Here is a 57,026-nt window from a genome sequence, read left to right on the forward strand (position 1 = left end):
GTGGTCAACATTTCCAGTACCTTACTCAGGATTCTTCCGTCTTTGTCAGTTGGAGCGATAAGCCCACGATCCCATCCTCCAGTTGAATATCGACATCGAACCCCAGTTTTCGCGCCAGTGTCACCATGCCGCGATTGTTCGGCATAGTAATCCCGTTCAAGCGTCTAAGTCCGTGATCTCGCGTATAACTGATAAGCTTTTCAAGCAATCGCCGTCCAAGACCCAGCCCTTTCAAATCGGAACGCACCAGCACGGCGAATTCGGCATCAATATTGTCAGGATCGGATATTGCGCGGGTGACGCCGAGGATCTCCTCGCTATCTCCCGTGCGGCGTACTGCCACAAAGGCCATTTCCCGATCGTAGTCGATCTGCGTCATATTCGCTAAATCATCATGGGTAAATTCGTTGATCTCACTGAAGTAGCGGTAATAGAGATCCTCTTTGGTAACCTGGGCAATAAACTGCTGCAAATGAGGTTCGTCTTCCGGAAGAATAGGGCGGAACAGGCACTGTTCGCCATTTTTCATCTCAACCCGCTCTTCCAAATGCTGCGGATAAGGGCGGATCGCCAGGCGTGTTTCACCATTGCCAACATATGGCGCAATCGTCATGGTGACATCCAGCGCAATAAATTCACTGCCGGACACGAGTAACGGGTGAATATCGAGGCGATCGATTTCCGGGCAATCGACAATCAGGTTCGATACCTGCACCAAAAACTGACTCAGACCGGCAATATCCAGCGAGCGTAGCGCACTGCGGCCGCGGATCTTCTTACTTTTAATGGCCTGAATCACCAGGTAGCGCGCAAGGTTCATATTCAAAGGCGGTAACGCGACTGCTGCCTGGTCCTCGGCCCGCCATTCAACGCCACCTTCGCCCAACATGATCAGAGGGCCAAAGACCGGATCGTGCTCTACCACCACACGCAGTTCCTGGGCTCCGGCGCGATTGGCCATACTTTGCACCTGCAAACCATGTATACGCGCCTGTGGCCAGTTCATTTTCACACGGTCGATAATTGCATCTGCTGCTTGCTGCACCTCTTTTGCAGTACGCAAATAGAGCATAACGCCCTGAACTTCAGATTTATGTGGAATATCCGGGGAGCGCAGTTTTAACGCGACCGGGTAGCCAATTTGCTCGGCGATATGAACGGCTTCAGCGCTATCTCCGGCAACCCAGGTGGGTAAGGTTTGTAACCCCCATGCCTGAAAAATTGGCTGGACCTGGTGCGTGTCCAGTGTAGTGGTGCCCTCTGCAACGGACTGGCGCAACAGGTTGTGCGCCTCGGCGGTATCGGCTGCCTGGCTGAGTGATATAGCCGGGGTTTCACGCAATTGCTTCTGGTTACGGCGATATTCCACCATATGCATAAATGCGGTAATGGTGCCTTCCGGTGTGCGGTAAGTTGGCAACCCGGCCTCGCTGAATAAGCGCCGCGCATCCTGCGACGAAAACTCGCCGCACCAGTTAGTCAGCACCGTAATATACTTGCCGCGTGGGTGCTTTTTCAGGGCATCGATTAACGCCTGTGCGCTGTCACTGCCTGGTGCCGTGGCGCTTGGCGCATGGATCACCAGCAATGCATCGTAATCCTGGCAATCCAGCAAAATATTAAGTGCGGTAATGTAACGCTCCGTACTGGCGTCGTCGCGCAGATCCAGCGGGTTACCGACCGTGACGTAGTCTGGCAGTGCTGCCTGCAATTGCGCGACGGTTTCCTCGCTGAGCGTGGCCAGTTTGCCATTGCGTGACCATAACTCATCAAGTGCCAGCGCTGCGGGAGCGGCCCCGTTGCTCAGGATCATGAGGCGCTCGCCTCGCAGTGGCCGCATATGGCTGAGGGTTTCAACAGCGGAGAAAAGCTCATGCGTGTCCTGCACACGCAACAATCCCGCGCGCTGGATGGCTGCATCCCAGGCCGGATCAATCCCAGCGTGTGAATGCAGCAGTTTTTGCGCTTCCGGGCTACGACCGCTTTTGATCACCAGAATCGGTTTATTGCGCGAGGCGCTACGCGCGGCGGAGACAAAACGTCGGGCATCGCTGAGATGCTCCAGATACAACAGAATGGCACTGGTTTTACTGTCACGGGCGAGGAAATCCAGCAGTTCATCGACGTCTATATCGAGACTGTCGCCCAGCGCAATAAAATAAGAGAACCCCATTTCCCGCTGCTGCGCCCAGTCAAGAATAGTATTGGAAACGGCCGAGGACTGAGAAATAAACGCCAGTTTGCCGCGCGTGATAGGTACCGGGGAAAAACTGGCGTTGAGCCCCTGCCACGGTGCTAACAAACCGAGGCTGTTCGGGCCGAGCAACCGCATCTGATAGCGGCTGGCGCAGGCGAGTAATTCGCCGTGCTGTTCCGGCGTGGCCGAGAGAATAATGCAGGTCTTACAGCCTTTTTGCCCAAGGGCGTCCAGCAGGGAGAGGTTACGCTTTGCGTGCGTGCAGAGTACCGCCAAATCCGGCGTAAAAGGCAGGCTGGCCACATCCGGCCAGGCCAGTACACCCAGCACCGCTTTCCATGTGGGCGTAACGGGTAAGACAGGCCCGGCAAAACCGCCCGCCAATAAATTGCGCATCATCAGAAAACCGGCCCGATCCGGCTTCATTGAAGCGCCCACTACCGCGATCGATTTAGGACGTAATAACGCTTCCAGCCCTCGTTGGCTCATACCGGCCTCCATTAAAGAGTGACCAGATGATTTTAAACGCTTTCTGCGTCGCTTGCTGTGATGGCGGATGGATGATGCGGTTTACCCGCCAGATAGCGTTCGCGAAACAGTGTGAAATGGCAGCCTAAAGCCTGTGCCGCAACGGTGTCTTTCGCCAGATCCAGCAAGGCGATAGCCACTTCGGCCGTACAGTACTGATCTTCCGCATGCGCTTCACGCAGGCGATAGGCGGAAACCCGCGATAAATCCACGGAAATCACCGGTAAAGCATCCAGATAAGGACTCTTGCGGAACATTTTTCGCGCTTCGGTCCAGGTGCCGTCGAGCATAATAAATAGCGGTGGTTTACCCGCTGGCGGCACGCTCAATACCTGGCGTTCACTGCCCGCATACGATGCCGGAAACACTACCATCGGTTGATATTCGTCGCTGCTGCAGAGATCAATCAGTGCTTTTGGCGGCGCTGTACGTGACCACTGGAAAGCCAGCGTATCCGGCAGAATATCGGCAATCAGTCGACCAGTATTGCTTGGCTTCATAGGTTCGGTGTCGAACATCACCAGGCAAAAACGACTGTTAGCCACCGAGGGTTTGAGCGTGTCACACAGGCATTGCCGTTGCGGTAGCAGGCAGCGCTGGCAGCGGCGAATGCGGTTACCGCGCGCCAGAAAAGGGCGCGTTGCGCGGGCAAGGCGTTGAGCACGGAGTTGAAGAACGGCGTTGTCGGTCATGAGGATCGCATTGAAAAAACGCCATTGTCGCAGAGGTGAAAACGCGGCACAAGATGCGCCCCGACGGGATTAAAGTGATTCGTTGAGCCAGCTATCAAACGGTGCTTTCGGCATCGCGCCGCTTAGCATGTCCACCACTTCACCCTTTTTGAATAGCATAATGGTTGGAATACTGCGGATACGGAAACGGGCGCTCAGTTCGCGCTCAGCTTCAGTGTTCACTTTCACAAAACGCACTTTGCCGCTGCGTTCTTCCGCCACATCTTCAAAGATAGGCGCAAAGTTACGGCACGGGCCACACCAGGGTGCCCAAAAATCCACGACCACGGGTAAATCGTCTTTGAGCAGTTTATCCAGCGTTTCGCCGGTGGCATTAATCACATCGCCATCAAACAGCTCGTGCCCACAGCGCCCACATTTCGCGCCGTCGTTCATTCTGTCTTCAGGAAGGCGATTCAACGCCTGGCAGCTTGCACATACGGTATTCATAACTAACCTCAGGGAAGCGTGGGTACAAAGCGGCTTTTCACCGGTATGTTTCTTCAATGTTACATATTATTAATAAGATGGTTTTAAACGACAATGCGATTTATTCAATGAGTACAATAGTCGATAGCTTTTGAACGAATTAATGGCTAAGCGCAAGGACATCAGGTAATCTGCGCGCTTCGCGCAGCGCTGGTGGAGAAAAGCATGAACGATGAAATTAAAAACAAAAGCGGCAAGGTCAAAGTGATGTATGTCCGCAGTGATGATGATTCCGATAAACGTGGCCATAACCCGCGCACCGGGAAAGGACCAGCACGCTCGGGATCGTCTCGTGCAGACGGAGGCCGTCGCCCCGCCCGTGATGACAGAAACCGCTCTCAACGTGATGATCGCAGCGGTCGTCCGCAGCGTGACGAGAGAAGCCGCCCGGCTCGCGAAGATTTTAGCCGTCAAAGTGATTCGCCGTGGCGCACCGTTTCCCGCGCACCGGGTGACGATACGCCGGAAAAACCGGATCACGGCGGGATCAGTGGTAAAAGCTATATCGACCCGGAAGTGCTGCGCCGTCAGCGTGCGGAAGAGACGCGCGTTTATGGCGAAAATGCCTGTCAGGCATTGTTCAGCAGCCGTCCGGATTCTATCGTGCGCGCCTGGTTTGTTCAGAGCGTCACACCGCGCTTTAAAGAAGCGCTGCGCTGGATGGCGGCAAACCGCAAAGCGTACCACGTGGTTGATGAAGCCGAACTGGCAAAAGCATCCGGTACCGAGCATCACGGCGGTGTGTGCTTCCTGATTAAAAAACGCAATGGCCAGAGTGTACAGAAATGGGTGGCCAGCGCAGGTGCGGAAGATTGCGTGCTGGCGCTGGAAGATGTGGGCAACCCGCACAACCTGGGCGCTATTATGCGTAGCTGCGCGCACTTCGGCGTTAAAGGCGTGGTATTGCAGGATGCGGCAGTGATTGAATCAGGCGCGGCCGTTCGCACAGCAGAAGGCGGTGCGGAGCATGTTCAGGCAATCACGGGTGACAGCTTTGCGGATGCGCTGGAAGAATTCCGCCAGGCCGGATATGCGTTGGTCACGACCTCCAGCCATAATGGTACCCCGCTGTTCAAAGCAGAGTTGCCGAAGAAAATGGTGCTGGTGCTGGGTCAGGAACGCGATGGTTTATCCGATGCCACACTTTCCCGTGCGGATCTGAGCGTTTCCATTGACGGTACTGGCAACGTTGAAAGCCTCAACGTTTCTGTCGCGACCGGTGTGTTGCTTGCCGAGTGGTGGCGTCAGAATAAAGCGTAACAACGCAAACCGCAGGCCGGACAGGGCGTTACCTTCTTCCGGCCTGCAATTTCCTCTTTATTCGCCAAATTACGCTTTACTCGCTTTGTGCCGGCAGGGTTGGCATCCAGTCGATTTGCGTTTCCCCCTGTTTTTCCAGCCACTGATTCGCCAGAACAAAATGATTGCAGCCAAAAAAGCCGCGATGGGCTGAAAGGGGAGAAGGGTGCGGTGCTTTCAGAACATGATGACGTTTGCCGTCGATAATCGCGCCTTTCTTCTGCGCGTGTGATCCCCACAGTAAAAACACCACGCCTTCGCGATGCTCGTTAATCAGGCTGATAACTTTGTCGGTGAAGGTTTCCCAGCCGAGACTGGCGTGCGAGTGGGCCTGACCGGCTCGAACGGTCAGCACCGTGTTTAACAACAACACTCCCTGGCGCGCCCAGCTCTCCAGGTAACCGTGTTCCGGGCGGACAAAACCCGGCTGAGATTTCTCCAGCTCTTTATACATATTCAGTAGCGAGGGCGGAATAGCCACTCCTGGCCGTACCGAAAAGGCCAGACCGTGCGCCTGGCCTGGCCCGTGATAGGGATCCTGGCCGAGGATCACTACCTTAACGTCACTCAGTTCAGTGAAGCGAAAGGCGTTAAATACATCTTTTTGCGGTGGGTAGATGGTTACGCCGGACTGGCGCTCTGCGGCGACAGTGTTCAGCGTATTAATAAAGTAGGGCTGCTGTTTTTCATCTGCCAGCACGTCATGCCATGTTAATGAAGTGGTCATCCCGCTCTCCTGCGAAGTTCGTTCCCCGTAGCTTAACTGCTTCTACCCATAGCGTAAAATTCCCTTTCTCCGTCAATCAATTAAACCCAAAAAAATTTGAAAATTTACAAAAATTTTAAGATTCCCTGTGTGGCGTAACTTGATATAAAACAAGAATATTCCCCTATCACCACTTTTACTGTGTGGTTTTTGTTGATTTAAATCAAAGAATGCGGGCTGGCGGGCTGGTATATAAACAATCAGACAACAATGGTTTTACCAATTGGCCGGATGCATCCGGCGAAATCAAATATTGCGCCCATGGGAGGCTATTCATGATTACTGGTATCCAAATTACGAAAGCAGCAAACGACAACCTGTTAAATTCATTCTGGCTGCTGGATAACGAAAAAGGCGAAGCCCGTTGCGTCTGTGCGAAAGGCGGTTATGCAGAAGATGAAGTGGTTGCTGTCAGCAAGCTGGGCGATATTGAATACCGTGAAATTCCGATGGAAGTGAAACCGGAAGTGCGTGTTGAAGGCGGTCAGCACCTGAATGTTAACGTGCTGCGCCGTGAAACACTGCTCGATGCCGTGGAACATCCGGAAAAATACCCGCAACTGACCATCCGCGTTTCGGGTTATGCAGTGCGTTTTAACTCTCTGACTCCAGAACAGCAGCGCGACGTTATTGCTCGTACTTTCACAGAAAGCCTGTAATTTCAGGCAGTCATAAAAAAGCCGGGACATTCCCGGCTTTTTTTTATTCTTCGGATTTTAGCTGTTCGCTGCTACTCGGTTTGCGTCGCTTACCAATGTTTTTGGTATCGCGGTGGCGCTGTTTCACACGCGGTTTCTCTTTATCTTTCTCTTTCTTTTTCTCTTCGCGTTTTGCCAGCACTTTTTTCGACGGCTTGCCTTTCAGCTTTTCACTTGGGATACGTGTCTTAGGACGCAGTTCATCAATGACACGGGCTTTCAGCGGCTCTTCGACATAGCGGCCTACTTTCCCCAGCAGTAAGTGATCGTGCGCTTCGACGAGGGAGATCGCCGTGCCTTTACGACCCGCACGACCAGTACGGCCAATACGATGCAGATAGGTATCGCCGCTACGAGGCATGTCGAAGTTAAAGACGTGGCTCACGTCCGGAATATCAATGCCGCGTGCAGCAACATCAGTGGCGACCAGCACATTCACACGGCCATCAGTCAGACGCTTAATGGCCTCATTGCGTTTTAGCTGCACCATTTCGCCTTCGAGATAGCAGTTGTTGATGCCGGCTTCGCGCAGCCAGGCCGCCAGCTCATGCACACGCTCGCGTTTGCGCACAAAAACAATCGAACGGCTCATCTCAGGTTGTTTCAGCAGATGCACGAGCAGCGCTGTTTTATGTGCCACATCATCAGCGCGGTAATACCATTGATGGATTTTTTTACGTTCGCGCGTAGATGGCGTAGCGGACACCTCTACCGGATCTTCCAGCAGACGTTCGGCAAAATCTTTGATTGCCTCGCCTTCCAGCGTCGCAGAAAACAGCATGGTCTGTTTGCGCCAGCGCGTTTCACCTGCGATATGCTCGATATCCTGCGCAAAACCCATGTCCACCATACGATCGGCTTCGTCGAGGATCAGCGTTTCGACTGCGCGGCAGTCAAAGTTTTCTTCTTTAATGTATTGCAGCAGGCGGCCGGTGGTCGCGACCACGATGTCCTGGTTTTCGCTGAATACTTCGGCATGGTTCATATACGCCACGCCGCCCGTGATGGTAGCGATATCCAGATGGGTATTAGCCGCCAGTTCACGCGCATGATCGGCAACCTGCATCGCCAGTTCGCGGGTCGGGGTCAGGATCAAAATACGCGGCGGGCCGGATTTCTTACGTGGAAAGTCCAGAAGGTGCTGCAACGCAGGCAGCAGATATGCCGCCGTTTTGCCGGTGCCGGTAGGCGCGGAACCGAGAACATCACGCCCTTCAAGCGCAGGCGGAATAGCGGCGGCCTGGATGGCGGTCGGGCGTGTAAAGCCTTTAGTCTGGAGTGCATCCAGCAGGCTGTCGTCAAGTTCGAGTTCGGAAAAAGTCGTTACAGTCATGATCTACCTCTGTGTGGGGCGCTGATTATAGACGTTACGGCTGCAATCTTCATCTGTTGTCTGCTTATCGCTTTTCCGGCGCTTCGCTTTCACCTATGCTACACCTGTTTTCCGTATTGAGGTTGTAAAGATGTCCCAGCCAAAGGCTCAGTTTCGCCGTGATGGCTTCACGTTTAAAGCGTTCTTCGTCGCGCACGACCGCTGTGCCATGAAAGTCGGCACGGATGGCGTGATGTTAGGCGCCTGGTCGCCTGTTTCCAAAGCCCGCCATGTGCTGGATATTGGCACAGGCAGCGGTTTGCTGGCGCTGATGCTGGCGCAACGTACCCCGCAAACTGTCACTATCGATGCCGTGGAACTCGATGAGCAAGCCGCCATGCAGGCACAGGAAAATGTGCAGGCATCGCCCTGGCGTGAGCGGATCACCGTGCATCAGGCTGATATTCGTCAATGGAGTGTGGAAAATACGGCACGTTATGATCTGATAGTCAGTAATCCGCCCTATTTTGACGAGGGGGTGAAATGCGCAACGCCAGAGCGTGAACGCGCCCGTTACACCACCACGCTCGATCACCAGACGCTGCTGGACATTGCGGCGACGCTTATCACTGAAGAGGGCTTTTTCTGTGTTGTCTTGCCGGTGGAGGCCAGCGAGGCGTTTACGGGCAAAGCGCAGAGCATCGGCTGGCATCTGCGCTTACGCACCGACGTGATGGAAACGGAAGGGCGACTGCCGCACCGTGTTTTGCTCGCATTCTCTCCGCGCCCGGGTGAGATCTTTGCCGATCGCCTGGCGATCCGCGGACCGGATCAGCGCTATTCCGACAGTTATACTGCGCTGACCCAGGCTTTTTATGTGTTTATGTAATTGCGCGGCGTGAGCACCGTCGGCCCCGACACTGGCAGCATTTCCGGGTAGTCCAGCGTATAGTGCAGCCCGCGGCTCTCTTTCCGCTCCATTGCGCAGCGCACAATTAGCTCAGCCACCTGTACCAGGTTGCGCAATTCCAGCAGATTATTGGAAACACGGAAGTTGGCGTAATACTCGTCGATTTCCTGTTGCAGCAGTGTAATTCGGCGTAACGCGCGTTCCAGTCGCTTGGTGGTGCGCACAATGCCCACATAATCCCACATAAACAGTCGCAACTCGTGCCAGTTATGCTGCAGGATCACGCGCTCATCGGCGTCATCAACGCGGCTTTCGTCCCATGCCGGCAGCACCGACGCCGCCTCGATAACCGGTATCTGGCGAGAGATAGCTTCCGCTGCCGACCAGCCATAGACAAGGCATTCGAGCAGCGAATTTGATGCCATTCGATTGGCGCCGTGCAGCCCGGAATAACTCACTTCACCAACGGCATAGAGGCCGTTAACATCGGTTTGCCCATGCTGGTCAATCATTACGCCGCCGCAGGTGTAGTGCGCAGCAGGCACAATCGGCACGGGCTCTTTGGTCAGGTCCAGGCCAAGGCCAAGCAGCTTTTCATAGATCATGGGAAAATGGTGGCGCACAAACGCTTCCGGTTTGTGGCTGATATCGAGATACATGCAATCCACACCAAGGCGTTTCATTTCATGGTCGATGGCGCGGGCGACCACATCGCGTGGAGCGAGTTCAGCCCGGGAATCAAAGTCCGGCATAAAACGGGTACCGTCCGGGCGCTTCAAGTGTGCTCCCTCGCCACGTAGTGCTTCTGTCAGCAGAAAGTTACGCGCCTGAGGGTGGAATAACGCGGTGGGATGGAACTGATTAAATTCCATATTCGCCACCCGGCAACCGGCGCGCCAGGCCATGGCTATTCCATCGCCGGAGGCGATATCCGGGTTTGTGGTGTACTGGTACACCTTTGAGGCGCCACCGGTTGCCAGCACAACCGCTTTCGCCTGGCAGGTTTCGACTTGCTCTTTATTGCGGTTCCACACCCACGCGCCAACAACACGACGCGCACCAGGCAGGCCCACTTTGTCGGAGATGATCAGGTCCACGGCATTACAGCGTTCCAGCACACGGATATTCGGGTGATGAATGGCTTGGCTGACCAGCGTATTTTCCACTTCTTTACCGGTGGCATCGGCAGCGTGAAGAATGCGGCGATGGCTGTGGCCGCCTTCTCGGGTCAGGTGATAGCCCGACTCACCGTTGGCGGTCATTTCGGTGTCAAACAATACACCCTGCTCGATAAGCCATTGCACACAAGGGCGTGCATTGCTAGCGACAAACTCTGCCGCCTCACGCTCGACGATACCGGCACCGGCAATCAGCGTATCTTCCACATGGGATGCAATGCTGTCGGTTTCATCGAAAACGGCGGCGATTCCACCCTGAGCATAGAAGGTTGAGCCTTCGCTGATCGGCCCTTTGCTCAATACGATGACCTTATGCTGTGCAGCCAGGCGTAATGCGACGGATAAGCCAGCGGCACCGCTGCCGATCACCAGTACATCACAAGAGAGTTCTGACGTTGTATTCATAATCTGTGTTTAATTTACTAAACAATGTTCGGCCAGCATAGCACCAGTATGCGCATTTGATGAGGGTTTTTTTGGCTTTTGTATGGAAGACTAAACACAAAATGTCCGCCAGGGTAAGGAGACAAGACGTGCGGGAGCATGATGTAGATCGTTAGTAAGCGCTTATTAGAGATGAAAAAAAAGCGATATTGCGATACTCTCTGGCGATCTTAAGGTCTTTTCTTTGAGAAAGTACATTGGCCAGGGTTTGTAGACTTATAATGAGAGAGAATGAAAAGTCTGCAGAACGCTGCACAAAAACAAAGGCGTAACGGAACTTAATCACGAACCTGCTCTCTAATTGGCTGCTTGCTCATAGTGCAGTATTGGAGTGGCGTTTCTGGATACGCGTGGAAATTGGTTTTGGGGAGACTTTACCTCGGATGAGCGAGCAGTTAACGGATCAGGTCCTTGTTGAAAGGGTTCAGAAAGGAGATCAGAAAGCGTTCAACTTACTGGTGGTGCGCTACCAGCATAAAGTGGCGAGTCTGGTTTCCCGCTATGTCCCCTCGGGCGATGTGCCTGATGTCGTACAAGAGTCATTTATAAAGGCCTATCGTGCGCTTGATTCGTTCAGGGGAGATAGTGCTTTTTATACCTGGCTATACCGAATTGCTGTGAACACAGCAAAAAATTACCTGGTCGCCCAAGGGCGCAGGCCGCCATCCAGTGATGTGGATGCGATTGAAGCAGAAAACTTCGAAAGTGGCGGTGCATTGAAAGAAATTTCGAACCCTGAGAACTTAATGTTGTCAGAAGAACTGAGACAAATAGTTTTCCGTACTATTGAGTCGCTCCCGGAAGATTTACGCATGGCAATTACGTTGCGGGAGTTGGATGGCCTTAGCTATGAAGAAATTGCAGCCATCATGGATTGCCCGGTAGGTACAGTCCGTTCACGTATTTTCCGTGCGCGGGAAGCTATTGATAATAAAGTTCAACCGCTTATCAGGCGTTGACGATAGCGGGATACTGAAAAAGGTATTAGGCATGCAGAAAGAAAAACTTTCCGCTTTAATGGATGGTGAAACGCTGGATAACGAGCTGCTCTCCGAGCTGTCTCAGGATCCGCAGATGCAGCAAACATGGGCAAGCTATCACCTTATCCGCGATGCTATGCGCGGTGATACTGCCGATGTCATCCATTTCGATATCTCAGCCCAAGTCATGGCCGCGATTGAGAATGACCCCGTTCAACCGACGGCGCCATTGATTCCCGAAGCACAACCGGCTCCTCACCAGTGGCAGAAAATGCCGTTCTGGCACAAGGTTCGCCCGTGGGCGAGCCAGCTTACCCAGATGGGCGTTGCTGCGTGTGTATCGCTTGCTGTAATTGTTGGCGTTCAGCACTATAATGGCCAGGCTGAATCCACCCAACAGCCCGAAGCGCCGGTGTTTAATACATTGCCGATGATGGGTAAAGCCAGCCCGGTGAGTCTGGGCGTGCCTGCAGATGCAACGGCAAGTGGCGGTCAGCAACAGCAAGTGCAGGAACAGCGTCGCCGTATTAATGCCATGCTGCAGGATTACGAACTGCAACGTCGTCTGCACTCCGAACAGCTTCAGTTTGAGCAGGCGCAAACGCAGCAAGCCGCTGTGCAGGTGCCGGGAAACCAAACTTTAGGAACGCAATCGCAGTAATGAAGCAACTTTGGTGTGCCATGTCTTTTGTGGCTGCTGGCCTGTTCTTCTCTGGTAACGCCTCGGCTGATGTTTCGTCCGGGGCGTTGTTACAGCAAATGAATGTGGCAAGCCAGTCGCTCAACTACGAACTCTCTTTTATCAGCATCAACAAGCAGGGTGTCGAATCGTTACGTTATCGCCATGCGCGCCTTAACGATCAGCCGCTTGCGCAGATGTTGCAAATGGACGGCCCTCGCCGCGAGGTTGTGCAGCGCGGTAATGAAATCAGCTACTTTGAACCGGGGCTTGAGCCCTTTACGCTTAACGGCAATTATATTGTCGATTCTCTGCCCACGCTGGTTTATACAGATTTCAAACGTCTTTCTCCCTACTATGATTTTATTTCTGTAGGGCGCACGCGTATTGCCGACAGGCTCTGTGAAGTGATCCGCGTCGTGGCGCGCGACGGTACGCGTTACAGCTACATCGTCTGGATGGACTCTGACACCCACCTGCCGATGCGCGTGGATTTACTCGATCGTGATGGCGAAACCCTGGAGCAATTTCGGGTGATCGCATTCACGGTTAACGGTCAGGTCGCCAATAGCATGCAAACGCTGGCAAAAGCCAGCCTGCCGCCGCTGCTTTCCGTCCCGGCGGGCGATAACGTTGACTTTAACTGGGTGCCAACCTGGTTGCCCCAGGGGTTTAGCGAAGTCTCCAGCAGCCGTCGTCAGTTGCCAACGATCGATGTTCCCGTTGAGTCGCGCCTCTATTCCGACGGCTTGTTTAGCTTTTCGATCAACGTTAACCGCGCCAACCAAAACAGCAGCGATCAGATGCTGCGCACCGGCCGACGCACGGTCATGACGAGCGTTCGTGATAACGCCGAAATTACCATCGTTGGCGAACTGCCCCCGCAAACCGCAAAACGTCTTGCGGATAGCCTCAAATTCAAGGCCGCGCAATGATCAAAGAGTGGGCGACCGTCGTCTCCTGGCAAAACGGTGAAGCATTAGTTGAATGCGATGTTAAAGCTTCGTGCAGCAGCTGCGCTTCCCGCGCCGGCTGCGGCAGTCGCGTGCTGAACAAACTGGGGCCGCAAACGACCCATACGCTCGCAGTCCCCTGCGCTGAACCGCTGGTGGCCGGGCAGAAAGTCGAACTGGGCATTGCCGAAGCCAGTCTGCTTGGCTCGGCGGTACTGGTCTATATGTCACCGCTGGTCGGGCTGTTTGTGATGGGTGCGATTTTTCAGGCGTTGTTCGGCCAGGATATGGCGGCACTGTGCGGTGCGGTGCTTGGCGGTGTCGGCGGCTTTCTGCTGGCGCGCGGCCTGTCGCCGAAACTGGCTTCCCGCCAGGAATGGCAGCCGGTAATTATCAGCGTCGGCCTGCCGCCGAACCTTGTCCGCATCGACGATGCCTCCGCAGAAAGCCAACCGTGATCCCGCTTTACGAAGCGTCATCGCCGTGGCGCTTCTCTTGCCAGTATGAGCATTTCCCCGCATTAAGGTTGTAGTGTAGAATGCGGCGTTTCAGTACATTTGACGTCAGGCGCGAACAGGCCTCTTAGTTACTCGTAAGGCATAAAATCTCACTATATGAAGAATATTCGTAACTTTTCGATCATCGCTCACATCGACCACGGTAAGTCGACGCTGTCTGACCGTATCATCCAGATTTGCGGTGGTCTTTCCGATCGCGAAATGGAAGCTCAGGTACTGGATTCCATGGATCTTGAGCGCGAGCGCGGTATCACCATCAAAGCGCAGAGCGTTACGCTGGACTACAAAGCCAACAACGGCGAAACCTACCAGCTGAACTTTATCGATACTCCCGGTCACGTTGACTTCTCCTATGAGGTTTCCCGCTCGCTGGCCGCCTGTGAAGGCGCGCTGCTGGTGGTCGATGCCGGTCAGGGCGTAGAAGCACAGACGCTGGCGAACTGCTATACCGCCATCGAGATGGATCTGGAAGTGGTGCCGGTACTGAACAAAATCGATCTGCCCGCCGCCGATCCTGAGCGTGTGGCCGAAGAGATTGAAGACATCGTCGGGATTGACGCGACAGATGCCGTGCGCTGCTCAGCAAAAACTGGCGTTGGCGTGCCGGATGTCCTGGAGCGACTGGTGCGCGACATTCCCCCGCCGGAAGGCGATCCGGATGCCCCGTTGCAGGCACTGATTATCGACTCCTGGTTCGATAACTACCTGGGTGTCGTTTCCCTGGTGCGTATCAAGAACGGTACGATGCGCAAGGGCGATAAGATCAAGGTCATGAGCACCGGTCAGGTCTACAACGCTGACCGTCTTGGCATCTTTACCCCGAAACAGGTCGACCGTACTGAGCTGAAATGCGGCGAAGTAGGCTGGCTGGTCTGCGCCATCAAAGATATTCTCGGCGCGCCGGTAGGGGATACCCTGACCGCAGCCCGTAACCCGGCGGAAAAAGCGCTGCCAGGGTTTAAAAAAGTGAAACCGCAGGTATACGCCGGTCTGTTCCCGGTGAGTTCGGATGATTATGAAAACTTCCGCGATGCGCTCGGCAAACTGAGCCTCAACGATGCATCCCTGTTCTACGAACCGGAAAGTTCTACCGCGCTGGGCTTCGGTTTCCGCTGTGGCTTCCTGGGTCTGTTGCACATGGAGATCATTCAGGAACGTCTGGAGCGTGAATACGATCTGGATCTGATCACCACTGCGCCGACCGTAGTCTATGAAGTTCAGACGACTAACAAAGAAGTGGTGTATGTCGACAGCCCTTCCAAGCTGCCGCCGCTTAACAACATTGAAGAGCTGCGTGAGCCGATTGCGGAGTGTCACATGCTGTTGCCGCAGGAGTACCTGGGTAACGTAATCACGTTGTGTGTAGAAAAACGCGGCGTGCAGACCAACATGGTTTACCACGGTAACCAGGTTGCGCTGACTTATGAAATTCCGATGGCGGAAGTGGTACTGGACTTCTTCGACCGTCTGAAATCGACCTCACGTGGTTATGCCTCGCTAGATTACAACTTTAAACGCTTCCAGGCGTCCAACATGGTGCGCGTAGACGTGCTGATCAACGGTGAGCGTGTGGATGCGCTGGCGCTGATCACCCACTATGAGAACGCGCCGTACCGTGGCCGCGAGCTGGTGGAGAAGATGAAAGATCTGATCCCTCGCCAGCAGTTTGATATCGCGATTCAGGCGGCAATCGGTAACCACATTATTGCCCGCTCAACGGTGAAACAGCTGCGTAAGAACGTACTGGCGAAATGCTACGGTGGTGACGTCAGTCGTAAGAAAAAGCTGCTGCAGAAACAGAAGGAAGGTAAGAAACGCATGAAGCAGGTCGGCAACGTCGAGCTGCCGCAGGAAGCGTTCCTCGCCATTCTGCATGTGGGCAAAGAGAGCAAATAATCTTAAGGAGTTGGCATGGCGAACATGTTTGCCCTGATCCTGGTGATCGCGACACTGGTGACGGGACTTTTATGGTGCCTGGATAAGTTCATTTTTGCACCAAAACGCCGGGAACGTCAGGCCGCCGCGCAGGTTGCCACAGGTGATGCTCTCGACAAAAAAACGCTGAAGAAAGTCGGTCCGAAGCCAGGCTGGCTGGAGACCGGTGCTTCTGTTTTCCCGGTACTGGCGATTGTGCTGGTGGTGCGCTCATTTATTTATGAGCCATTCCAGATCCCCTCGGGTTCCATGATGCCCACATTGCTGATTGGTGACTTTATCCTTGTGGAGAAATTCGCCTACGGCATTAAAGATCCGATCTACCAGAAAACGTTGATCGAGACCGGCCACCCAAAACGTGGAGATATCGCAGTGTTTAAATACCCTGACGATCCGCGTCTGGATTACATCAAACGTGTGGTGGGCTTACCGGGCGATAAAGTGAGCTATGATCCGGTGAGCAAGCAGGTCACGGTACAGCCGAACTGCAGCTCGGGTCAGGCATGTGACAACGCATTGCCGATCACTTACAGCAATGTGGAAGCCAGCGATTTTGTGCAGACTTTCGGCCGCCGTTCCGGTGGCGAAGCGAGCAGCGGCTTCTTCCAGATGCCAAAAGGCGAGACGTTGCCGGATGGTGTGCGTCTGGCGGAGCGTAAAGAGACGCTGGGCGATGTGACCCACCGTATTCTGACAGTGCCAATTGCGCAGGATCAGCTCGGTATTTATTACCGTCAGCAGGGCCAGCAACTGGCGACGTGGATTGTTCCGCCGGGTCACTACTTTATGATGGGCGACAACCGCGATAACAGCGCAGACAGCCGTTATTGGGGCTTTGTGCCGGAAGCCAATCTGGTCGGGCGCGCAACGGCCATCTGGATGAGCTTCGAAAAACAGGAAGGTGAATGGCCGACAGGTGTACGCCTGAATCGTATCGGCGGCATTCATTAATTCACCAGGGCGCTATCATTGCGATTGCGCCCTGAATTATTTCCACGATTATTCCCTTCAGACTAACGACAACCCCCGTCGTTGCGTATAGAATATTCCCCCGAAGTTTGAGGCTGGCTCCTCCGGGTGCCACAGCACACGAAACCGCGTTGGTTTTCTCAGGTCGGTTTCGTGTGCTGCATTGTTGACGCATTTATTTATTGGTATCGCATGAACCCCATCGTAATTAATCGGCTTCAACGGAAGCTGGGCTACACTTTTCAACATCAGGATCTGTTGCAGCAGGCATTAACCCATCGCAGCGCCAGTAGCAAACACAATGAACGTCTTGAGTTCCTGGGGGACTCAATTTTAAGTTTTGTGATTGCGAACGCCCTCTATCACCGTTTTCCGCGTGTGGATGAAGGCGATATGAGTCGCATGCGCGCTACGCTGGTACGCGGTAATACGCTGGCGGAAATCGCCCGCGAATTCGAACTGGGCGAGTGTCTGCGCCTGGGGCCGGGTGAACTGAAAAGCGGCGGTTTTCGCCGTGAATCCATTCTGGCGGACACCGTTGAAGCATTGATTGGCGGGGTATTTCTTGATAGCGATATCCAGACCGTCGAACAATTAATCCTGAGCTGGTATCAGACCCGCCTGGACGAAATCAGTCCGGGTGATAAACAAAAAGATCCGAAAACGCGCCTGCAAGAGTTTTTGCAGGGTCGCCATCTGCCGCTGCCCTCTTATCTGGTGGTGCAGGTGCGTGGCGAAGCGCACGATCAGGAATTTACTATCCACTGCCAGGTCAGCGGCCTGAGCGAACCGGTGGTCGGCACAGGTTCCAGCCGCCGTAAGGCGGAGCAGGCTGCCGCCGAACAGGCGCTGAAAAAACTGGAGCTGGAATGAGCACTGAAACTGAAAAAAGCTATTGTGGATTTATCGCCATCGTTGGGCGTCCTAACGTCGGCAAATCCACACTGTTGAACAAACTGCTTGGGCAGAAGATTTCTATTACCTCGCGCAAAGCGCAGACCACGCGTCACCGCATTGTCGGTATTCATACCGAAGGCGAGTATCAGGCAGTTTACGTCGATACCCCCGGTCTGCACATGGAAGAGAAGCGCGCCATCAACCGTCTGATGAACAAAGCTGCCAGCAGCTCCATCGGTGACGTTGAGCTGGTGATTTTCGTGGTTGAAGGCACACGCTGGACACCAGACGATGAAATGGTGCTGAACAAGCTACGTGAAGGCAAAGCGCCGGTGATCCTCGCGGTCAACAAAGTTGACAACGTGCAGGAAAAAGCCGATCTGCTGCCGCACCTGCAGTTCCTCGCCAGCCAGATGAACTTCCTCGACATTGTGCCGCTCTCTGCAGAAACCGGCACCAACGTCGATACCATCGCCAGTATCGTGCGTAAGCATCTGCCGGAAGCGATTCATCACTTCCCGGAAGATTACGTTACTGACCGCTCACAGCGTTTTATGGCTTCAGAAATCATCCGCGAAAAGCTGATGCGTTTCCTCGGCGCAGAGTTACCGTACTCAGTTACCGTCGAGATTGAACGCTTTGTGACCAATGAGCGCGGCGGTTACGACATCAACGGGCTGATCCTCGTTGAGCGTGAAGGGCAAAAGAAAATGGTGATTGGCAACAAAGGCGCCAAAATCAAAACCATCGGTATTGAAGCCCGTAAAGACATGGAAGAGATGTTTGAAGCCAAAGTTCACCTTGAACTGTGGGTCAAAGTGAAATCCGGCTGGGCCGATGACGAACGCGCCCTGCGTAGTCTCGGTTACGTCGACGATCTTTAAGTCTTCATGGGCTGACAGACGACGAGAATAGTATGGAAGGATGGCAACGCGCGTTCGTCCTTCACTCTCGCCCCTGGAGCGAAACCAGCCTGATGCTGGACGTCTTCACGGAAGAGTCGGGCCGCGTGCGCCTTGTTGCGAAAGGCGCACGTTCTAAACGCTCCAATCTCAAAGGCGCATTACAGCCCTTTACCCCTTTGCTGGTTCGCTTTGGCGGGCGAGGCGAAGTCAAAACATTACGCAGCGCCGAAGCGGTTTCGCTGGCGTTGCCGCTCAGCGGCATTACGCTTTACAGCGGGCTCTATGTTAATGAACTTATCGCCCGTGTGCTGGAGCATGAAACCCGCTTCTCTGAACTCTTCTTCGATTATCTGCACTGTATCCAGGCGCTGGCTGGCGTAACCGGCACGCCGGAACCGGTGCTGCGCCGTTTTGAGCTGGCGCTGCTGGGGCATTTGGGATATGGCGTGGATTTTCTACACTGTGCGGGCAGCGGTGAACCGGTGGAGGATGTGATGACGTATCGTTACCGGGAAGAAAAAGGGTTTATTGCCAGCGTGGTGATGGATAACAGCACTTTCACCGGACGGCACCTGCGCGCACTGGCGGAACGGGACTTCCCGGACGCCGACACGTTGCGTGCGGCAAAGCGCTTTACCCGCATCGCCTTAAAGCCGTATCTTGGAGGCAAGCCGCTGAAGAGCCGGGAGCTGTTCCGGCAATTTATGCCGAAGCGATAACGGAAGAATAGCCGGTCAGTCGCGGCGAAGACCGCACCGGAACCAATGAAAACACTGAGGATTGTCATGGCTGAATTACTGTTGGGTGTCAATATCGATCATATCGCAACGCTGCGTAACGCGCGCGGAACGGCGTACCCGGATCCGGTGCAGGCGGCCTTTATTGCCGAGCAGGCCGGCGCCGATGGCATTACTGTTCATCTGCGAGAAGATCGCCGTCATATCACCGACCGCGACGTGCGTATTTTGCGCCAGACGCTGGACACCCGCATGAACCTCGAAATGGCGGTCACCGAAGAAATGCTGGCGATTGCCTGTGAAACCAGACCTCATTTCTGCTGCCTGGTGCCGGAAAAACGCCAGGAAGTGACGACTGAAGGTGGCCTGGACGTGGCGGGTCAGCGTGAAAAAATGCGTGACGCCTGCCAGCGCCTGGCCGCGGCGGGGATTCTGGTATCGCTGTTTATCGATGCCGATGAAGCGCAAATCAAAGCGGCCGCAGATGTCGGTGCGCCCTATATCGAGATCCACACCGGATGTTATGCTGACGCTGACAGCGACGCCGCGCAGGCTAAAGAGCTGGCGCGCATCGCTAAAGCTGCGACTTATGCGGCAAGTCTGGGGTTGAAAGTCAATGCGGGCCATGGCCTGACATACCACAATGTGAAAGCCATCGCTGCATTGCCGGAAATGCACGAGCTGAATATTGGTCATGCGATTATTGGCCGCGCGGTGATGAGCGGGCTGAAAGAGGCCGTTGCTGAAATGAAACGCCTGATGCTGGAAGCGCGCGCATAATGGCGATCCTTGGGCTGGGTACGGATATCGTCGAGATAGTCCGCATTGAAGCGGTGATCGCCCGCAGCGGCGATCGCCTTGCCAAACGCGTACTCAGCGCCAACGAATGGGTACAGTACCAGGCCCACCAGCAGCCGGTGCGCTTTCTGGCGAAACGCTTTGCGGTAAAAGAAGCCGCCGCGAAAGCATTTGGCACCGGCATTCGCAACGGGCTGGCGTTTAATCAGTTTGAAGTTTACAACGACGAACTGGGCAAGCCGTGCCTGCGTTTGTGGGATGAGGCGCAGCGCCTGGCAGGGCAACTAGGGGTGCGGTCAATGCACGTCACGCTGGCGGACGAGCGCCATTATGCGTGTGCGACGGTCATCCTCGAAAGCTAGATTTTATCCGCGTGGTGCAACTGAACGAATTTGTCCCACAGTTGCTCTTCAGTTTCCACGCGCGCAGGATCTTTCAAAATCGTATTGGGGATCGGGCACACTTTCTGGCAGGTGGGTGTTTCGTAGTGCCCGACGCACTCGGTGCAACGATCGCTGTTAATCTCATAGATGCTATCACCCATCGAAATGGCCTCATTTGGGCACTCCGGTTCGCACATATCGCAATTGATGCATTTTTTGGTGATTAACAGCGCCATCAGGAAAATCTCAGAAACAACACTAACAGGGCGGGCATTATACGATGATTCCCTGCTCAAACCAGTTTTTTTACCAGCTCCTCACTATGGCGAATACGTTCCGGCGCATGTTCCAGATCCTGCTGTACCAGCGCCATAAATAACAGATCGGTCAGCATCATTTGCGCACTGGTAGAGGAGATGGCGGCGCTGCGTGTCGCCTGCTCTTCGGCAATGGTGTACAGGCAGTGTGTGGCCAGTTGCTGTAACGCATTGGGTGTAAAACCGGTGATCGCCATGATCTTACCGCCAACACGCAGCGTTTCTTCTGCCGCCATATTGATCTCGCGCCGTTCGCCGCTATAGGAAATCGGCAGCAGCAGATCGCCCGGCTCCATGGCCTGCACGGTCGCCAGCAGGGCGTGCATATCCTGCTCGACGGCGGCGTTAAGACCAATTTTCATCAGTTTCCAGCCAAAATTACGCGCCACCAGCCCGGAAGCGCCAATCCCGGTAAGAATAATGCGGCGCGCCTCACGCAGTAAACGCACGCTCTCCAGCAGTTTTTCTTCACTGTTCACATCCAGCGACGCATGCATCGCGCTCTGGCACTCTTTGATTAATTTTTCCCCGACTACCCGCAGCGGATCGTCGCCGCGAATTTGGTTATGCACCGGAATAGAATAGGGGTTGGGATTGCTGGCCAGCGCTTCGCTGATCGCCAGTTTCATCGCCGGAAAGCCTTTAAAATCCATTTTCTGCGCGAACTTGACCACGCTTGACTGGCTGACACCCGCCTCGGCGGCAAGCTGCTGCGAACTCAAGTGGCGCGCACGGTCAGGGTTTTCCAGCAGAAACTCCGCCAGCTTTTTATCGCTCTGCGCAAGGCCGGGATAGCGCTGGCGAATGCGAATTAAACAGTTCATAGGATCTCCGGAGGCGATTGCATCACATGCTAATGAAGGAATTTAATATTCCATTCATTGATCGTTATTATGAATTAAAAATTCTGGCACCACAAAGTATCAATAAGCTGCTTTCGACGACAGTCAGGACGATCGTTCTGCGCGATGCGATTTTGCCTGAGGTGAATTGTCGAGCCGTCGTATCGCCGGGATCAGGCTGGCACCGACGGTGGCGATCACAACCGCAATAGCGGAAGCCACCAACACGTTTTCATTACCGTAGCGCAGGGCCAGCGGCCCGGCCGCCAGTTCGCCCACCGGAATCGCTATAAAGGACCCCAACGCATCGTAGGCATACACCCGCGCGAGTTTATCCGGCGGAATATGGGTTTGTAGTGATTGCGCCCACGACACGCCGAACAGACCAAAACTCGTGCCGGCAAGAAAAAACGCGGTAACCAGCCACGGTGTGGGTGCCACCTTACCCAGCAGGAAAATAGGCACAGCGCACATCGCCACCAGCATTACGCCAATAAACAGGTCACGGCGCGGTCGCCAGCGTAGTGCGAGAAAGGAACCGGCGATCAACCCGACACTTTGTGCGGCCACCATCATTCCCCAGCTGGCACGGCCGAATGCGCTATCGGCAACCACCGGGCCAAGCACCATCACTACACCGCTAAATGCGGCATTGATAATAGTAAACTGCACGACAATCGACCACACCCAGGCCCGGCTGGCGAACTCTTTCCAGCCATCGCGCAAATCCTGTAGCAGGTTAGTCCGGGCTGCTACGTGCGTAACGCCAACCCGGATCGCGTGGTACAACGGCGCTGCAACGGCAAAGCCGAGCGCATCAATCGCCAGACCCCAGCCGGGACCGACGGCACTGGTTAACATGCCGCCGAGCGACGCGCCAATCACCGTCCCGCTGTAAATGCCAAGTTGGATCAGGGCATTCGCCTCGCGCAGGTTATGAACGGGCACCGTCTGCGGCACCAACGCAGAGGAGGCCGGGAGCGCAATGCCCGCCGCCGCACCATTCAGCGTGCCGAGCAGCGCCAGACTCATGACCGATGCCGTTCCTTCCAGCACCGACCAGGCGACAACGCCCTGCGACAGCGCAGCCACCAACGACGAGGAAACCAGCACCAGGCTACGGGAGTAGCGATCCGCCAGTACGCCGCCGAGTAATAAGAAAGCGACATTGAACAATGAACGCGCCGCTACTACGATGCCTAAATCGGCGGCGCTACCGCCAATATCCAGTACCGCAAAAGCCAGCGCAATCGGCGCAATGCCATTGCCCAACACGGTGAGCAAACGGGCAAAGAACAGGTTGCGAAAAGGAGCGGAGTGAAACGCGCGCAGTTTTTTATTATGCGAATTCATTGGACAACGGCTTCAGAGTGAGATGGTGGCAGTGTAGAGCATCTGGGGTAAAACTAAATAGCTGCTTTTTATTGCAGGTAGGGTTGTTACCGGAAAAGTCAGGTTCTATCTGTTAGGCTATTCGTATAGCGATCGCCAGCAGGTAGACAATAGGCGGTCGGCGTTTAACCAGCAGAGGGATAACATTTGGCTACCAGCGAGCGCCGTGTCGTTTTTTTTGATCTTGACGGAACACTTCACCAGCAGGATATGTTCGGGACTTTTTTGCGCTATCTGCTGCGCCATCAGCCGTTAAATGCTCTGTTGGTGCTGCCGCTGTTGCCGGTGATTGCCGGGGCGTTGTTGATTAAAGGGCGGGCGGCACGCTGGCCGATGAGTCTGTTACTGTGGGGCTGCACTTTTGGTCACAGCGAACGCAAACTGAAGCAACGCGAGCAGCAGTTTGTGAGCTGGTTTCGTGGACATGTGACTGCCTTTCCGGTGGTGCAGGCGCGCCTGACGCAATACCTTGCCGCTTCCGATGCAGACATCTGGTTGATCACCGGTTCTCCGCAGTCGCTGGTAGAGCAGGTCTATTGCGACACACCGTGGTTGCCAGGCGTAAACATTATTGCCAGTCAAATTCGTCGTCGCTATGGCGGTTGGGTGCTGACAATGCGCTGCCTGGGCCATGAAAAAGTGGCGCAACTGGAACGCAAAATTGGCACGCCGCTGCGGCTTTACAGCGGCTACAGCGACAGTAAGCAGGACAACCCACTGCTCTACTTCTGCCAGCATCGCTGGCGCGTGACGCCGCGCGGCGAATTGCAGCAACTGGAATAAAACACCAACGGCTGTATAATGCGCCCGCCTGGATCACTGGAGTCACGCCTTTGTCTAACCCTGAACTGAATCATGAGTACTGGATGCGTTATGCGCTGACGCTGGCAAAACGCGCCTGGGAAGAGGGCGAAGTCCCGGTGGGCGCGGTGCTGGTACATAACGATCAGGTGATTGGCGAGGGCTGGAACCGACCCATTGGCCGCCACGATCCCACCGCTCATGCCGAGATCATGGCGCTGCGCCAGGGCGGGCTGGTATTGCAGAACTACCGCCTGATCGACACCACGTTGTACGTCACGCTCGAACCCTGTGTGATGTGCGCAGGCGCCATGGTGCACAGCCGTATTGGTCATCTGGTGTTTGGCGCGCGGGATGCGAAAACCGGCGCGGCTGGCTCGCTGCTCGATGTTCTGCATCATCCGGGGATGAATCACCGGGTGGCCATCACTGAAGGGGTGCTGCGCGACGAATGCGCCGCTATGTTGAGTGACTTTTTTCGCCAGCGCAGGCTGGAGAAAAAAGCGCTCAAGAAAACCGCTTCCGATACTCCCGGTTTGTAGGCCTTGCCGGGAAACGCTTAGCGCTTCACTTTGCCGGGGTTTTTGACCAGCACATCCGGCGTCAGCAGCGGGTTGCGCGGAAACGGATCGCGGGTGGTAAAAGCGCTAAAGGGCAGAATACCGTAAGCAGGGCGATTCAATTCATCTGTTGAAACCACCGGGTAACTCTGCGCCAGCTTTAACGCTTTCGCGGCTTCTTTCTCTTTCTCCAGCAGGTAGCCGACCAGGCTGATTTCATACTTACGAATATTTTCGACGTAGGAGTAGGCTTCGTGACCGCGCGCATAACCGTAGGTCAGTTTGCTGTACCAGGGTTTCTGGCTCAGTAACGGCAAACGCTGCTTTACATCGGCCCAGCTGTCCGGGTTCCCTTTCGTTTTTGCCGTCAGCGCACGGGCATCCAGCATATGTGCATAGCCCATGTTGTAGGCTGCCAGCGCGAACCATATCTTCTCATCCTGCGGTACGCTGTCCGGCACTTTACTCATCATGTCCTGCAAGTAACGCGCACCGCCACTAATACTTTGTTCCGCATCGGTACGATCGCTGAGCCCCAGGCTTTGCGCCGTGTTTTTGGTCAACATCATCAGGCCGCGAACACCGGTCGGCGATGTAGCCTGCGCATCCCAGTGCGATTCCTGATAGGAAATCGCCGCCAGCAAGCGCCAGTCGATTTGCTGAGCGTACTTCTCGAACAGCGGTTGCAGATCGGGGAGGACGCTGTCCACCGCGCGCAGGAAGCTGCGTGTATCGACATAATCAAAGTCGTCGCCATGCCCGAGATACTTCTCCTCAAGGCGGGCAAGCGTGCCGTCTTCATTCATATTATTGAAGAAGTCGAGCATCGCTGCAGACAGTGTATTGTCCTCATCGCGTTTGCTGAACCAGGTGACGGGTTGTTCATCGGTCACATCCAGCGCGACGGCCAGTTCCGGGTGCACGCGCTGAAACAGACTAATGGCGACGGAATCGGCCACGGTATAGCTCAGCTTGCCTTCGAGGACTTGCTCCATCAGCGCATTGGTACCGAGTTTTTCATCTACCGTCCAGCTTAAATCCGGGTATTTTTTCTCTTTAAGCTCACGCAAATCGTCGATCACCACATGCCCGGGGGCGATGGTCAGTTGGCTGGCAGTCAGTGATTGCAGCGAGCGTGGGCGCGGGCTACCCACGCGGTAAACCAGCTGCTGCGAGACAGAATAGTAAACGGGGCCGCTCTGGTAGTTTTTGATGCGCTCGCTGTTATACACCAGCCCGGCAGCCAGCATATCGGCATCGTCATTGTCGAGATCGTCGAATAACTGGCTGATATTCTGGCGGACCGTTACTTTCAGTTTCACACCCAGATAATCCGCGAAATGCTGCGCCAGGTCGTAATCCAGGCCGTAGGATTTGCCATCAATACTGGTATAAGTCAACGGTGTGGCGATCGTACTGACGCGCAATTCCCCGCGGGCTTTAATCGCCGCGACGCGGTTATCGGCTTTGCCGAACCAGGGGATAGAAGGCCACAGGGCCGCTGCCAGCAGCAGGGTGACAATGCCGATGAGCAGATAATTAATCTTAAATTTTTTCAAGGAGTTAATTCTCTGCGCCGTGCTTTGCCTCAGGAGGTTTTCGTGATGATAACAGTAATCTTTGTCGGTGAATGTGCGGCATTCTGCGCAACAAAACGCCAGTTGGCAACTAATTAGAGCGTTCGGCGACAGCTATTGTTAAAAATCCGCAGCGATTTTATTTCGACGCAAACGGTTTCGTAGGCGCGCAGTATTCTCTATAATGACGCCCGTTTTCCCCTGGTGCACACTTAAAGCGTCCCCGACGCTGCGTAATCGAAGACGAGAGACTAATGATGGAAATTCTGCGTGGTTCGCCTGCATTGTCCGCTTTCCGTATCAACAAACTGCTGGCGCGTTTTCAGGCGGCCAACCTCCCGGTAAGTAATATTTACGCCGAGTATGCGCACTTCGCCGATCTGAACGACACCCTGACCGAAGACGAATACGCCCGGCTCCAGCGCCTGCTAAAGTATGGCCCGAACCTGAGCAGCCATACCCCGACCGGAACGTTACTGCTCGTCACTCCTCGTCCTGGCACCCTCTCTCCCTGGTCTTCTAAAGCGACAGATATCGCCCACAATTGCGGTCTTAACAAAATCAATCGCCTTGAGCGCGGTGTGGCTTACTACGTTGAAACCAGCGGGCTGACCGACGCGCAGCTGGCCGAGGTTGCCGCCGGATTGCATGACCGGATGATGGAGAGTGTCTTTACCTCGCAGGCGGATGCTGAACGCCTGTTTAAACACCATCAGCCTGCACCGGTGCAGAGCGTCGACCTGCTCGGTAAAGGCCGCCAGGCGCTGATTGACGCTAACCTGCGTCTCGGCCTGGCGCTGGCGGAAGATGAAATTGACTATCTGCAGGATGCCTTTACCCGGCTGGGACGCAATCCGAATGATATCGAACTCTATATGTTTGCGCAGGCCAACTCTGAGCACTGCCGTCATAAAATTTTTAACGCCGACTGGGTGATTGATGGCGAGCAGCAGCCGAAGTCGCTGTTCAAAATGATTAAAAACACCTTCGAGCAAACACCTGATTTCGTGCTGTCTGCCTATAAAGATAATGCAGCGGTGATGGAAGGTTCTGACGTTGGCCGCTTCTTCGCTGACCGCGGTGAAGGGCGTTACGATTTCCATCAGGAGCCGGCGCATATTTTGATGAAGGTCGAAACCCATAACCACCCGACGGCGATCTCGCCCTGGCCGGGCGCGGCAACCGGATCCGGCGGTGAAATCCGCGATGAAGGGGCAACCGGTCGCGGTGCGAAGCCGAAAGCAGGGCTGGTGGGCTTTTCTGTTTCCAACCTGCGTATTCCGGGTTTTGAGCAGCCATGGGAAGAAGATTTTGGTAAGCCGGAACGCATTGTAACCGCGCTGGATATCATGACGGATGGCCCGCTGGGTGGCGCGGCATTTAACAACGAGTTTGGTCGCCCGGCGCTGAATGGCTACTTCCGTACTTATGAAGAGAAAGTGAACAGCCACAACGGCGAAGAGCTGCGCGGCTATCACAAACCGATCATGCTGGCTGGCGGGATCGGCAACATCCGCGCCGATCATGTGCAGAAAGGCGAGATCACCGTTGGCGCGAAATTGATCGTACTGGGTGGTCCGGCAATGAATATCGGCCTTGGCGGCGGCGCGGCGTCTTCTATGGCCTCCGGGCAGTCGGATGCGGATCTGGATTTTGCCTCGGTACAGCGCGATAACCCGGAAATGGAGCGCCGCTGCCAGGAAGTTATCGATCGTTGCTGGCAGTTGGGCGAGGCGAACCCGATCCTGTTTATTCATGACGTCGGCGCAGGCGGTCTGTCCAATGCCATGCCGGAGCTGGTCAGCGATGGTGGACGTGGTGGTCGTTTCGAGCTACGCGATATTCTCAGCGATGAGCCGGGTATGAGCCCGCTGGAAATCTGGTGCAACGAATCGCAGGAACGCTATGTACTGGCCGTAGCCGCCGATCAGCTGGCGCTTTTCGACGAGCTGTGCCGTCGCGAACGCGCCCCTTACGCGGTCATCGGCGAAGCCACTGAAGCGCAGCATCTTACGCTGAACGACAGCCATTTTAACGATCAGCCGATCGATATGCCGCTGGATGTACTGCTGGGTAAAACGCCGAAGATGACGCGCGACGTGGCAACCCGCCAGGCGACGGGCGATGCATTCAATGCGCAGGGGATTTCCATCGCTGAGGCGGTAAACCGTGTGCTGCACTTACCTACCGTGGCGGAAAAAACCTTCCTTGTTACCATTGGCGACCGCACGGTCACCGGTATGGTTGCCCGCGATCAGATGGTAGGACCATGGCAGATCCCTGTGGCTAACTGTGCGGTCACCACTGCCAGCCTTGATAGCTATTATGGCGAAGCCATGGCGCTGGGCGAACGCGCCCCGGTCGCGCTGCTGGACTTCGCGGCCTCTGCCCGTCTGGCCGTCGGCGAAGCACTGACCAACATTGCCGCCACGCAGATTGGCGACATCAAACGTATCAAACTGTCGGCGAACTGGATGGCGGCGGCAGGTCACCCCGGTGAAGATGCTGGTCTGTACGCGGCAGTCAAAGCGGTAGGCGAAGAGCTTTGCCCGGCGCTGGGGCTGACCATTCCGGTGGGCAAAGATTCCATGTCGATGAAAACCCGCTGGCAGGAAGGGAGTGAGCAGCGTGAGATGACCTCGCCGTTATCGCTGGTTATCACCGCTTTTGCCCGTGTTGAAGACGTACGCCATACGGTAACGCCGCAGCTTTCCACCGACGATAACGCCCTGTTGCTGATTGACCTTGGCAATGGCCGTAATGCCCTCGGTGCGACGGCGCTGGCGCAGGTTTACCGTCAGCTGGGCGACACCCCGGCGGATGTGCGCAACGTTGAGCAGCTGAAAGGCTTCTACGATGCAATTCAGGCCCTGGTGGCCGATCGCAAACTGCTGGCGTACCACGATCGTTCAGACGGTGGTCTGCTGGTCACGCTGGCGGAAATGGCCTTTACCGGTCACTGCGGCGTGAATGTTAACATCGCGGCGCTGGGCAGCGATCGTCTTGCTGCGCTGTTTAATGAAGAGCTGGGTGCGGTGATTCAGGTTCGCGCGGGCGACCGCGAAGCGGTGGAGCGTGTGCTGGCGGCTTATGGTCTTGGTGACTGTGTTCACTATCTCGGTCAGGCTGTCGCGGGCGATCGCTTTGTGATTGAAGCTGATGGTCAGGCCGTGTTCAGCGAAAGCCGTACCACGCTGCGGATGTGGTGGGCGGAAACCACCTGGCAGATGCAGCGTCTGCGTGATAACCCGGAATGTGCGGATCAGGAGCACGACGCGAAAGCGAATGATGCCGATCCGGGCCTGAACGTGAAACTGTCCTTCGATATTAACGAAGATATCGCCGCGCCGTTTATCGCTACCGGTGCGCGCCCGAAAGTGGCGGTGCTGCGTGAGCAGGGCGTTAACTCGCATGTTGAAATGGCGGCTGCGTTTCACCGTGCCGGTTTTGACGCAATCGACGTTCATATGAGCGATCTGTTAACCGGGCGCCGGGGGCTGGAAAACTTCCATGCATTGGTGGCATGCGGTGGTTTCTCTTACGGTGACGTACTGGGCGCGGGTGAAGGCTGGGCAAAATCGATTCTGTTCAACGACCGTGTCCGCGATGAGTTCGAAACCTTTTTCCACCGTCCGCAGACACTGGCACTGGGCGTATGTAACGGGTGCCAGATGATGTCTAACCTGCGTGAATTGATCCCGGGCAGCGAACTGTGGCCGCGCTTTGTGCGTAACCTCTCCGATCGCTTTGAAGCGCGTTTCAGCCTGGTTGAGGTCACGCAAAGCCCGTCGCTGCTGCTGGACGGTATGGTCGGTTCGCAGATGCCTATCGCCGTGTCCCATGGCGAAGGCCATGTTGAAGTTCGTGATGGCGCACATCTGGCGCAGCTCGAAAGCGAAGGTCTGGTGGCTCTGCGCTTCGTTGATAACTTCGGTAAGGTCACTGAAACCTACCCGGCTAACCCGAACGGATCACCGAACGGTATTACGGCGGTCACCACTGAGAGCGGCCGCGTTACCATTATGATGCCGCACCCGGAGCGGGTATTCCGCACGGTGTCTAACTCCTGGCATCCTGAAAACTGGGGCGAGGACAGCCCATGGATGCGCATCTTCCGTAACGCCCGTAAACAACTGGGTTAATCACGGTAATAATGAGCCTCCTTCCTGTATGGGAAGGAGGCTTTTTTATGTCTATCGCAGAGTGTCGGGTTTTCCCGACAATGACCGTTTCAATATGTCTCCAAAAGGCGACATTTAATGTATTGATTATAAACATCTTATTATTTGGAGTGGGTGGGTGTTGTTAAACAGAGACACTGTGCTGAAAAGATACACATTTGGATGTTTATAATCATAAATATAAAATTATTATTAATCATTGACTTAAATTATTTGTTTGCGAGTTGGCATAATACATGCATAATAATAAGCAGTGGCTCATTCACCTTCTTATGTCAGCCCCTTCGGGACGTGCTACATAAACTTCGAATGACGCACTTAAAGGTGCCTGCCGTCCACCTGCTGATAATAGCGCTGCTTTATCAGGCTTCGGGCGAAACGTCGAGTTAGGCACCGCCTAATTTTATAACAGAGCCGGGCTTATGCCCGGCTTTGTTGTTTCTGGCTTTCCCCCGGCACATTACTCAGCTAGCATCCCTGTACCTTTTCTTGCGAGAGTATGGCCTTGAAACGTTGGTTTGTTTTTCCCCGCTCGCTACGCCAGTTGGTGATGATGGCGTTCTTACTGATTTTGTTACCGTTGCTGGTGCTCGCCTGGCAGGCGTGGCAAAGCCTGAACGCGCTTAGCGCACAGGCCTTACAGACCAACCGCACCACACTTATTGATGCCCGTCGCAGTGAAGCTATGACCAACGCAGCGCTGGAAATGGAACGCAGCTATCGCCAGTACTGTGTGCTGGATGATGCCACGCTGGCCGGGGTTTATCAGAACCAGCGCAAACGCTACAGCGAAATGCTCGATGCGCATGCCGGCGTACTGCCGGATAACAAACTCTATGAAGCGTTGCGCCAGGATCTTAGCGATCTGGCACAGTTGCAGTGTAAAAACAGCGGTCCCTCCGCGGCCGCGTCGGAAAGGCTGGAAGCGTTTGCGGCGGCGAATACTGAAATGGTGCAATCGACCCGCGCCGTGGTCTTCTCTCGCGGGCAGCAACTGCAACTGGAAATCGCTGAGCGTGGCCAGTTTTTTGGCTGGCAGGCATTGGTGCTGTTTTTAGTCAGTCTGGGGCTGGTTTTACTGTTCACCCGTATGATCATCGGCCCGGTAAAGGGCATTGAACGCATGATCAACCGGCTGGGGGAAGGGCGCTCGCTGGGGAATACCGTGGTGTTTAAAGGCCCCCGCGAGTTGCGCTATGTCGGTGAACGGATCATCTGGTTGAGCGAAAGGCTGGCCTGGCTGGAGTCGCAACGGCATCAATTCTTGCGTCATCTCTCTCATGAGCTCAAAACGCCCCTCGCCAGCATGCGTGAAGGTACGGAACTGCTTGCCGATGAAGTGGTCGGGCCGTTGACGGCGGAGCAGAAAGAAGTTGTCGAGATCCTGGATGCCAGCAGCCGCAATCTGCAAAAATTAATTGAGCAATTGCTGGACTATAACCGCAAGCTGGCGGATGGGGCAGTGAAGCTTGAAGAGGTGGAGATTGCGCCGCTGGTGGAGATGGTTGTCTCCGCCCACAGTTTGCCGGCGCGGGCAAAAATGATGCACACCGAGGTGGCGCTGGACGTGGCGACCTGCCAGGCTGAACCCATGTTACTGATGAGCGTGCTGGATAATCTTTATTCCAACGCGGTGCACTATGGTGCTGAATCCGGTAACATTTATCTGCACAGCTATACTGCCGGCGCGCGGCTCTTTATTGAGGTGGCAAATACCGGTACCCCGATCCCTGAGGCAGAGCGCGATATGATCTTTGAGCCCTTTTTTCAGGGCAGCCATCAACGAAAAGGAGCGGTAAAAGGCAGCGGGTTAGGGCTTAGCATTGCCAGAGATTGTATTCGCCGCATGCAGGGCGAATTGCACTTGGTGAGCGACAGCAAAGCCGACGTCTGTTTCCGCATTGCGTTACCGCTCAACGTGCCGGAAAAAATAGCTTAAATGAACCTGGACCTGGTAAGTATGTCGCATCTTTTTTCTCGCGTGATTAACGCGGTTTCACAGCCTCCGAAATGGCTGCGTCTTTTTCCCTGCCTGCTGCTGGCGGGGTGCGTGGCGCAAAAGCCGCAAAGCGCCATTCATAATGGCCAGGAAGAACGCCTCCCGGAACAGCAACTGGCGGATTTTTTGTCCACCGATTGTGATGATATCTGGCTTCTGTCAGGCCCGCATGTTGACACCAACCCCCTTTACTGGCTGCGTGCCATGGACTGCGCTCAGCGTTTAGCGCCAGCCGCAGCGCGGGCGGAAGCACGTGCCTGGGCAGACGACACCTGGCCGTCCACCTTCCGCCGTGGGGTTTTGCTGTCCAGCGCGAAAATCTCGCCGCTGGAGCGTCGCGATTACAGCGTACGGCTGGATGCGCTCAGCCCGTCAATTCCTGCGCAGGTTCGCCCGCTGTTTCAGCTCTGGCGCGATGGCGAAATGCTGCAACTCCAGTTAGCGGAGGAGCGCAGCCGCTATAGCAAATTGCAACAGTCTACTGACGGCGAGCTGGATAGCTTGCGTCAGCAGCAGCAATACCTGCGCGAACAACTCGATACCACGACACGTAAGCTGGAAACGCTGACCGATATTGAACGGCGGCTCTCCACGCGTAAACCTGCCACAGGCGATATGCCGGATAGCGTCCGCCCCTCTAAAAGCGATGGGGATCAGGAGGAAGTGAAACCATGACAAACCGCAAACCCGCCCATTTGCTGCTGGTGGACGATGATCCTGGCCTGCTGAAATTGCTGGGGCTGCGCCTCACCAGCGAGGGTTACAGTATCGTCACGGCAGAAAGTGGGCAGGAAGGGTTGCGTATTCTCGCGCGCGAGAAAGTGGATCTGGTGATCAGCGACCTGCGAATGGATGAAATGGACGGCATGCAGTTGTTTGCTGAAATCCAGCGCGTGCAACCGGGAATGCCGGTCATCATTCTGACGGCGCATGGATCCATCCCGGATGCGGTAGCGGCTACGCAACAGGGCGTGTTTAGTTTCCTGACCAAGCCTGTTGATAAAGATGCGCTCTACAAGGCCATTGATGAAGCGCTGGAACATCGTGGCCCGGCCTCGGATGATCAATGGCGAGAAAGCATTGTTACCCGCAGCCCGCTGATGTTGCGTTTGCTGGAGCAGGCCCGGATGGTGGCCCAGTCGGATGTCAGCGTGCTGATTAACGGGCAAAGCGGCACCGGCAAAGAGATCCTCGCGCAGGCGATCCATAATGCCAGCCCGCGCAGTAAAAGCGCTTTTATTGCCATTAACTGCGGTGCATTACCGGAACAATTGCTGGAATCAGAACTGTTTGGCCATGCGCGCGGCGCGTTTACCGGCGCGGTAAGCAGCCGCGAAGGGCTGTTCCAGGCGGCGGAAGGCGGCACGTTATTTCTTGATGAGATAGGCGACATGCCGATCCCGTTACAGGTCAAGCTGCTGCGCGTGTTACAGGAGCGTAAGGTTCGCCCGCTTGGCAGTAACCGCGATATCGATATTAATGTGCGGATTATCTCGGCAACACACCGCGATTTACCGAAAGCGATGGAGCGCGGCGAGTTTCGCGAAGATCTGTTCTATCGCCTTAACGTGGTAAACCTCAAACTTCCGGCACTGGCGGAGCGGGCAGAAGATATTCCGCTGCTGGCCACTCATCTGTTGCGGCAGTCTGCAGCCCGTCATAAACCCTTTGTGCGCGCTTTTTCCACCGATGCAATGAAGCGGCTGATGACCGCCAGCTGGCCAGGTAATGTGCGCCAGTTGGTCAACGTCATTGAGCAATGTGTGGCGCTGACCTCGTCGCCGGTGATCAGCGATGCGCTGGTTGAACAAGCGCTGGAAGGCGAAAATACGGCGCTGCCGACTTTTGTTGAAGCGCGTAACCAGTTTGAACTTAACTACCTGCGTAAGCTTTTGCAGATCACCAAAGGCAATGTGACGCACGCCGCTCGCATGGCCGGGCGTAACCGTACTGAATTTTACAAATTACTCTCACGGCATGAACTGGACGCCAACGACTTTAAAGAGTAATGGCGTAGTGATTATGATACTGTGAGCAACCGATTACGATGCCGCTGACTGACAAGAGCGTTTAAGGACCGACCATGAAAAAGATTGATGCGATTATTAAACCTTTCAAACTGGATGATGTGCGTGAAGCCCTGGCTGAAGTCGGCATCACCGGCATGACAGTGACTGAGGTGAAGGGTTTTGGTCGCCAGAAAGGCCACACAGAACTCTACCGCGGTGCGGAATACATGGTGGACTTTCTGCCAAAAGTGAAAATTGAAATCGTGGTGACTGACGATATCGTCGATACCTGCGTTGATACCATTATCCGCACGGCTCAGACCGGTAAAATTGGCGACGGCAAAATTTTCGTCTTTGACGTGGCGCGTGTAGTCCGTATCCGTACTGGCGAAGAAGACGACGCGGCAATCTGATGTTTCACCCTCACCCCGCAGGGTGAGGGTTCCCCTCTTACAACACCTTATGCGGCCCGAAACATTCGTAGTGGATATTCGCTTTCGCAACACCCAGCGCCACCAGTTGTTGGGCGGCGAACTGCATAAAACCTACCGGTCCGCAGAGATAAAATTGCATTTCCGGGTCGCTAAACTTAGCTTCCAGCGGCGTTAAATCCATCAATCCTTCGCTATTGAAGCGCCCGGCGCTGCGATCTGCCTCATCCGGCTGACGGTACCAGACATGCTGATAGAAGCGCGCCAGCGATGACCCCTGTTTGCTGACTTCATCAGCGAATGCATGCAACTGGCCGTTGTCGGCTGCGTGGAACCAATTAACCTGCGCAACATGGTCTGAATGAGCCAGGTGGTCGAGCATGGCCAGCATCGGGGTTTGCCCCACTCCTGCTGAAATCAACGTTACTGGCGTTTCGCGGCTGACCGCCATAAAGAAATCCCCGGCTGGCGCCGCCAGGTGAATAATATCGCCAGGCTTCGCTTCGTTGTGTAACCAGTTGGATACCTGACCACCTTCTTCGCGCTTCACGGCAATGCGGTAACTCTTGCCGTTTAGCTGGCGAGTCAGCGAGTACTGGCGGATCTCCTGGTGAGCAAAACCTGCTGGTTTCAGCCAGACACCGAGATACTGCCCCGGCTGATAGGCCGCAACAGGTTTGTCGTCCAACGGAGCAAATTCAAAACTGGTGATCGCCGCGCTTTGCGGGACTTTCGCCAGCAGGCGGAATGCGCGGGTACCTTTCCAGCCGCCTTCTTTTTCCGCATGTTCGCTGTAGATCTGCGCTTCACGGTTGATAAAGACGCCCGCCAGCACGCCATACGCTTTACCCCAGGCATCCAGTACCTCCTGGCCGGGGCTGAACATCTCATCCAGCGTTGCCAACAGGTGCGTGCCGACAATGTTGTACTGTTCAGGCTGGATTTGGAAACTGGTGTGCTTCTGCGCGATCTTTTCCACCGCTGGCAGCAAGGCCGCGAGGTTGTCGATATTGCTGGCGTAGGCGGCAATAGCGTTAAACAGCGCTTCACGCTGATCGCCATTGCGCTGGTTGCTCATGTTGAAAATCTCTTTCAGTTCCGGGTTGTGGCTGAACATCCGGTCGTAAAAATGGGCGGTAAGTTTGGGGCCGGTGGCCGCCAGCAGGGGGAGGGTGGATTTAACCGTAGCGATGGTTTGAGCGTCGAGCATGGTGACTTCCTATAACGATGATCATTTAAAGTTGTATTTTAAATGCATCTTATAGCGCGCCCCATCGCCTTGTAAAGAGCCGACAATGTAAAGGGATTTAGAAAGTGAATACGTTGCATCACAAACCTGAAAAGAAATCCGCTTTCCCGGGGATGTGTGTTTTCGCTCAAACCCTTGCCAGGCTTGAAGCCAATCGTTTGCGTAAAAAGCTTTGTCAAGACCTGTTATCAGAATATTAATCAGTTATACTGTGAGCCGTTCCCCAAATTGGGCCCTCGTTTAGAGTTGTTTTGTTAGCTGAGTCAGGAGATGCGGATGTTAAAGCGTGAAATGAACATTGCCGATTATGATGCCGAACTGTGGCAGGCTATGGAGCAGGAAAAAGTACGTCAGGAAGAACACATTGAACTGATCGCCTCCGAAAACTACACCAGCCCGCGTGTAATGCAGGCTCAGGGTTCTCAGCTGACGAACAAATATGCCGAAGGCTATCCGGGCAAACGCTATTATGGCGGCTGTGAATATGTCGACATCGTTGAACAACTGGCTATCGACCGTGCGAAAGAGCTGTTCGGCGCGGATTACGCCAACGTTCAGCCGCACTCCGGCTCACAGGCCAACTTCGCTGTTTACACTTCTCTTCTGGAGCCGGGCGATACCGTGCTTGGCATGAACCTGGCGCACGGCGGCCACCTGACTCACGGCTCCCCGGTGAACTTCTCCGGCAAGCTGTACAACATCGTTCCTTACGGTATCGATGAAACGGGTCATATCGATTACAACGATCTGAACGAGCAGGCGCAGAAGCATAAACCGAAAATGATTATCGGTGGCTTCTCGGCGTACTCTGGTGTGGTTGACTGGGCAAAAATGCGTGAAATCGCTGACAGCATCGGCGCGTATCTGTTCGTAGATATGGCGCATGTTGCCGGTCTGGTGGCGGCGGGCGTTTACCCGAACCCGGTTCCGCATGCTCACGTTGTGACCACCACAACGCACAAAACGCTGGCAGGCCCGCGCGGGGGCTTGATTCTGGCGAAAGGCGGTAGCGAAGAGCTGTATAAGAAACTGAATTCAGCCGTGTTCCCTGGCGGCCAGGGCGGCCCTCTGATGCACGTTATCGCGGGTAAAGCGGTGGCGCTGAAAGAAGCGATGGAACCTGAGTTCAAAACCTACCAGCAGCAGGTTGCGAAAAACGCCAAAGCGATGGTGGAAGTGTTCCTGAGCCGTGGCTATAAAGTGGTTTCCGGCGGTACCGATAACCACCTGTTCCTGCTGGATCTGGTGGACAAGAACCTGACCGGTAAAGAAGCGGATGCCGCGCTGGGCCGCGCTAACATTACTGTTAATAAAAACAGTGTCCCGAACGATCCGAAAAGCCCGTTCGTCACTTCCGGTATCCGTATCGGTAGCCCGGCTGTGACCCGTCGTGGTTTTAAAGAAGCTGAAGTGAAAGAACTGGCTGGCTGGATGTGTGACGTGCTGGACAGCATTAACGACGAAGCGGTGATTGAACGCACCAAACAGAAAGTGCTGGATATCTGCGCCCGCTTCCCGGTTTACGCATAATATCTTGTAATATAAAGAAAAAGCCCCTTTATGGGGCTTTTTTTATGCCTCATAGCAGCCCGACGTAGCCGTGAATACCCATATAGATCCCCACCAGAGCAATCAGCGCACTGGAAAAGTAGGGGGCTTTACGGGCCAGCGTATTAAAACCGGACCAGCGCTTTGCTGCCTGCCGGACGCTAACGGCAGCACCCACGCCGACGGCGACCAACGTTAATGCCAGGCCAATGCTGAAACAGATCACCAGCGTGGCGCCCAGCGTCAGGGCTTTAAGCTGGATACAGATCAACAGGATAGTGATTGCTGCCGGGCAGGGGATCAGCCCGCCAGTCAGGCCGAACAGCAGGATCTGACCATTCGTTACCGTACCGCCGCGAAAGCGCCGTTCAATATCCCGGGCGTGCGCCCGTTCGTGCGCATCCTGATACTCCTCTTCCTTAGTTTGCAGGCGTAGGGTGCGGATCGTCGGCTGCGCGCGTACCGCCAGGGGTTGAGGCTGAAATATCAATCTGTTGTGGGAAGATGCATGCTCATGATGATGAGCATCGTGGTCATGATCATGGTGGTGATGCCCGTTACGCCAGGCGCTTTCTCCTTGCCAGGTGCGCCAGAACATCCAGCCAGCCGTGCTCAGAATGACTAACGCAGAAACCATTTGCAGCCAGGGCTCCACCGATTGCGCAGTAAATTTCTGGCTAATAAACATCCCGCCCAGGGCGATAAGCCACACCACAGCGGTATGAGAAACGGTTGCTGCCAGTCCCAGCATGATGGCCTGTTTGATAGTGCCTTTTATGGCGATGATAAATGCCGCCATCATCGTTTTCGAATGCCCAGGTTCCAGGCCATGCAGCGCGCCAAGCAGTATTGCACTGGGAATAAAAAACCAGGCATTCCCTTGCTGAAGAAGGAGGGTGAAGTCATTCATGAGAATAATTCTTGGTAACATTTTGTGGTCTGGAATTTACTCCCCCCCAGTAAAAAATACTACCCCCCAGTAGAAATAAACTCCCCCCCAGTTGATGCATGGTATGCTGTCGCCCGTTTCGCACTGTTGAGTTGAGGGCTGTATGTCGCACACCATTCGGGATAAACGAAAACTGAAAGCGCGGGCGAGCAAAATCGAAGGGCAGGTAGCCGCACTGAAAAAAATGCTCGATGAACCCCATGAATGCGCACAAGTTTTACAACAAATTGCTGCTATCCGCGGTGCCGTCAATGGCCTAATGCGTGAAGTGATCAAAGGTCATTTGACGGAGCATATTGTTCATCAAAGCGATGAGATCAAACGCGAATCAGACCTGGATGTGGTCTTAAGCGTGCTGGATTCTTATATCCGCTAGCGTGTCGTTCCTTGTTATCTGATTGTTACTTGCCAGCCTGCTCATTTGCCGCCAGACTATCGCCACCATTCAGGAGGAAATCATGGTTCTGCAGTCCACGCGCTGGCTGGCGCTCGCTTATTTCACCTACTTTTTCAGTTACGGCATTTTCTTACCTTTCTGGAGCGTCTGGCTTAAAGGCGTGGGATTAACCCCGGAAATCATCGGTATGTTGCTGGGCGCAGGCCTGGTGGCGCGTTTTCTCGGCAGCTTGTTGATTGCCCCGCGTGTCAGCGATCCTTCCCGTCTTATCACCGCGTTACGTTTGCTGGCGCTGGCGAGTCTGTTATTTGCGCTGGCGTTCTACGCCGGAAGTCACATTGCCTGGCTGACAGTGGTGATTGTCGGTTTTAACCTTTTCTTCTCGCCGTTGGTTCCGCTGACCGATGCGCTGGCGGGCACGTGGCAAAAACAGTTCACCATGGATTATGGCCGGGTGCGGGTATGGGGATCGATTGCGTTTGTGATCGGTTCGGCACTGACCGGTAAACTGGTCAGTTTATATGATTACCGGGCGATCCTTGCGATGCTGACCCTTGGAGCGGCTTCCATGCTGCTGGGCATGCTGCTGCGTCCCTCTATTTTGCCGCAGGGCGAAACTCGCCAACAGGAAGGTGCTGGCTGGGCCGCGTGGCGTTCGCTGATCATGCAGAACTGGCGTTTCCTTGCCTGCGTATCGTTGTTACAGGGCGCACATGCTGCCTATTACGGTTTTAGCGCCATTTACTGGCAATCCGCCGGTTATTCAGCCTCTACAGTAGGTTATCTCTGGTCGTTAGGCGTGGTGGCGGAGGTGGTTATCTTTACCCTGAGCAACCGTCTCTTCCGCCGCTTCAGCGCACGGGATCTGCTGCTGCTTTCTGCCGCGTCGGGGCTGGTGCGCTGGAGCCTGATGGGCTGGACGACCGACCTGCCATGGTTGATTGTTGCGCAAATTCTGCACTGCGGCACCTTTACTGTCTGCCATCTCGCGGGCATGCGTTATATCTCGGCGCGCAAAGGCAGCGAAGTGATCCGTTTGCAGGCAGTCTACTCTGCGGTGGCAATGGGGGGGAGCATCGCGTTAATGACCATGTTTGCCGGTTTCCTGTTCGAACATCTGCACCAGGGGCTATTTGGGATCATGGCGCTGCTGGCGATCCCGGCGGTCTTCCTGCGTCCGAAAGTTACCGCACAGCAGCCAGTGGAGAGTTAACACTCCAGCATGTCGCGAATATGCTGCTGCTGTTGCGCGCTTAACGGGCCATCGGTGTGGATCAGCGGTGGCGAAAAGAGCGGTAGCGGCGTGGTATAAGGCGTGATGATTAATGTTACGTCGCGCGGCGCGCCCTGCTGGCGAAACTCCGCCAGCGACAGGTATTTAATGTTGAGCGGCAGCAGCGTTAACTCGCGCAGCTGCTGTTCAATCTGCCGTTCCCGCGCGCTGTCGTCGCCAGTGATAAGCATCACCTGTTTTTCATGCAGATCACTTTCCTGCATTAGCCATGCACCAAAAATCACCGCCACCAGCCCGGCCTCTTCATCGCTGAACCGTAAATTATACTCCTCTTCCAGCTCCTCCAGCGCATCGCGGGTGGTGCGCATCAGGCGCGGGTAGAGTTGGTGGATCTCCTCAGGCAGGCTGTTATCAATGCCAATGCCAAACAGGCTGCGGTCCAGCGCCTGGGCCAGGTGGATATAGAGCTGGGCCGTCAGCCCCTGCTCATCGCTAAAGCGTAAGCCCGCCAGCGCCCGAAAGCGCGCTATCATCCGGCGAATCGCCTTTTGTAAGCGCCGATCCTGATGATGCGTGTCACGCAATGGATCGGGGATACGCACCAGCATAAACAGCAGAGACAAAAACAGGTGCTCATTGGCCTGAGGATGGGCAATGACCCGCCGTTGCCAGTGGCGCACAATGTCCTGCGCGACAGCATACTCGGCGCGTAACTGCGCCCAGCTCTGCTGTTCCGGGTTGAATTCCGGTGTGTGGCCGTGGTGGTTTTGCAACAGGCAATACTGTAAATAGAGACGCAAAAATTGCATATCCCGGCATTCAAAAGAGCGTTGCAGGCGGCGGGCGCACAGGTTAATCAGGGCGCGCAGGTTGGTATCGTCATACAACGTCCGGGTAATGCCTTGTTGCTTAAGCGCGGTTTTTAGCGCCGGGGTGAAGTGTTGCGTGATAAATTGCGGGCACAGCCGCAGTGCCCGCCGGAGCCAGTGCAGCAGGCATAAGCGTTGATCGAGCGTTGCGCCTTCAATCCGGTAGCTGCCATTGTGGTGCGGCACAATCGAAAGCCGGTGGTAACGGCGGATCTCATTCTCCATCTCGACAAGATCCTGGCGTGCCACAGCGTCATCCACACCGTTAATGGTGATGATATGTTCCATTGTGACATTTTGCCCGGGGAGCGCGAGCATCAGCAGTACCTGGCAGCGTCGCTGCGGACTGGAGAGCGCAGATGGCGGGGCCATTACAATTGTCATCTGTCAGATTCCAGTTAGGGTTTTAGATAAGCGTAGTTAAAGCTATGCTCAGTGACAGCGCAGCCGCAGCGCTTTCCTTCAGGAATGCCGGGGAACATCACAGAATTTTTCACGTGGGGAATACATGCAAGCAGTTAAACAATGCGCCTGGGGTCTCTTTCTCGCGCTTTTATCTTTTACTGTGGCCGCGCATCCGCACAGTTTTATTCGCATGAAAACGCAGGTGTTAGTCGATAACGGAAACTTTACCGGCTTGAAAATGCACTGGACGATGGACGAGATCACCTCCGCAGACCTGCTTTATGATGCGGGCAATGCGCAACCAGGTGAAGAGATTTGGAAAAAACTGGCGGCAGAAGTGATGGCTAACGTGTTAGGGCAACACTACTTCACTGAAGTCTGGCATAACGGACAAAAAGTGAAGTTTCTGAATCGCCCCACGGAATATGGTCTGGCGCGACAAGGGCACAAGGCGGTGCTGACCTTTATTTTGCCGCTGGCAGAGCCGCAGCCTGTGCGCGGCCAGAAATTCACGTTTGCGACGTTTGACCCGACTTACTATGTTGATATGAGCTATGACCATGACGGTGATGTGACCCTGCCCAATGGGCTGCAAACGCCGTGTGCGGTAAGTGTTCACACGCCAAAACCGGGGGAAGAGGTTCTGAACTACGCCCAGTCGCTGGATAAAGAAGATGCACCAGAGGAAGATATGGAACTCGGTAAACAATTCGCCCAGACGGTGACGCTGTTATGTCAGTGATCTCGCTAAATCGGGCAGGTAAACGGCGTTGGGTGCCATGGTGGCCGCTGGCGCTGTTTGCGCTCTGTGCCCTCAGCGGTGACTTCTGGCTGTGGCACGCGTGGCCACACGTGATGATGAAAAGCGTGGTCTGGCAGCGTGACATGAATATGCAAATGAGCACGCTACTTCAGCGTGTTGCGGAAAACCCCGGCAAAGCGGGAGGAACACTGCTGCTGTTCAGCTTTTTATATGGCGTGCTGCACGCTTTAGGTCCAGGGCACGGCAAAGTGGTGATCACGACCTGGCTTGCCACCCACCCCTCAAAACTGCGAGCCGGCATTGCGCTCACGCTGGCTTCATCTTTATTGCAAGGCGTAGTGGCGATTGCGCTGGTGGTCGTGGTGCTGAGTGTTCTGGCGTTGCCGGCGCGGCAACTGCATCTCAGTGGTTACTGGCTGGAAAAGGGCAGTTATCTGCTGGTAGGCACGCTGGGGCTGTTACTGTGTTTCCGTGCGCTTAAAAAACTGCGCATGCTGCTAAGGAAACCGACATTTCGCGCTTTTACCCCTCAGCATGTACACCATGACGGCTGTAGCTGCGGGCATCACCATTTGCCTGACACTTCGCAATTGCACAACAGCGAAGACTGGCGTGCGCGGTGTGTGATTGTCCTGTCAATGGGAATGCGACCCTGTTCCGGGGCGATAATGGTGCTGTTGTTCAGTAAGGTGATCGGGGTGTTTAGCTGGGGTGTGTTGTCTGCGCTGGCGATGGCGGCGGGCACCTCGCTGACCATCAGTTCGCTGGCGCTGCTGGTTCATGGTTTCCGTCAACTGGCGGTAAAACTGAGCGGTGATCGGGCACCTGTGCTGTGGCGGCAGGTAGGCTGGACGACGCTGGCGTTGGCGGGGGGCGTGGCGCTGATTAGCGCAGCGATGGTGATGTGGGTCAGTGCATTACCACCGGGCGGCGGATTACGACCCTTTTAACGCTGCCAGTAGGTGAACAAGCCCGATAAGCGACATGCCATCGGGCCTGCCATATCTTAGCGTTTCAGCGCGTCGCTCAGTTCGTCGCGCATATTCGCCAGCATGGATTTCACAACGCGTGGGTTACCGGCAACAATGTTGCCCGTCATCATGTAGTTGTGACCGCCGGTGAAATCACACACCAGACCGCCTGCTTCACGAACCAGCAGTTCGCCAGCCGCAAAGTCCCACGGTTTGAGAGCAATTTCAAAGAAACCATCAACACGGCCAGCAGCCACATAGGCGAGATCCAGCGCGGCAGAACCGGTGCGGCGGAAGTCAGCGCATTCGGTAAACAGTTTACCGACAATGTTCATATATGTGGTGGCGTGTTGTTTGGCTTTGAACGGGAAACCGGTCGCCAGGATGGTGCCATCCAGATCGCGAGCGGTGCTGCCGCGCAGGCGGTAGCCATTCAGCTGCGCGCCCTGGCCACGGGTCGCGGTGAACAGCTCGTTACGCATAGGATCGTAAACCACAGCCACTTCAGTACGGCCTTTAATGCGCACAGCGATAGAGACCGCGAAGTGCGGCAGACGTTTGATAAAGTTGGTGGTGCCATCCAGGGGATCGATAACCCATTGTACATCCTGGTCAGCGCCTTCGTGCTCACCACTCTCTTCGGTGATGATGGTGTGTTGCGGGTAAGATTTGCGGATGGTGTCAATAATCACTGCTTCTGCAGCTTTATCAACGTTAGTCACGAAATCATTGCTGCCTTTCTGGCTGGTTTCTACGGTGTCAGGGGTTTCGTAGTTTTTGGCAATTAAATTACCCGCCTTGCGCGCAGCACGCACGGCGATGTTCAGCATCGGATGCATCGGTCTCTCTCACTGGATGTTAAAGAACGGAAAACGGCGCGTATGATAGCAGCGAATTCGGAATATGTCTTCGCTTTATGCTAATATGCGCCAATTATCTTTAGCCGTAGAAAATCTATGCTGCAAAATATTCGAATCGTGCTGGTGGAAACCTCTCACACTGGCAACATGGGCTCTGTCGCCCGCGCTATGAAAACAATGGGATTAACCAACCTGTGGCTGGTCAATCCTCTGGTCAAACCGGATTCACAGGCTATCGCGCTGGCTGCCGGTGCCAGTGACGTCATTGGCAATGCCCAAATCGTTGATACACTGGACGAAGCGCTGGCCGGTTGTAGCCTTGTGGTTGGCACCAGCGCGCGTTCACGTACGCTGCCGTGGCCGATGCTCGATCCGCGCGAATGCGGCCTGAAAAGTGTGGCGGAAGCCACGCACGCGCCGGTTGCGCTGGTGTTTGGCCGCGAACGCGTTGGCCTGACCAATGATGAATTGCAGAAGTGCCACTATCATGTCGCGATTGCAGCAAACCCGGAATACAGCTCGCTTAACCTGGCTATGGCCGTGCAGGTGATCGCTTATGAAGTGCGGATGGCCTGGCTTGCCGCGCAGGAAAGCGCTACGCCGTCACAACCAGAAGAGACGCCTTACCCGCTGGTGGACGATCTGGAGCGTTTTTATGGGCATCTCGAGCAAACGCTGCTGGCCACCGGTTTCATCCGTGAAAGCCACCCCGGCCAGGTGATGAACAAGTTGCGCCGGCTGTTTACCCGCGCCCGTCCGGAAAGCCAGGAACTGAATATCCTGCGCGGCATTCTGGCGTCAATTGAGCAGAATCAAAAGCCGTAGTGCTGACGCGCGGCGGGGCGTTACCTGGCCTGCCAGGCTGGGTAAGTCAGCGCCCGCGGGCATAAAATGACAAAGCACGAAAAGGCAAATACCTGACTAAAACAGTCAACTAAATAGTTGACCAATTTAGTCGGGAATGTCAGACTTGCGTCTGCTATGCAACCTTAACATTTTAATAATAATCCCCGGGCAGGGGCGAGTTCGAGGCTAGTAAGACATGAGACTGACATCTAAAGGGCGTTATGCCGTGACTGCAATGCTGGACGTTGCACTCAACTCCGAATCGGGCCCGGTGCCATTGGCCGATATTTCCGAGCGTCAGGGAATTTCTCTCTCCTACCTGGAGCAGTTGTTCTCCCGTCTGCGTAAAAATGGTCTGGTGGCCAGCGTGCGCGGCCCGGGCGGCGGTTATCTGCTGGGTAAAGACGCAAGCACTATCGCCGTAGGTGAAGTGATCAGTGCTGTTGACGAATCGGTAGACGCTACCCGTTGTCAGGGTAAAAGCGGCTGCCAGGGTGGCGATAAGTGCCTGACCCATGCGCTGTGGCGTGATCTGAGCGACCGTCTGACCGACTTTTTAAATAACATTACGCTGGGTGAACTGGTCAATAACCAGGAAATCCTTGACGTGTCCGATCGCCAGCATACTCACGAATCCCATCGCACGACCCGCGTACAAGACGCTATCGACGTTAAACTGCGCGCATAATAAAAAACAGAATTCAGAATCGGGCCAGGGCACGGTTGTGCCCTGTTAACACGGTCGTACATCCAGCCGGTTGCCTGATTCCTTGCATTAGAGCGATGTACGGAGTTTAAAAGAGCAATGAAATTACCGATCTATCTCGACTACTCCGCAACCACGCCGGTGGACCCGCGTGTTGCCGAGAAAATGATGCAGTTTCTTACCCTGGACGGGACCTTTGGTAACCCTGCTTCCCGTTCACACCGTTTTGGCTGGCAAGCTGAAGAAGCGGTAGATATCGCGCGTAATCAGATTGCTGAGCTGGTTGGCGCTGACCCGCGTGAAATTGTCTTCACCTCCGGTGCAACCGAATCCGACAACCTGGCGATTAAAGGTGCTGCCAACTTTTATCAGAAAAAAGGCAAGCACATCATCACCAGCAAAACTGAACATAAAGCTGTGCTGGACACTTGTCGCCAGCTGGAGCGTGAAGGTTTTGAAGTGACTTACCTCGCGCCACAAAGCAACGGCATTATTGACCTCAACGCGCTGGAAGCGGCGATGCGTGAAGACACCATCCTCGTTTCCATCATGCACGTGAATAACGAAATCGGCGTGGTGCAGGATATCGCGGCAATCGGCGAAATGTGCCGTGCCCGCGGCATTATCTACCATGTTGATGCTACCCAGAGCGTGGGTAAACTGCCTATCGATCTGAGCCAGCTGAAAGTCGATCTGATGTCCTTCTCCGGTCATAAAATCTATGGTCCGAAAGGCATTGGCGCACTGTACGTACAGCGTAAACCGCGTGTGCGTATCGAAGCGCAGATCCACGGTGGTGGACACGAGCGCGGCATGCGTTCCGGTACCCTGCCGGTTCACCAGATCGTTGGCATGGGCGAAGCCTATCGTATCGCCAAAGAAGAGATGACCACCGAGATGGAACGCCTGCGCGGTCTGCGTAGCCGTCTGTGGCATGGCATCAACGATATCGAAGAAGTTTACCTGAACGGTGACCTCGAGCACGGCGCGCCAAACATTCTCAACGTCAGCTTTAACTACGTTGAAGGCGAGTCGCTGATCATGGCGCTGAAAGATCTGGCTGTTTCTTCCGGTTCTGCCTGTACCTCTGCAAGCCTTGAACCGTCCTATGTGCTGCGCGCACTGGGTATGAATGACGAGCTGGCACATAGCTCGATCCGTTTCTCGCTGGGGCGTTTCACCACAGAAGAAGAGATCGACTACACCATCGAACTGGTGCGTAAATCCATTGGCCGTCTGCGCGAACTCTCTCCGCTGTGGGAAATGTTCAAACAGGGCGTGGACCTGACCACCATCGAATGGGCTCATCATTAATTACGGTTGCGGAAACAGGAGAATTTAAAATGGCTTATAGCGAAAAAGTAATCGATCATTACGAAAATCCACGCAACGTTGGCTCTTTCGATAACGGCGACGACAGCGTAGGTAGCGGCATGGTTGGCGCACCGGCGTGCGGCGACGTGATGAAGCTGCAGATCAAAGTGAACGAGAAAGGCATTATCGAAGACGCGCGCTTTAAAACCTACGGTTGCGGTTCTGCTATCGCCTCCAGTTCGCTGGTAACCGAATGGGTGAAAGGCAAATCTCTGGATGAAGCGCAGGCAATCAAAAATACCGATATTGCTGAAGAGCTGGAACTGCCGCCGGTGAAAATTCACTGCTCTATCCTGGCGGAAGATGCGATTAAAGCCGCGATTGCGGATTACAAAAGCAAACAAGAAGCGAAATAAGGCAGGAGGTTGTTGTCATGTCCATTAGCCTGAGCGACAGTGCTGCCGCGCGAGTCAATACCTTCCTGACCAACCGTGGTAAAGGGTTTGGTCTGCGCCTGGGGGTCAGAACCTCTGGTTGTTCTGGTATGGCCTATGTGCTGGAGTTTGTTGATGCACCGAATGAAGAAGATACGGTGTTTGAAGACAAAGGCGTGAAGGTCGTGGTTGACGGCAAAAGCCTGCAGTTCCTCGACGGTACTCAACTGGACTTTGTTAAAGAAGGCCTGAACGAAGGGTTTAAATTTACCAACCCGAACGTAAAAGATGAGTGCGGTTGCGGCGAAAGCTTCAACGTTTAATCGCCACCCTCTACTGACCCCACCGCAGCTGCCTGCGCGTGGGGTCTGTTTCGATTGCACACCCGGAATTGTTATGGATTACTTCACCCTTTTTGGGTTGCCGGCCCAATATCCGCTCGACACCCAGGCGCTGACAAGCCGTTTTCAGGACTTGCAGCGACAGTATCATCCCGACCGCTTTGCCAGCCGTTCGCAGGCTGAGCAACTGGCTGCTGTGCAGCAATCCGCTACCATCAACCAGGCGTGGCAAACGCTGCGCAATCCGCTGGCTCGCGCCGAATACCTGCTATCGCTGCACGGGTTTGACCTGGCGTCGGAACAGCATACGGTACGCGATACCGCCTTTTTGATGGAACAGCTGGAACTGCGTGAAGAGCTGGATGAAATTGAGCGCGCCGAAGATGCGGCACGTCTGGAGGCATTCCAGAAGCGCGTAAAAGAAATGTACGACGCGCGTCACGAGTTGATGGTCGAACAGTTGGATACCCAAACGTGGGACGTGGCGGCGGATACCGTGCGTAAACTGCGTTTTCTCGATAAACTGCGCAGCGCAACAGAACAACTCGAAGAAAAACTGCTCGGTTTTTAATTTTTTTGGAAGCACAAAATGGCCTTATTACAAATCAGTGAGCCCGGCCTGAGCGCCGCACCGCACCAGCGTCGCCTGGCGGCGGGCATCGACCTTGGCACCACCAATTCGCTGGTTGCTACCGTGCGCAGCGGCCAGGCGGAGACGCTGGCCGATAGCGAAGGTCGCCATTTACTCCCTTCAGTGGTGCACTACCAGGCGGAAAGCCAGTCGGTGGGCTATGAGGCGCGCCGTAACGCCGCGCTGGATCCGGTTAATACGATCAGTTCCGTCAAACGCCTGATGGGCCGCAGCCTTGCCGATATTCAGGCGCGTTATCCGCACCTGCCGTGGCAGTTCCAGGCCAGTGAAAATGGCTTGCCGATGATCGTCACCGCCGCGGGTGTGGTTAACCCAATCCGTGTCTCTTCAGATATTCTCAAAGCGCTTGCAGCCCGCGCGCAAGAAACGCTGTCGGGCGAGCTTGACGGCGTGGTGATCACCGTTCCGGCTTATTTCGATGATGCGCAGCGTCAGGGCACGAAAGATGCCGCTCGTCTGGCGGGATTGCATGTTCTGCGCCTGCTTAACGAGCCGACCGCTGCGGCAATTGCTTATGGCCTGGATTCGGGCAAAGAAGGGGTGATCGCCGTTTACGATCTCGGCGGCGGCACCTTTGATATTTCTATTCTGCGTTTGAGCCGCGGCGTCTTTGAAGTGCTGGCCACGGGCGGTGACTCCGCGCTGGGTGGTGATGATTTTGACCATCTGCTGGCGGACTATATCCGTGAGCTGGCGGGGCTGAGCGATCGCAGCGATGTGCGCCAGCAGCGTGAACTGCTGGATGCGGCCATTGCCGCTAAAATTGCCCTCAGTGACGCCGACAGCGTCAGTATTCAGGTAGCGGGCTGGCAGGGAGACGTCACGCGCGCGCAGTTTGAAGATCTGATTTCAACCCTGGTAAAACGCACGCTGCTCTCTTGTCGTCGCGCGCTGAAAGATGCAGGCGTTGAGGCGAACGAGGTGCTGGAAGTGGTGATGGTTGGCGGTTCGACTCGCGTGCCGCTGGTGCGTGAACGCGTCGGCGAGTTCTTTGGCCGCACGCCGCTGACCTCTATCGATCCGGACAAAGTCGTGGCCATTGGCGCCGCCATTCAGGCGGACATTCTGGTAGGCAACAAGCCGGACAGCGAAATGCTGCTGTTGGATGTGATCCCGCTTTCACTCGGTCTGGAAACGATGGGCGGCCTGGTGGAGAAAGTGATCCCGCGTAATACCACTATTCCGGTGGCGCGCGCGCAGGAGTTCACCACCTTTAAAGATGGTCAAACTGCCATGTCTATCCATGTGATGCAGGGTGAACGGGAACTGGTGCAGGATTGCCGCTCACTGGCACGGTTTGCGCTGCGCGGCATCCCGGCGCTGCCCGCGGGCGGGGCGCATATTCGCGTGACCTTCCAGGTCGATGCAGACGGTTTGCTGAGCGTGACGGCGATGGAAAAATCCACCGGCGTGGAAGCCTCCATTCAGGTGAAACCCTCTTACGGTCTTACCGATGGCGAAATTGCCGACATGATCAAAGACTCCATGAGTTTTGCCGAGCAGGACGTGAAAGCACGTATGCTGGCGGAACAGAAAGTGGAAGCCGCGCGCGTACTGGAAAGTCTTGCCGGTGCGCTCGCCGCGGACGCCGCGCTGTTAAGCGCCGCAGAGCGTGAGGTTATCGACGAGGCGGTTGCGCAGTTGCGCGTGGTCGCCGAAGGCAATGATACCGACGCGATAGAACAAGCCATTAAAAATGTAGATAAACAAACCCAGGAATTCGCCGCACGCCGCATGGATCAATCCGTGCGTTCCGCGCTGAAAGGCCATTCCGTCGACGAGGTTTAATATGCCTAAAATTGTTTTTCTGCCTCATCAGGACCTCTGTCCGGATGGCGCAGTTCTGGAAGCGAAGAGCGGTGAAACCATTCTTGATGTTGCCCTGCGCGGCGGCATTGAGATTGAACATGCCTGCGAGAAATCCTGTGCCTGCACCACCTGCCACTGTGTCGTGCGTGAAGGTTTTGACTCACTGCCGGAAAGCACGGAAGACGAAGACGACATGCTGGATAAAGCCTGGGGTCTGGAACCGGAGAGCCGCTTAGGGTGCCAGGCGCGTGTGACCGACGAGGATTTAGTGGTTGAGATCCCGCGTTACACCATTAACCATGCGCGGGAGCATTGATATGGGCCTGAAATGGACAGACAGCCGTGAAATCGGCGAGGCGCTGTATGACAGCCGCCCGGATGTGGACCCGAAAACCGTGCGTTTTACCGATATGCACCAGTGGATTTGCGAACTGGAAGAGTTCGATGATGATCCGAATGCATCGAATGAAAAAATTCTCGAAGCGATTCTGCTAGTCTGGTTAGACGAAGCATCGTAATCATCAGCGGGCTGCCTTCGGGTGGCCCGTTTTCACGAATACGTCAGGCTATAAACGTAGGCCGGATACGTTAACACTGCCGTCCGGCTACTGCTAATAAGGATAAATACAATGACAGAAGCCATGAAAATTACGTTAACCACACAACCTGCCGATGCGCGCTGGGGTGAAAAAGCCGCGTACAGCATCAATGGAGACGGCATTGCGTTGCACCTGACCGGGAAAGACGATCTCGGGCTTATTCAGCGCGCGGCGCGCAAAATCGACGGCATGGGTATTAAACATGTCGCGCTGAGCGGCGAAGGCTGGGATGCCGATCGCAGCTGGGCGTTCTGGGCCGGTTACAAAGGGCCGAAAGGTACGCGTAAAGTTGAATGGGCGTCGCTGAGTGAGAGCGAACAGCAAGAGCTGGACAGCCGCCTGAAAGTGATCGACTGGGTGCGCGACACCATCAACGCTCCGGCAGAGGATCTGGGGCCGGAGCAACTGGCGCAGCGCGCCGTGGATTTGCTGCACAGTGTCGGTGGCGACCACGTTTCTTACCGCATCACCAAAGGTGAAGATCTGCGTGAGCAGAACTATCTTGGTTTGCACACCGTAGGGCGCGGCTCCGAGCGCCCGCCCGTGTTGCTGGCGCTGGACTATAACCCAACAGGCAACCCGGACGCGCCGGTTTACGCTGCGCTGGTTGGTAAAGGTATTACCTTTGATTCCGGTGGCTACAGCATCAAGCAAAGCGCGTTTATGGATTCGATGAAATCCGATATGGGCGGTGCAGCGCTGGTGACGGGTGCGCTGGCATTTGCCATTAACCGCGGCCTGAATAAACGCGTCAAACTGTGGCTGTGCTGCGCCGACAACCTGATTAGCGGCAACGCCTTCAAACTGGGCGATATTATTCACTACCGCAACGGCAAAACCGTCGAAATCATGAATACCGATGCCGAAGGGCGGCTGGTGCTGGCGGATGGTTTGATCGACGCTTCCGCGCAGAAACCGGAGCTGATTATCGACGCCGCCACACTGACCGGCGCGGCAAAAACTGCGCTGGGTAATGATTACCACGCGCTGTTCAGCTTTGATGACGCGCTGGCGGGTCGCTTGCTCAGCAGCGCGGCAGACGAAAACGAACCGTTCTGGCGTCTGCCTCTGGCTGAATTCCATCGTCACCAGTTACCGTCAAACTTCGCGGAACTGAACAATACCGCCAGCGCGGCATTCCCGGCGGGAGCCAGTACCGCAGCCGGTTTCCTCTCTCACTTTGTTGAAAACTACCAGCAGGGCTGGTTGCATATCGACTGCTCCGCAACCTACCGTAAAGCGGCGGTTGAACAATGGGCAGCAGGTGCGACAGGGTTGGGCGTGCGTACACTCGCAAATTTGTTAACCCGGTAATCTTTTTCCTCTCCCCGCGGGGAGAGGAATGTTTGGAACTCCTATGTCAGACACGAAAAACGAATTAGAAACCCTGCTGGCGCAAGCGGCTACCGAGCCTGCTTATCGTCCGGCGTTTTTCCGCACGCTGTTGGTCTCCACCGTTTGGGTACCGGGAAACGCGGCGGAAGGTGAGGCCATTGTTGACGACAGCGCGCTGGATCTGCAGCACTGGGAAAAAGATGACGGTACCTCGGTGATCCCGTTTTTTACCTCGCTGGAGGCCCTGCAACAGGCCGTTGAAGATGAACAGGCCTTCGTGGTCATGCCTGCTCGCACCCTGTTTGAAATGACGCTGGGAGAAACCCTGTTTCTCAACGCTAAGCTGCCAACCGGGAAAGAGTTTACTCCGCGCGAAATCAGTCATCTGGTCGGGGAAGAGGGCAGTCCTCTCAGCCAACAGGAAGTTCTGGAAGGCGGCAGTGCATTACTGCTTTCCGAAGTGGCAGAACCTCCGGCGCAAATGGTCGATTCGCTGACCACGCTGTTCAAAAGCATCAAAACAGTGAAGCGGGCTTTTCTCTGCTCTATTAAAGAAAAAGCGGATGAGCAGGCCAACCTGTTGATCGGTATTGAAGCCGAAGGCGATATTGAAGAGATTATTCACGCGGCGGGCAGTGTAGCAACCGATACGCTGCCGGGTGATGAACCGATTGATATTTGCCAGGTGGCAGAAGGCGAGAAAGGGATCAGCCACTTTATGCTGGCGCATATTACCCCCTTCTATGAGCGCCGTTGGGGCAGCTTCCTGCGCGATTTTAAAAACAACCGCATCATCTGATGACCGGGCGGTGCTTTTGCACCGCCTGTAAAATTTTCAATGCCTGAATTTGATGTACTTCCGGCCCATGCCGCACGGAATGGGCCGGAAGTGCCCGGTTTATGCTCATTGCGCCACGGTTAATTTTTATGGATAAAAAAAGCCTGCTCTACTGTTTTGGTATTCCGCTGTTGTTACTGCTCTGGTCCTGCTGGCAGTGTTCACGCCTCAGCAGTAGCGATGCCTGGGTGATCATTGAGTGGGGCACCGCGCAGCACAGCGTACTGACCCCGTTTTCGCGGCTCTATCTTGCCGGCGTCTCCGTTATCCTCTCCTTGATTGCTGTGCTCGCCAGCGCAGGTACGGTAGCCTTAAGTTTTTATAGCACCCAACAAGCCCGTATCTCGACAGAGCACTTAGTCCGGGTATTTACACGCTGCCGGAAAATGTTGCCGCTGCTGATGGCCACGTTGATGACGGCTATTGGTTTCGCTCTCGTCACAATTATGTTGTATGAACTGCTGTGGCTACTGACGCTTAAAGATACCCCCACGCTGAATATTAAGCTGTTTGGCATGCTTATCGTGGTGACCGGCTGGCTTATCTTTATGGTGTTGAGCACGCTTTTTTTGCTGAAAAGATGTTACGTGCGCATGCAATCGCAAGAGCGGAGAGTATATGGCGGTTCGGTGACTGAGGATGAGGCACCAGGGCTGTGGCATTGGGTCCGGGAGCTGGCGCAGCGCGGACAGGCAAAAGTGCCGGATAATATCGTGGTGGGTTTGTTTCAGGGGTTTTATGTCACCGCATTGCCGCTGCGGCTGGAGACGGGCCTACGCCTGACGGGCAACACTCTCTATTTTCCCCTTACGCTTGCCGCCTTTCTGGATAAAGACGAAACGGCCGCGGTGATAGGGCATGAATTGGGGCATTTTGCGGGGCAGGATACGGCCTACACGCTACATTTTGCCGGGATCTATTCCGGCATGAAGCGCAGCCTGAGTCACTTTTATCAGAACCTCAAATTCTGCGGCTGGCTTGAGCGCATCGCGCTTTATCCCTCGTTACATATCGGTTTGTGGTTTTACCGCCGCTTTGATGAAACGGTCAGTCGCTGGAGCCGTATGCGTGAGCTGGCGGCGGATAGCGCAGGAGCGCGGGCCAGTTCACCGCAGGCGCTGGCCTCCTCGCTGTTGCGTTACACCACGCTGGAAATGGTCTTGAAAGAGCCCGTGCAGCGCTTTTTTGACCGTCAATTGGTTACAACAAACCTGGTGGATACGCTTTTTGCAGTGCTACACGAGCAAGGCCGGCTGGACGTTGCTGTAGCGCTGGGGTGCAGATTGTCACACCCCACAGACACGCATCCGACCACGCGTGAACGCCTGGAACAGGTGCAAGTGCCGCTGGATAACGCGTTGATGGCGAGGGCTTCGCGGCAGGTGAGCGAGGCGGATTATGCCAGGCTACATCGCCTGTTTGCCGACTTACCGGCGCTATGCCGGACGCTCACTGCCCAGGTGCAGAACGCTCTTCGTGCCAATCATCATGCTTACGTTGAGCAGTTACAGGCGCTGGTCGCCCGGGCTGGCGACACCGTAGAGGTGTTGCTGAAAAAGAGCATCTTGTGGGGCAATATCGCTTTAACGGCGGTAATCGGCCTCGCGGCTGGTGGGTTGTTGATCCTCAATAGCGTGTGGGGGGTGACTTTCCTGCAGTTTGGGATCGTGGTGGGCGGTCTGGTAATAATGGCGCTGATCTGTGCACTGAGCAGTTGGGGAATGTATACCCGGGTGCGGCAGCCACTGCTGGTATTGCATCCTCAGGCCATCGAAAGCTATCAACTCAGCGCGCCGCTACCGCTGGAAAAGATTGAAGCGACAGATACGGGCAAATATCGTGGGCAGCCTTGTCTTGAGTTGTACTGGCAACAGGCCTATCAGCCTCCAAAATGTATTGTCGGGAAGCTGTTGCGAAATTTTATTTTTGACGCCTCAACGCGCAAAGTGATCATCACCTTCCCCGGCGGTTTCACTCAGGGTGAGGAGGGTGAAAAAATGACCCTCGGCGAGTTGCATACCCGCATCCGTGACGCTATCACTGCCGCCTGGGCGCGGAAAAGACTCAACGAGATATAACAGCGATGCAGGGCGAATACGGCGAAGCCGCCGTATTTACTGCGTCGCTTCCAGCAACAGCAGATCCATCAGCAGCACGAGATTGGATTCGAATGAGGTTATGCCTGCCGCTTCGGCGGCAAAATGCACCGCCTCGTCGAACAACGCAAAATGGATATCCGCCATTTCCGCCAGCGTGTTCGCCGACGCACGGGTAAAGGCGACCACCGTCATGCCGACCGTCCGGGCAATGCGCGCTTTATCCAGCACCTGTTCGGTTTCACCACTGCGCGAAACGGCGATAAACACCTGGTAGCGAGCGGCGTTACTGAGGAAAATGTTACGACTGTCGCCAGGCCCGGAAATAAACGCAGTCTTACCCAGTACCTGCAATTTTTTGGTCAGGTACTCGGCAAACAGATACGAGAAGCCGGCGCCATAGAGAAAAAAACTTTCGCGCTCGCGCAGCAGCCTGGCGAACTGGCGGCGTTTCTCTGCCGTCACCCAGCGAAAAGTTTGCTGATAATTGGCCATAAACTGGGCAAATAATGCAGGCAGTTCGGCGGTACCTTCAGGCTGCTGTTCAGCGATCCTGGGGGTATCCGCCAGCAGTTGTTTTCCGTACCAGATAAACTCGCTGTAACCGCTAAAGCCCAGCTTCTGGCACAGGCGGATAATGGTGGCGGTAGAGACAAATGTGGCCTGCGCCAGTTCGCGGATCGTTATGTTACCGACCAGAAGCGGATGCTCCGTCAGATGGGCAAGCACACGGTACTCGGCGCGGGTCAGTGACTCCCCGCGCGTGAGCAGTGGCGCAAGTCGGTTGTCCATTTAGGCCGGTTCGATCGGTAAATCATCACGGGCGCCCCATTCACTCCAGGAGCCGTCATACAGGGTCACATTCGGCGCACCCAACGTGGTCAGCGCCAGAATCACCACTGCCGCGGTCACGCCGGAGCCACAACTGGCGATAATGGGCTTATGCAAATCTACACCCTGGCGACGGAAAATGGCCACCAACTCGTCGGTAGTCTTCAGCTCGCCTTCTGTTACCAAATCGCCCCAGGGCACATTCAGCGCGCCAGGAATATGGCCACGTTTGAGTCCCGGACGCGGCTCATCAGCTTCGGCATTAAACCGGGGGGCGGGGCGGGCATCGACAATCTGCGCGGTACCTTCATGGCTCGCCAGCAGCACATCGGTCAGTTTTTTCACCACTGACGGATCAAAGCGGGCGTTGAAGTCAGATTCCGGCAGTGTGACATCGCCTTGTTGCAGCGGCAGGCCATCGCGCTGCCAGCCTGCAAGGCCGCCTGCGAGGATCGAGACGTTTTCCACCCCGTAATGACGCAGCATCCACCATGCGCGCGGGGCAGAGAACAGATCACCTTCATCGTAGATTACCAAATGCTTATCCTGGCTAACGCCCAGTTCGCGCATGGCTACGGCGAAGGCTTCCGGGCGGATCAACATATGCGGCACAGATGTGGCGTGATCGGAGAGGGCTTCAATATCAAAAAAGACCGCACCGGGAAGGTGCCCGGCGCGGTATTCCGCTTTAAGGTCGCGATGCTCCTGGCCCGCCGGTGCCATTCTGGCGTCAATCAGTTGGATTTCAGGATCATCGCTGTGCTCTATCAGCCAGTCGGCCGCGACAAAAAACGAGGTAGACATAGTTGCCTCCGTGTCATCAACAGTAACCTGAATTGTTAACGTTTTTTCATGACCCGACAAGCAGCCTTCGCGAATGCCGCGAGCAACCTCGTTATTTTTTCAACGCCTTGCCGTTTTCCCAGGCTTTTTGCAGCGTCGGCCAGTAGTCGCGGTTAGCCTCGATCATTTCATCCAGGATCGCTTTCGCATGCTGCATAGTGGGCACTGTACGATTGAGCGTAAACGCCTGCACGGCTTTCTCGTAGTTCCCCTCAATGGTGGCTTCGACCAGCAGTTGTTCGGACGCCAGTTGCTGCATTAACAATGTCTGGTAAAACAGCGGTACGGCGCCCATGCGCACTGGCTCCGGGCCGGCGCTGGTAATATAAGCCGGTACTTCTACCATCGCGTCATAGGGCAGATTAGCAATAGCGCCTTTGTTTTCAACAATCACCAGATGGCGTTGACCCAGGTTGAATGCGAGCGAACAGGCAACATCGACAATAAATGCACCATGCACGCCAACGTGGAAGGCGTCCGGCAGGATCCCGGTGCGTTTATACTCTTCGGCAGCGGCAAACAGTTTTTTCTCGCGCCCGTTCATCACTTCATTCGCACGGGTATAGTCCGGATCCTGATGGGCCACAATCTCATTTGGCATCAGGTAATACTGTAAATAGGGGTTCGGCAGGTATTCCGGGAAGTGATCCATAATGGGCTTGATATTACGCCAGGTTTTCACCCATGACGGATCGGCATGTTGCGGGTCGGTCTGCGCGGCA

The 57,026-nt window shown here is 55.1% G+C and carries 55 protein-coding genes (1 of these 55 running past the window's edge); 38 read left to right on the top strand and 17 right to left on the bottom strand.

The features are described from left to right. Nucleotides 1–25: 25 nt before the first annotated feature. The 3 genes from ACUY4S_RS05925 to trxC all read right to left on the bottom strand — a co-directional run bounded on the left by ACUY4S_RS05925 (nt 26) and on the right by trxC (nt 3,906). Nucleotides 26–2,686, bottom strand: coding sequence for a bifunctional acetate--CoA ligase family protein/GNAT family N-acetyltransferase (locus tag ACUY4S_RS05925; RefSeq protein WP_458022248.1), 2,661 nt, complete (start codon nt 2,684–2,686; stop codon nt 26–28). 32 nt (nt 2,687–2,718) lie between these two features. Beyond that, entirely contained in the window at nt 2,719–3,417 is a 699-nt protein-coding gene (locus tag ACUY4S_RS05930) for a tRNA-uridine aminocarboxypropyltransferase (protein WP_312690775.1), read from the bottom strand. 69 nt (nt 3,418–3,486) lie between these two features. Further along, nucleotides 3,487–3,906 (bottom strand): thioredoxin TrxC, encoded by a 420-nt coding sequence (gene trxC / locus ACUY4S_RS05935; protein WP_312690773.1) that lies wholly within the window; start codon nt 3,904–3,906, stop codon nt 3,487–3,489. A gap of 204 nt (nt 3,907–4,110) precedes the next feature. On the opposite strand from trxC, the gene ACUY4S_RS05940 reads away from it, so the two are divergent. After that, nucleotides 4,111–5,205 (top strand): tRNA/rRNA methyltransferase, encoded by a 1,095-nt coding sequence (locus ACUY4S_RS05940; RefSeq protein ID WP_312690771.1) that lies wholly within the window; start codon nt 4,111–4,113, stop codon nt 5,203–5,205. Between the two features lie 76 nt (nt 5,206–5,281). Here ACUY4S_RS05940 and ung read toward each other — a convergent pair whose 3' ends face one another. Next, complete coding sequence (ung, locus tag ACUY4S_RS05945) at nt 5,282–5,971, bottom strand: uracil-DNA glycosylase (RefSeq protein ID WP_458022247.1); 690 nt, start codon at nt 5,969–5,971, stop codon at nt 5,282–5,284. A gap of 314 nt (nt 5,972–6,285) precedes the next feature. On the opposite strand from ung, the gene grcA reads away from it, so the two are divergent. Further along, nucleotides 6,286–6,669, top strand: coding sequence for an autonomous glycyl radical cofactor GrcA (gene grcA, locus ACUY4S_RS05950; protein WP_312690767.1), 384 nt, complete (start codon nt 6,286–6,288; stop codon nt 6,667–6,669). Nucleotides 6,670–6,712: 43 nt separating this feature from the next. Here grcA and srmB read toward each other — a convergent pair whose 3' ends face one another. After that, nucleotides 6,713–8,041 (bottom strand): ATP-dependent RNA helicase SrmB, encoded by a 1,329-nt coding sequence (srmB, locus tag ACUY4S_RS05955; protein WP_458022246.1) that lies wholly within the window; start codon nt 8,039–8,041, stop codon nt 6,713–6,715. Between the two features lie 130 nt (nt 8,042–8,171). On the opposite strand from srmB, the gene trmN reads away from it, so the two are divergent. After that, nucleotides 8,172–8,909 carry a tRNA(1)(Val) (adenine(37)-N(6))-methyltransferase TrmN gene (gene trmN / locus ACUY4S_RS05960; protein ID WP_458022245.1) on the top strand — a complete coding sequence of 246 codons (738 nt, stop codon included), beginning with the start codon at nt 8,172–8,174 and terminating at the stop codon, nt 8,907–8,909. Here trmN and nadB read toward each other — a convergent pair. Continuing rightward, on the bottom strand, nt 8,894–10,513 hold the full coding sequence (nadB, locus tag ACUY4S_RS05965) for an L-aspartate oxidase (RefSeq protein WP_312690761.1): 1,620 nt from the start codon (nt 10,511–10,513) through the stop codon (nt 8,894–8,896). The genes trmN and nadB overlap by 16 nt on opposite strands. Before the next feature lie 422 nt (nt 10,514–10,935). On the opposite strand from nadB, the gene rpoE reads away from it, so the two are divergent. The 11 genes from rpoE (at nt 10,936) to acpS (ending at nt 20,285) form a co-directional block, all read left to right on the top strand. Next, complete coding sequence (gene rpoE / locus ACUY4S_RS05970) at nt 10,936–11,511, top strand: RNA polymerase sigma factor RpoE (RefSeq protein WP_000003307.1); 576 nt, start codon at nt 10,936–10,938, stop codon at nt 11,509–11,511. Nucleotides 11,512–11,542: 31 nt separating this feature from the next. After that, nucleotides 11,543–12,193, top strand: a complete 651-nt coding sequence (rseA, locus tag ACUY4S_RS05975; RefSeq protein ID WP_312690759.1) for an anti-sigma-E factor RseA — start codon at nt 11,543–11,545, stop codon at nt 12,191–12,193. After that, entirely contained in the window at nt 12,193–13,146 is a 954-nt protein-coding gene (gene rseB, locus ACUY4S_RS05980; RefSeq protein WP_312690757.1) for a sigma-E factor regulatory protein RseB, read from the top strand. The genes rseA and rseB overlap by 1 nt, the downstream gene beginning before the upstream one ends. Then, the gene (rseC, locus tag ACUY4S_RS05985; protein ID WP_312690755.1) at nt 13,143–13,622 is read left to right on the top strand and encodes a SoxR-reducing system protein RseC; all 480 of its coding nucleotides are present in this window, start codon (nt 13,143–13,145) and stop codon (nt 13,620–13,622) included. The genes rseB and rseC overlap by 4 nt, the downstream gene beginning before the upstream one ends. A gap of 156 nt (nt 13,623–13,778) precedes the next feature. After that, the gene (lepA, locus tag ACUY4S_RS05990; RefSeq protein ID WP_458022244.1) at nt 13,779–15,578 is read left to right on the top strand and encodes a translation elongation factor 4; all 1,800 of its coding nucleotides are present in this window, start codon (nt 13,779–13,781) and stop codon (nt 15,576–15,578) included. Nucleotides 15,579–15,593: 15 nt separating this feature from the next. After that, entirely contained in the window at nt 15,594–16,568 is a 975-nt protein-coding gene (lepB, locus tag ACUY4S_RS05995; protein WP_458022243.1) for a signal peptidase I, read from the top strand. A 210-nt stretch (nt 16,569–16,778) separates the two neighbouring features. After that, on the top strand, nt 16,779–17,459 hold the full coding sequence (gene rnc / locus ACUY4S_RS06000; RefSeq protein WP_312690749.1) for a ribonuclease III: 681 nt from the start codon (nt 16,779–16,781) through the stop codon (nt 17,457–17,459). Further along, nucleotides 17,456–18,367 (top strand): GTPase Era, encoded by a 912-nt coding sequence (gene era / locus ACUY4S_RS06005; RefSeq protein ID WP_312690747.1) that lies wholly within the window; start codon nt 17,456–17,458, stop codon nt 18,365–18,367. The genes rnc and era overlap by 4 nt, the downstream gene beginning before the upstream one ends. Before the next feature lie 32 nt (nt 18,368–18,399). Continuing rightward, nucleotides 18,400–19,107: a DNA repair protein RecO gene (gene recO, locus ACUY4S_RS06010; protein ID WP_312690746.1), complete on the top strand. Its 708-nt coding sequence runs from the start codon at nt 18,400–18,402 to the stop codon at nt 19,105–19,107. Between the two features lie 66 nt (nt 19,108–19,173). Further along, complete coding sequence (gene pdxJ / locus ACUY4S_RS06015; RefSeq protein WP_312690744.1) at nt 19,174–19,905, top strand: pyridoxine 5'-phosphate synthase; 732 nt, start codon at nt 19,174–19,176, stop codon at nt 19,903–19,905. Next, on the top strand, nt 19,905–20,285 hold the full coding sequence (gene acpS, locus ACUY4S_RS06020) for a holo-ACP synthase (protein WP_312690742.1): 381 nt from the start codon (nt 19,905–19,907) through the stop codon (nt 20,283–20,285). Before pdxJ ends, acpS begins: the two co-directional genes overlap by 1 nt. On the opposite strand, the gene ACUY4S_RS06025 is transcribed toward acpS, so the two are convergent. The 3 genes from ACUY4S_RS06025 to ACUY4S_RS06035 form a co-directional block, all read right to left on the bottom strand. Beyond that, nucleotides 20,282–20,542, bottom strand: a complete 261-nt coding sequence (locus ACUY4S_RS06025; RefSeq protein WP_458022242.1) for a YfhL family 4Fe-4S dicluster ferredoxin — start codon at nt 20,540–20,542, stop codon at nt 20,282–20,284. The genes acpS and ACUY4S_RS06025 overlap by 4 nt on opposite strands. 56 nt (nt 20,543–20,598) lie before the next feature. Beyond that, entirely contained in the window at nt 20,599–21,447 is an 849-nt protein-coding gene (locus ACUY4S_RS06030; RefSeq protein WP_312690737.1) for a MurR/RpiR family transcriptional regulator, read from the bottom strand. A gap of 123 nt (nt 21,448–21,570) precedes the next feature. Then, entirely contained in the window at nt 21,571–22,818 is a 1,248-nt protein-coding gene (locus ACUY4S_RS06035) for an MFS transporter (protein ID WP_312690735.1), read from the bottom strand. A gap of 186 nt (nt 22,819–23,004) precedes the next feature. Between ACUY4S_RS06035 and yfhb the strand changes: the two genes are divergently transcribed. Together yfhb and tadA are read left to right on the top strand one after the other, a co-directional pair. After that, on the top strand, nt 23,005–23,640 hold the full coding sequence (gene yfhb, locus ACUY4S_RS06040) for a phosphatidylglycerophosphatase C (RefSeq protein ID WP_458022241.1): 636 nt from the start codon (nt 23,005–23,007) through the stop codon (nt 23,638–23,640). 83 nt (nt 23,641–23,723) lie between these two features. Beyond that, complete coding sequence (gene tadA / locus ACUY4S_RS06045) at nt 23,724–24,200, top strand: tRNA adenosine(34) deaminase TadA (RefSeq protein ID WP_458024266.1); 477 nt, start codon at nt 23,724–23,726, stop codon at nt 24,198–24,200. Between the two features lie 17 nt (nt 24,201–24,217). On the opposite strand, the gene mltF is transcribed toward tadA, so the two are convergent. Beyond that, nucleotides 24,218–25,777: a membrane-bound lytic murein transglycosylase MltF gene (gene mltF, locus ACUY4S_RS06050; RefSeq protein WP_458022240.1), complete on the bottom strand. Its 1,560-nt coding sequence runs from the start codon at nt 25,775–25,777 to the stop codon at nt 24,218–24,220. Nucleotides 25,778–26,049: 272 nt separating this feature from the next. Here mltF and purL point away from each other — a divergent pair, with 272 nt between their 5' ends. The 5 genes from purL to glnB all read left to right on the top strand — a co-directional run bounded on the left by purL (nt 26,050) and on the right by glnB (nt 34,397). Continuing rightward, on the top strand, nt 26,050–29,937 hold the full coding sequence (gene purL, locus ACUY4S_RS06055) for a phosphoribosylformylglycinamidine synthase (protein WP_458022239.1): 3,888 nt from the start codon (nt 26,050–26,052) through the stop codon (nt 29,935–29,937). A gap of 544 nt (nt 29,938–30,481) precedes the next feature. After that, complete coding sequence (qseE, locus tag ACUY4S_RS06060; protein WP_312690785.1) at nt 30,482–31,915, top strand: two component system sensor histidine kinase QseE/GlrK; 1,434 nt, start codon at nt 30,482–30,484, stop codon at nt 31,913–31,915. Next, nucleotides 31,916–32,650: a two-component system QseEF-associated lipoprotein QseG gene (qseG, locus tag ACUY4S_RS06065; protein ID WP_458022238.1), complete on the top strand. Its 735-nt coding sequence runs from the start codon at nt 31,916–31,918 to the stop codon at nt 32,648–32,650. Beyond that, nucleotides 32,647–33,984 (top strand): two-component system response regulator GlrR, encoded by a 1,338-nt coding sequence (gene glrR / locus ACUY4S_RS06070; RefSeq protein ID WP_458022237.1) that lies wholly within the window; start codon nt 32,647–32,649, stop codon nt 33,982–33,984. Before qseG ends, glrR begins: the two co-directional genes overlap by 4 nt. 74 nt (nt 33,985–34,058) lie before the next feature. After that, a complete protein-coding gene (gene glnB, locus ACUY4S_RS06075; protein ID WP_002438074.1) occupies nt 34,059–34,397 on the top strand; it encodes a nitrogen regulatory protein P-II in 339 nt (112 codons plus the stop codon). A 37-nt stretch (nt 34,398–34,434) separates the two neighbouring features. On the opposite strand, the gene hmpA is transcribed toward glnB, so the two are convergent. Continuing rightward, complete coding sequence (gene hmpA, locus ACUY4S_RS06080; protein WP_458022236.1) at nt 34,435–35,625, bottom strand: NO-inducible flavohemoprotein; 1,191 nt, start codon at nt 35,623–35,625, stop codon at nt 34,435–34,437. Nucleotides 35,626–35,940: 315 nt separating this feature from the next. On the opposite strand from hmpA, the gene glyA reads away from it, so the two are divergent. Then, nucleotides 35,941–37,194 carry a serine hydroxymethyltransferase gene (glyA, locus tag ACUY4S_RS06085; protein WP_043952673.1) on the top strand — a complete coding sequence of 418 codons (1,254 nt, stop codon included), beginning with the start codon at nt 35,941–35,943 and terminating at the stop codon, nt 37,192–37,194. A gap of 49 nt (nt 37,195–37,243) precedes the next feature. On the opposite strand, the gene ACUY4S_RS06090 is transcribed toward glyA, so the two are convergent. After that, nucleotides 37,244–38,122, bottom strand: a complete 879-nt coding sequence (locus tag ACUY4S_RS06090) for a nickel/cobalt efflux protein RcnA (RefSeq protein WP_458022235.1) — start codon at nt 38,120–38,122, stop codon at nt 37,244–37,246. Between the two features lie 142 nt (nt 38,123–38,264). Between ACUY4S_RS06090 and rcnR the strand changes: the two genes are divergently transcribed. Continuing rightward, entirely contained in the window at nt 38,265–38,537 is a 273-nt protein-coding gene (rcnR, locus tag ACUY4S_RS06095; protein ID WP_312690720.1) for a Ni(II)/Co(II)-binding transcriptional repressor RcnR, read from the top strand. Nucleotides 38,538–38,619: 82 nt separating this feature from the next. Next, nucleotides 38,620–39,771 (top strand): 3-phenylpropionate MFS transporter, encoded by a 1,152-nt coding sequence (locus tag ACUY4S_RS06100; protein ID WP_458022234.1) that lies wholly within the window; start codon nt 38,620–38,622, stop codon nt 39,769–39,771. Here the strand turns inward: ACUY4S_RS06100 and csiE are convergent. Further along, on the bottom strand, nt 39,768–41,045 hold the full coding sequence (csiE, locus tag ACUY4S_RS06105; protein ID WP_458022233.1) for a stationary phase inducible protein CsiE: 1,278 nt from the start codon (nt 41,043–41,045) through the stop codon (nt 39,768–39,770). The genes ACUY4S_RS06100 and csiE overlap by 4 nt on opposite strands. A 124-nt stretch (nt 41,046–41,169) precedes the next feature. Between csiE and ACUY4S_RS06110 the strand changes: the two genes are divergently transcribed. Continuing rightward, nucleotides 41,170–41,808 carry a DUF1007 family protein gene (locus ACUY4S_RS06110; RefSeq protein ID WP_312690714.1) on the top strand — a complete coding sequence of 213 codons (639 nt, stop codon included), beginning with the start codon at nt 41,170–41,172 and terminating at the stop codon, nt 41,806–41,808. Further along, nucleotides 41,799–42,779 (top strand): nickel/cobalt transporter, encoded by a 981-nt coding sequence (locus ACUY4S_RS06115; RefSeq protein ID WP_458022232.1) that lies wholly within the window; start codon nt 41,799–41,801, stop codon nt 42,777–42,779. The genes ACUY4S_RS06110 and ACUY4S_RS06115 overlap by 10 nt, the downstream gene beginning before the upstream one ends. Nucleotides 42,780–42,835: 56 nt before the next feature. Here the strand turns inward: ACUY4S_RS06115 and suhB are convergent, their stop codons facing one another. Then, nucleotides 42,836–43,639: an inositol-1-monophosphatase gene (gene suhB / locus ACUY4S_RS06120; protein ID WP_263099779.1), complete on the bottom strand. Its 804-nt coding sequence runs from the start codon at nt 43,637–43,639 to the stop codon at nt 42,836–42,838. A gap of 117 nt (nt 43,640–43,756) precedes the next feature. On the opposite strand from suhB, the gene trmJ reads away from it, so the two are divergent. The 12 genes from trmJ (at nt 43,757) to ACUY4S_RS06180 (ending at nt 54,612) form a co-directional block, all read left to right on the top strand. Next, nucleotides 43,757–44,485 carry a tRNA (cytosine(32)/uridine(32)-2'-O)-methyltransferase TrmJ gene (trmJ, locus tag ACUY4S_RS06125; protein WP_312690706.1) on the top strand — a complete coding sequence of 243 codons (729 nt, stop codon included), beginning with the start codon at nt 43,757–43,759 and terminating at the stop codon, nt 44,483–44,485. 217 nt (nt 44,486–44,702) lie between these two features. Beyond that, entirely contained in the window at nt 44,703–45,194 is a 492-nt protein-coding gene (gene iscR, locus ACUY4S_RS06130) for a Fe-S cluster assembly transcriptional regulator IscR (RefSeq protein WP_312690704.1), read from the top strand. 117 nt (nt 45,195–45,311) lie between these two features. Continuing rightward, nucleotides 45,312–46,526, top strand: a complete 1,215-nt coding sequence (gene iscS, locus ACUY4S_RS06135; protein WP_312690703.1) for a cysteine desulfurase — start codon at nt 45,312–45,314, stop codon at nt 46,524–46,526. Between the two features lie 29 nt (nt 46,527–46,555). Then, entirely contained in the window at nt 46,556–46,942 is a 387-nt protein-coding gene (gene iscU / locus ACUY4S_RS06140; RefSeq protein WP_312690701.1) for a Fe-S cluster assembly scaffold IscU, read from the top strand. 17 nt (nt 46,943–46,959) lie between these two features. After that, the gene (gene iscA / locus ACUY4S_RS06145) at nt 46,960–47,283 is read left to right on the top strand and encodes an iron-sulfur cluster assembly protein IscA (RefSeq protein WP_131406460.1); all 324 of its coding nucleotides are present in this window, start codon (nt 46,960–46,962) and stop codon (nt 47,281–47,283) included. Between the two features lie 73 nt (nt 47,284–47,356). Next, complete coding sequence (gene hscB / locus ACUY4S_RS06150; RefSeq protein ID WP_312690697.1) at nt 47,357–47,872, top strand: co-chaperone HscB; 516 nt, start codon at nt 47,357–47,359, stop codon at nt 47,870–47,872. Nucleotides 47,873–47,890: 18 nt separating this feature from the next. Next, the gene (gene hscA, locus ACUY4S_RS06155) at nt 47,891–49,741 is read left to right on the top strand and encodes a Fe-S protein assembly chaperone HscA (protein WP_312690695.1); all 1,851 of its coding nucleotides are present in this window, start codon (nt 47,891–47,893) and stop codon (nt 49,739–49,741) included. A 1-nt stretch (nt 49,742) separates the two neighbouring features. Continuing rightward, nucleotides 49,743–50,078: an ISC system 2Fe-2S type ferredoxin gene (gene fdx, locus ACUY4S_RS06160; RefSeq protein ID WP_039055895.1), complete on the top strand. Its 336-nt coding sequence runs from the start codon at nt 49,743–49,745 to the stop codon at nt 50,076–50,078. A 1-nt stretch (nt 50,079) separates the two neighbouring features. Then, nucleotides 50,080–50,280, top strand: coding sequence for a Fe-S cluster assembly protein IscX (gene iscX, locus ACUY4S_RS06165; protein ID WP_007370809.1), 201 nt, complete (start codon nt 50,080–50,082; stop codon nt 50,278–50,280). Nucleotides 50,281–50,391: 111 nt separating this feature from the next. Continuing rightward, nucleotides 50,392–51,675: an aminopeptidase PepB gene (gene pepB / locus ACUY4S_RS06170; RefSeq protein ID WP_312690691.1), complete on the top strand. Its 1,284-nt coding sequence runs from the start codon at nt 50,392–50,394 to the stop codon at nt 51,673–51,675. Nucleotides 51,676–51,718: 43 nt separating this feature from the next. Then, entirely contained in the window at nt 51,719–52,495 is a 777-nt protein-coding gene (sseB, locus tag ACUY4S_RS06175; protein WP_458022231.1) for an enhanced serine sensitivity protein SseB, read from the top strand. Between the two features lie 128 nt (nt 52,496–52,623). After that, the gene (locus ACUY4S_RS06180; protein WP_458022230.1) at nt 52,624–54,612 is read left to right on the top strand and encodes a M48 family metallopeptidase; all 1,989 of its coding nucleotides are present in this window, start codon (nt 52,624–52,626) and stop codon (nt 54,610–54,612) included. 36 nt (nt 54,613–54,648) lie between these two features. Here the strand turns inward: ACUY4S_RS06180 and ACUY4S_RS06185 are convergent, their stop codons facing one another. The 3 genes from ACUY4S_RS06185 to ACUY4S_RS06195 form a co-directional block, all read right to left on the bottom strand. Continuing rightward, a complete protein-coding gene (locus tag ACUY4S_RS06185) occupies nt 54,649–55,422 on the bottom strand; it encodes a MurR/RpiR family transcriptional regulator (protein ID WP_312690685.1) in 774 nt (257 codons plus the stop codon). Then, the gene (sseA, locus tag ACUY4S_RS06190) at nt 55,423–56,265 is read right to left on the bottom strand and encodes a 3-mercaptopyruvate sulfurtransferase (RefSeq protein ID WP_312690683.1); all 843 of its coding nucleotides are present in this window, start codon (nt 56,263–56,265) and stop codon (nt 55,423–55,425) included. Nucleotides 56,266–56,356: 91 nt separating this feature from the next. After that, nucleotides 56,357–57,026: the 3' portion of a 6-phospho-alpha-glucosidase gene (locus ACUY4S_RS06195; RefSeq protein WP_312690681.1), read on the bottom strand. Its footprint extends 698 nt past the window's final position; only the last 670 of its 1,368 coding nucleotides appear in the window; its start codon lies off the right edge, out of view; its stop codon occupies nt 56,357–56,359.

This window comes from Kosakonia beeri (assembly GCF_054165705.1).

Bases quoted from the DNA above. Each gene is read 5' to 3' on its own strand.
- ACUY4S_RS06090 (WP_458022235.1), bottom strand. From the start codon at position 38,122: ATGAATGACTTCACCCTCCTTCTTCAGCAAGGGAATGCCTGGTTTTTT.
- ACUY4S_RS05940 (WP_312690771.1), top strand. From the start codon at position 4,111: ATGAACGATGAAATTAAAAACAAAAGCGGCAAGGTCAAAGTGATGTAT.
- hmpA (WP_458022236.1), bottom strand. From the start codon at position 35,625: ATGCTCGACGCTCAAACCATCGCTACGGTTAAATCCACCCTCCCCCTG.
- trmN (WP_458022245.1), top strand. From the start codon at position 8,172: ATGTCCCAGCCAAAGGCTCAGTTTCGCCGTGATGGCTTCACGTTTAAA.
- ACUY4S_RS06030 (WP_312690737.1), bottom strand. From the start codon at position 21,447: ATGAACTGTTTAATTCGCATTCGCCAGCGCTATCCCGGCCTTGCGCAG.
- ACUY4S_RS06115 (WP_458022232.1), top strand. From the start codon at position 41,799: ATGTCAGTGATCTCGCTAAATCGGGCAGGTAAACGGCGTTGGGTGCCA.
- ACUY4S_RS06110 (WP_312690714.1), top strand. From the start codon at position 41,170: ATGCAAGCAGTTAAACAATGCGCCTGGGGTCTCTTTCTCGCGCTTTTA.
- rpoE (WP_000003307.1), top strand. From the start codon at position 10,936: ATGAGCGAGCAGTTAACGGATCAGGTCCTTGTTGAAAGGGTTCAGAAA.
- glyA (WP_043952673.1), top strand. From the start codon at position 35,941: ATGTTAAAGCGTGAAATGAACATTGCCGATTATGATGCCGAACTGTGG.
- ACUY4S_RS06180 (WP_458022230.1), top strand. From the start codon at position 52,624: ATGGATAAAAAAAGCCTGCTCTACTGTTTTGGTATTCCGCTGTTGTTA.
- glnB (WP_002438074.1), top strand. From the start codon at position 34,059: ATGAAAAAGATTGATGCGATTATTAAACCTTTCAAACTGGATGATGTG.
- pdxJ (WP_312690744.1), top strand. From the start codon at position 19,174: ATGGCTGAATTACTGTTGGGTGTCAATATCGATCATATCGCAACGCTG.
- acpS (WP_312690742.1), top strand. From the start codon at position 19,905: ATGGCGATCCTTGGGCTGGGTACGGATATCGTCGAGATAGTCCGCATT.
- hscA (WP_312690695.1), top strand. From the start codon at position 47,891: ATGGCCTTATTACAAATCAGTGAGCCCGGCCTGAGCGCCGCACCGCAC.
- lepA (WP_458022244.1), top strand. From the start codon at position 13,779: ATGAAGAATATTCGTAACTTTTCGATCATCGCTCACATCGACCACGGT.
- qseG (WP_458022238.1), top strand. From the start codon at position 31,916: ATGAACCTGGACCTGGTAAGTATGTCGCATCTTTTTTCTCGCGTGATT.
- ACUY4S_RS05930 (WP_312690775.1), bottom strand. From the start codon at position 3,417: ATGACCGACAACGCCGTTCTTCAACTCCGTGCTCAACGCCTTGCCCGC.
- pepB (WP_312690691.1), top strand. From the start codon at position 50,392: ATGACAGAAGCCATGAAAATTACGTTAACCACACAACCTGCCGATGCG.
- nadB (WP_312690761.1), bottom strand. From the start codon at position 10,513: ATGAATACAACGTCAGAACTCTCTTGTGATGTACTGGTGATCGGCAGC.
- rcnR (WP_312690720.1), top strand. From the start codon at position 38,265: ATGTCGCACACCATTCGGGATAAACGAAAACTGAAAGCGCGGGCGAGC.
- glrR (WP_458022237.1), top strand. From the start codon at position 32,647: ATGACAAACCGCAAACCCGCCCATTTGCTGCTGGTGGACGATGATCCT.
- iscR (WP_312690704.1), top strand. From the start codon at position 44,703: ATGAGACTGACATCTAAAGGGCGTTATGCCGTGACTGCAATGCTGGAC.
- rseC (WP_312690755.1), top strand. From the start codon at position 13,143: ATGATCAAAGAGTGGGCGACCGTCGTCTCCTGGCAAAACGGTGAAGCA.
- suhB (WP_263099779.1), bottom strand. From the start codon at position 43,639: ATGCATCCGATGCTGAACATCGCCGTGCGTGCTGCGCGCAAGGCGGGT.
- ACUY4S_RS06025 (WP_458022242.1), bottom strand. From the start codon at position 20,542: ATGGCGCTGTTAATCACCAAAAAATGCATCAATTGCGATATGTGCGAA.
- csiE (WP_458022233.1), bottom strand. From the start codon at position 41,045: ATGACAATTGTAATGGCCCCGCCATCTGCGCTCTCCAGTCCGCAGCGA.
- ACUY4S_RS05925 (WP_458022248.1), bottom strand. From the start codon at position 2,686: ATGAGCCAACGAGGGCTGGAAGCGTTATTACGTCCTAAATCGATCGCG.
- iscS (WP_312690703.1), top strand. From the start codon at position 45,312: ATGAAATTACCGATCTATCTCGACTACTCCGCAACCACGCCGGTGGAC.
- rseB (WP_312690757.1), top strand. From the start codon at position 12,193: ATGAAGCAACTTTGGTGTGCCATGTCTTTTGTGGCTGCTGGCCTGTTC.
- ACUY4S_RS06100 (WP_458022234.1), top strand. From the start codon at position 38,620: ATGGTTCTGCAGTCCACGCGCTGGCTGGCGCTCGCTTATTTCACCTAC.
- grcA (WP_312690767.1), top strand. From the start codon at position 6,286: ATGATTACTGGTATCCAAATTACGAAAGCAGCAAACGACAACCTGTTA.
- sseA (WP_312690683.1), bottom strand. From the start codon at position 56,265: ATGTCTACCTCGTTTTTTGTCGCGGCCGACTGGCTGATAGAGCACAGC.
- ung (WP_458022247.1), bottom strand. From the start codon at position 5,971: ATGACCACTTCATTAACATGGCATGACGTGCTGGCAGATGAAAAACAG.
- iscX (WP_007370809.1), top strand. From the start codon at position 50,080: ATGGGCCTGAAATGGACAGACAGCCGTGAAATCGGCGAGGCGCTGTAT.
- srmB (WP_458022246.1), bottom strand. From the start codon at position 8,041: ATGACTGTAACGACTTTTTCCGAACTCGAACTTGACGACAGCCTGCTG.
- iscU (WP_312690701.1), top strand. From the start codon at position 46,556: ATGGCTTATAGCGAAAAAGTAATCGATCATTACGAAAATCCACGCAAC.
- era (WP_312690747.1), top strand. From the start codon at position 17,456: ATGAGCACTGAAACTGAAAAAAGCTATTGTGGATTTATCGCCATCGTT.
- trmJ (WP_312690706.1), top strand. From the start codon at position 43,757: ATGCTGCAAAATATTCGAATCGTGCTGGTGGAAACCTCTCACACTGGC.
- iscA (WP_131406460.1), top strand. From the start codon at position 46,960: ATGTCCATTAGCCTGAGCGACAGTGCTGCCGCGCGAGTCAATACCTTC.
- rnc (WP_312690749.1), top strand. From the start codon at position 16,779: ATGAACCCCATCGTAATTAATCGGCTTCAACGGAAGCTGGGCTACACT.
- purL (WP_458022239.1), top strand. From the start codon at position 26,050: ATGATGGAAATTCTGCGTGGTTCGCCTGCATTGTCCGCTTTCCGTATC.
- hscB (WP_312690697.1), top strand. From the start codon at position 47,357: ATGGATTACTTCACCCTTTTTGGGTTGCCGGCCCAATATCCGCTCGAC.
- tadA (WP_458024266.1), top strand. From the start codon at position 23,724: ATGCGTTATGCGCTGACGCTGGCAAAACGCGCCTGGGAAGAGGGCGAA.
- ACUY4S_RS06185 (WP_312690685.1), bottom strand. From the start codon at position 55,422: ATGGACAACCGACTTGCGCCACTGCTCACGCGCGGGGAGTCACTGACC.
- trxC (WP_312690773.1), bottom strand. From the start codon at position 3,906: ATGAATACCGTATGTGCAAGCTGCCAGGCGTTGAATCGCCTTCCTGAA.
- recO (WP_312690746.1), top strand. From the start codon at position 18,400: ATGGAAGGATGGCAACGCGCGTTCGTCCTTCACTCTCGCCCCTGGAGC.
- fdx (WP_039055895.1), top strand. From the start codon at position 49,743: ATGCCTAAAATTGTTTTTCTGCCTCATCAGGACCTCTGTCCGGATGGC.
- sseB (WP_458022231.1), top strand. From the start codon at position 51,719: ATGTCAGACACGAAAAACGAATTAGAAACCCTGCTGGCGCAAGCGGCT.
- lepB (WP_458022243.1), top strand. From the start codon at position 15,594: ATGGCGAACATGTTTGCCCTGATCCTGGTGATCGCGACACTGGTGACG.
- ACUY4S_RS06035 (WP_312690735.1), bottom strand. From the start codon at position 22,818: ATGAATTCGCATAATAAAAAACTGCGCGCGTTTCACTCCGCTCCTTTT.
- rseA (WP_312690759.1), top strand. From the start codon at position 11,543: ATGCAGAAAGAAAAACTTTCCGCTTTAATGGATGGTGAAACGCTGGAT.